Source organism: Nocardia nepalensis (assembly GCF_048910785.1).
Lineage (GTDB): Bacteria > Actinomycetota > Actinomycetes > Mycobacteriales > Mycobacteriaceae > Nocardia > Nocardia nepalensis.
In genome coordinates this window covers 224,112-280,386 of record NZ_JBKBET010000031.1, presented here as the reverse complement: position 1 = coordinate 280,386, position 56,275 = coordinate 224,112, and the positions used below count along the sequence as shown (strand labels likewise).

Genomic DNA, 56,275 nt, shown 5'->3' with positions numbered 1-56,275 from the left:
CTGAGGTGTCGGACGCGACTGGTAGACAGGGACAGCCGTCGCCGAACCCGGAGGTAAAGCCGTGCCCGACCAGCTCGAGGATCTGCCCTACGCGCGTTACCTGACGCCGCTGGACGGTGAGCTCGAGCCGGAAGGCGACTACGACTGTGTGCACATCACCGGCGACGATATCGATGACATCGAAGCAGGCAACTCGCGTTTCTCCGAAACCGTCTTCACCGCACTCGCGATCAACCGCGGCAGCCTGCGCTTCTCACGATTCACCGATGTCTGGCAGCGCAATGTGCGCTGGGTCGGCACCGACCTGTCCGACACCTCCTGGCAGGACGTCGAATTGATCGCCGGTGCGCTGTCCGGTGTCGATGCCGGCGGTGCGAACTTGCGTCGAGTGCGCTTCGAGGGCTGCAAATTCGACTCCGTGAACTTCCGCAAGGCCAAACTGCGTGAGGTGCAATTCGTCGATTGCGTCCTGCGCCACACCGACTTCGGTGATGCCGAGCTGACCAAGGTGACTTTTCCCGGCACCACGGTCGAGGGCCTGCTACTCAACCGCGCCCGACTGCAACAGGTAGACCTACGCGGCGCTACGCACCTCAGTATCGCCGAGGGCCTGGACGCGCTGCGCGGCGCGACCATCACCCCGCTCCAACTGCTCGATCTGGCACCCGAATTCGCCCGATCGATCGGCATCACCGTCCGCGACTAGTACTGCTTGCGGTGCGGGAAGAACTCCAAGGTGAGCAGTGCCGCGGCGGCCAGCAGCACCTCGCGCCAGCGGATCAGCACGAACCGCTGATCCGACATCGAGCGGAACTTGCGCAGGAACCGGTACAGCGACTCCAGCCGGATCAGCGGATCACCCAGGTGCACGGCCACATAGATCAGCTTCCCGGTCCGGGACCGCTTCTTCTCGGCGAACAGCTCGGGAAACGGCGCGAACGCCAATGAGATCCGCTCGATGCCCTGTGCGCGGGCGTGGTCGACCAGGTCGACGATCATCCGCTCGTCCAGTCCGTTCGGGGCGTCCTGGCGCCGCCACGGCACGTCCAGGCTGAGCTCGCGACCGCGCCCGGAAACGCCGTAGCGCTGGAAGCCCGCGACGCGCCCGTCCGCATCCCTGGCGAGGACCAGCAGCATGCCCGGATTCCGGCCGTCCAGCAGATGGTCGAGGATCATCGAGAAGCCGCGATTCTGCCGGCCGGTATTCCACGAATCGACAATCTCGAGCAGTTCGGCCCGCAACGGTTCGGTCAGGTCGGTCTCGCTGATCACCTCGGTGGTCACCTCGAAGTTGTGGGTGCGGCTCACGGCTTGGCGCAGGTTGCGGAAGGATCGCCCGACCATCGCGAAGGTGCCCACATCGATGACCACATCGCGACCGACGGGTATCGCGCGCAACCCGCGATGCTCGATTGCCCGATGCCGCCACATTCCGGCCAGTTCCGGACTTGCGCCGAGCACCGCGACCCGCCACCCGTGATTCGCCGCGAATTCCGAGAAATCCGAGAGCAACCCGGGGAAGGCGGCCCGGTCGCCGATCGGATCGCCGGCGACCACCGCGATCCCGAAGCGGGCCCGATAGCCGATCGCCGCGGTCGAATGCGCGTTGAAGTAGTAGGACTTCGACGAATGCAGTGCGAACGCGGCGAGCGGATCGCGCTCGGTCCGGCCGACGAGCTCGGCGACGCGATACAACTGCTCGGGCTGCGGGCGACTCGCCTGCGGCAGCATCAGGATGAATCCGGTCGCGGCCAGGAAGACGAATCCGAAGCCGGGATGCGAGGCGCGATAGGCGGCATTGGCCGCCGCGAGGACGAAGACCGCGATGGTGAAATGCGGCAGAGTGATCGGGCGGCGCAGATGCAGCCCGCGAACCACGAAGAGTCCGGCGATCGAGACGGCGATGAACCACCCGTGGTCCTCATCGGGCGCCGCGCGCCCGGCCTCGTAGACCAGCACCACGCTCATCAGCAACAGTGCGATGGAAATGATCGGCCGCACCGCTGGCGTGGTGGTGATCGAGGCATCGCGGTACACCGCGAGTGTGGAACCGCGTGCTGCCGTTTCCCGTCCTTCAGCCACGTCGGCACCTCGGTAGACCGACCGACGCGGCGGGTCTGAACAGGTTCCCCATGTGGTCCTCCCGATGATCCTGTACACGCAACACTATGCGGAACATGGGATGAGTGCTCGAACATTCCTGGCGCACCAAGATCGGAGGGCGCCGATGGCATTCGTCCGGCTATCGCGCCAGGGTGAAACCGGTGCCGTCGGCCGCGATCGGACCGGGGATGAGCGCGCCAATGGTCTCCGATCGAGTATGCCACCGGAATGAACGCGGACAATGGGCTTTCCGTCGTCCGCTATGCCGGTGAGATGCATATCCGGCCCGGGTGGGCGACTCGATCTCGGGTGGCCCAGCCACTCCGGCTGCGCACGGCCCATACCGTCGCGGTCGATGCCGCGGCGCGGACGACGAGGTGACGGCGGATGTGGACCTGCTCCGGCGAGTCGGGTGAACGCCGACAATAGTCGCTAGCTATCGTCCGGCAAGCCGCGTATCAATCGTGTTTCGCGGTCCCGTCGTAGGCGTACGGAGAGTTCGTCTGAGACGGTGATCGGTATCTATAGACAAGAGTGTTCGCAATTGTCTATCGTCTTGGTCCATGACGAAGTTCGACGGCAAGAGCTGCCTGATCACCGGCGCGGCAAGTGGGTTGGGGCGCAGCACGGCGTTGGCGGTGGCCGCCAAGGGGGCGTCGCTCATCCTGACCGATATAGATGACGCCGGTGTGCAGCGTACTGCCGCCGACGTGCGCGCGATCGGTGGTGTCGTGCATCTCGCCGAGCGCGCCGATGTCAGCGATTACGACGCGGTGGTGGCCCTCGCGGCGAAGGCGCATGCCGAGGTGGACAGCGTCGACATCGTGATGAACGTGGCGGGCATTGCCACCTGGGGCACCGTCGATCGGCTCACGCACAAGCAATGGCGGCGCACCATCGACATCGATCTGATGGGTCCCATCCACGTGATCGAGGAGTTCGTGCCGCCGATGATCAAGGCGGGTCGCGGCGGGCACCTGGTGAATGTCGCCTCGGCGGCCGGACTTTTCGGGCTGCCCTGGCACGCGCCCTACAGCGCGGGCAAATTCGGATTGCGCGGCGTTTCGGAGGTGCTGCGGTTCGATCTGCGTCAGCACGGGATCGGCGTCAGCCTGGTCTGCCCCGGCGCGATGGCGACACCGATGGTGGACAGCGCCGATATCGCTGGTATCGACCGGCAGGCTGAGGCGGTGCAGAAGGGCGTCGCGCTGTTCATGCGACACGCGGTTACTCCGGAGCAGGCCGCCCGATCGGTGGTACGCGGGGTCGAGCGCGACAAGTACATGGTCTTCACCTCGCCCGATATCCGCGTCGGCTATCTGGCGCAGCGCTACTTCCCGCCGTCCTACAACCTCGCCATGCGCGGGCTGAACTGGGCGATGGGTCGCTATCTCGACAAGGAACCCGTGTCGAGCAAGGTGTAACGAACAGGGACAACCCATGGCTCAGCCGCTGCCCGTAACCGGCACTCTGCCGCCGCACGCGCGTTTCGATATCGGACCTCGGCAGTATTCGAAACTCTTCGCGCAGAACACGGTTCCGATTCGCATGTCCGACGGCGTCGTATTGGCCGCCGATATCCTGCGCCCCGGTGACCGGTCCGGTCCGACCGCCGCACCGCTGCCGGCGATCATCAACTTCACCGCCTACAACTCGATGCTCAACCGGCACGGTATGCGCTTCAATACGGCGTTGCGTGCGCTGGCGGGTCGCATCGAACCGTCCGATCGCGGTCGGATGACGGCGCGCGATGTACTGCGGACACCCGCCGGTGGCGTGCTCGAACCGCTCGTGATCAACCGGACGGCGGTGTCGCGCGGGTATGTCGGGCTGATGGTGGATGTCCGCGGCACCGGAAGCTCGACCGGCACCTGGGATTTCTTCAGCCCGCGCGAACAGCGGGACTATCTAGAGGTATTGGCGTGGGTGCGCGAACAGCCGTGGTGCGACGGACGGATCGCGGTCACCGGACTGTCCTACGGCGGCATCTCCGCCCTGATCACCGCCGGTTTCCAACCCGAGGGTCTGACCGCGGTTTTCGCGATCGAGGCGGGTGAGAATCAGGTCCGCGAACTCGGCCTGACCGGGGGAGTGCCGACACCGGGCATGCTGGTGTGGATCCTGGCGGTCAACGGCGCCAAGTGGATTCCGTCGCTGCCCGGATTGCTCAGGGCCGGGAACACCGGAAAGTTCCTGCACGACAGGGTGTTCGGCCGCTCGGGCTGGCTCGGACGGGCCATGCGGATCGGGCTGACCGCGAACCATCCCGATGGTCTGCTGAACTCGATGTGGGCCCAACGGGTGGCACGCTTCGACGATATCCAGGTGCCAACCTGGATCCACGGCGGTTGGCATGATGTCTACAACCGCTCCAATTTCCTTATGTACGACCGCATTCCGGTGACCGCCGGCGCGAAACAAGTCTTGGTCGACGACGCCTACCACCTCACCCCGGGCTCCGGATTCGGTGAGCCAGGCAACCCGCAGGCCTTGGACGAATTGCAATGCGCGTACTTCGACCGTTGGGTCAAGGGCATCGACAATGGCATCGACCGCTATGGTCCGATCACGGTGCGCCGACAGGGCGATGGTCAGTGGGTGCAGCGTTCGGAGTTTCCGGATTCGACCGCCGTGGTGCGCAGACTCTATCTGAATAGCGAAATCAGTGGGACCGCAGCACATTCCGCTCTCGATGGCGGCCTGTCATTCGAGCCGAACGAGGTGGAGTCCCGGCTACCGGTGCCGACCGGTCGTATCAGCGCCAGATCCAATAACAGCGGCGTACTGAGCATGGGCGTGGCCTTGCTCTTCGGCCGCTCCTTCGGCACCGATGACCGTGCGGCAGAGGCCAGCGCCGCCACCTTCACCACCGAGCCATTCACCGCCGACACAGTTCTGTCGGGTCCGCTCAACCTGCACCTGCACGCCGAAGCCCGAGGCACCGACGCCTTTTGGTCGGTGACCGTCTGCGATGTGCATCCCGACGGCGCCTCGGTACCTCTCACCCGAGGAGCGCTGTTGTCTTCGTTGCGCGCCACCGATCCCGAACAGAGCCAGTACCTGGACGGCGAACTGCTCTTCCCGCTTCACCCACTGACCGCCGACTCCGCGCGCCCCCTGGTGCCCGGTGAACCGTTCGACATCGATATCGAAATCAATCCCACCGAGGCCGTCCTGCGCGCCGGGCACCGCCTGCGAATCACTATCAGCCGCAACAGCTTTCCCCGCCACTTCATCCCGCACTGGAAGCAGCGTCAGATCACCGGCCAAACCATCGTCCTCGACCCGGACCACCCGAGCTACCTGAGTTTTCCGATCGTCAACCCGGGCTGAGCCTCGATTACGCGCGCTCGGCCCCATGCGGCCAAACGATCTCGACCGGCACACCGCGCGTGCGCGCCAACTCGACGACGGTCCCCGTGCCGCCCTGGGCTCCGGACTCGCCGTCCCATACCGCGACGAGCCGGTCACAGGATGACAGCATGGCTTCATTGGCGGCTTCGTACGCTTCCCGCCCGGCATCGTCGAATTCCATCACGCGCACGGTGTCCGCGCGCGCGATCAGCTCGTCGAACAAATCGGCATGGTCGGGCTTGACCTTCCGGTCCCGATAATTCGTCGATGGCAGCACGACTTCGAGCCGCCCACCGGCATCGAGGACAGCCTGTGCGAACACGGAGTCAGCGCCGCGGGCAATGCAACTTATGCCTACCAGGTCGGTCGGGTCGCCCTGATCGGTGAGGATCTTGCCGATCTGGTCGTACACCAACGGCACCGTGTCCGCGGTGATGTTCATATGTCCGGTGACACCGATGCGAGCCATACGGACTTTCTACCCCCAGTTGCTCACCCTCACCCCTGCTCGAACTGTACGACCGAGCCCAAGCCCGCACAGCCCCGCTCAGCCGGCGAGCAGAGCCGCCAATATCTCGCAGATACGGTCGGCTTCGTCGACGACGAATACTTCACCCACATCGGCCCCGAACGCGACACCGACTCTTGCGCCGCCGGTTCTGTCCGATAATGGGGCTGCGGGTCTCTGCCAGGCCATTCCGCACGCCAATACCCGCGGGCGCCACTGATGGGTTTTCCGGAGGTGCAGATATGAGCGACGGTTCCGACTCAGGGGATGGGTTCAGGCGACCGACGGCCGGAATGGGATTCGGCGGCGCGGTGGCCGCTTTCGATGCTGCGTGGGAAGCCGACGCCCTGCCGCCGGTCATCGCCGACTACCTGCCGGACGTGCGCTTGGGTGCGCTGATCGAACTGATCCGGATCGACCTGCGGCATCGGTGGCTGCGCCCACCGGCAGGGACCCGTCCCGACGAACCTGTCGCGGCCGCACCCGGGCACAAGCGGCTGCGCGAATACTGTTCCGAATTTCCCGAGCTCACGCCGGAGCGAATACCGGCCAGTCTGGTGTACGAAGAGTTCGTGCTCCGCCGCCAGAGTGGCGAACAGGTGGATCCGCGCGAATGCCTGCGGGAATATCCCGAGCAGGCGGCGCAGCTGCGCGAACTGCTCAACGCCGACGACGAGGATCGAAGCACTCGGCGGGGCAGCCCGGAGCTGACCGCCACGACCTCCGCCGACTCGATCACCTGGTCGGGGAATGCGACCCGCACTGGCGCCGATCTCTTCACCGCGCAGGACACCAGCGGGACCCGGGCCGCCGACCTGGACCGCATCGCAATCGGCGATCGGATCGACGATTTCGACCTGCTCACGGGGCTGGGCCGCGGGGCGTTCGCGCGGGTGTTCCTGGCCCGGCAGCGGTCGCTGCAGCGGCTGGTGGCGGTGAAGATCTCCGCCGATCGTGGCACCGAACCGCAGACGCTGGCGCAGCTCGATCATGACTACATCGTGCGGGTCTTCGATCAGCGGCTGCTCGAAGAACCGGACATGGAGGAGCCCGGTCGTCGCCGCCTGCGTTTGCTCTACATGCAGTACCTGCCCGGCGGCACACTGCTGGGCGTGCTGCGCCGAATGCGGGTCACCCCACCGGAGCAGCGCCGCGGGCAGCTATTGCTGGACGCGGTGGACGCGGCGATGGAGGACAAGGGCGAGATCCGGCCGACCGATTCCAGCGTGCGCGCGCAGATCGCGGCGCTGTCATGGCCGGAGACCGTCGCCTGGCTGGGGCGCAGGCTCGCCGAGGCGCTGGCCTACGCCGACGCGCACGGCGTGCTACACCGCGACGTCAAACCGGCCAATGTGCTGCTCACCGCCGAGGCCGTGCCGAAGCTCGCCGATTTCAACATCAGTTTCAGCCGGGGGGTGGCCGGCGCCGACCCGGTCGCCTACTTCGGTGGCTCGCTGTCGTACATGTCACCGGAACAGTTGCAGGCATGTCATCCCGGCTACGACCGATCCGCCGATGATCTGGACACCCGTGCCGACATCTACTCCCTCGGTGTGGTGCTGTGGGAGTTGCTCACTGGCGCCAAGCCGTTCGATGACGCCACCGCGGGTGAGCACAGCGATGCCGCCACGCTGGCGGCCATGTTGAGGCGCCGTCGCGCCGGGGTGGATCCGGGTGCGCTCGAACGGATTCCGCCCGACTGCCCGGCGGCACTGCGCCGGGTGCTGCTGACGTGCCTGGAGTCCGAGCGAGACCAGCGGTGGGCCAGTGGCGCGGAACTGGCCCAGCAACTTGAAGTGTGCCTGGACGAGCGCGCCCGCGACCTGGTCGACCCACCCCCGTCCAGCTGGCGGCTACGACTAAGGCCGTTGCTGCTGCTGGTGGTGGCGCTGGCCATAGGCATCCCGAACGTGCTTGCATCGTGGTACAACATCGAGCACAACGCGACGCTGATCATCGAACGGCTGAGCCTCCCGGCGCAGCACGCGTGGCGGATCGGCACAGTCCTTACGAACGCGGTGTTCTACCCGATGGGCATGGCGGTGGGGTTGTACATGTTGCGGAATGTGCTCATCGTCTCGCGCGGCCTGCGCCGGGGCCGGGAATACGACCCGCGGGTGCTCGCCCGGGCCCGATCCGATGCCTTGCTGTTCGTCGATCGTGTTGTGCTGGTGGTGTTTTCGGCGTGGTGCCTGGCGGCGATCATCTTCCCGCTCGTGATCTACTTCACGACCAAAGAGCGCAGCGGGGAGGTGCTGCTGCACCTCCTCGGCGGAGCGCTGGCCTGCGGTGCGATGGTGGTGGCCTACCCATTCTTCCTGGTGACGTTCTACATGGTGCGCTGCATCTATCCGATGTTCCTCCCACACGGCGACATCACGGCGGTCGATGCGCTGCACCTGCGCAGACTCGACCGCCGCTGCACCGTGTATCTCACGGTGGCGGCATCGGTGCCACTACTGGCGATCGCTGGAGTGACCTTGCTACCACCGGACGACATTCCGCTGATACTCCCGGCCGTGCGGGTGTTGTGCATCGGCGCGATCATCGCCTTCATCATCGCCTACGTGTTGTTCCGGGCAATCGAGGCCGATCTGGGGGCGTTGAGACGTGTGGTGGATCCCATCGGCGGACAGCGGGAACCGATTGCTGCCGGTCGGCTATGAGTGCGGAAGGGGTCGAACTCAGGGGAACCGCTTCGCGATCGCCGCCGCGATCGCCTCCGGTGCGTGCTCCTGAATGAAGTGCCGTGCGTGTGGCAGCTCGACTACGTCGAGATCGGTGAAGGCGGTACGCATTCGCGGGATGCAGGCGTTCGGGCGGAACACCATGTCCCGCATTCCCCACACCAATAGGGCCGGCTTGTCGCCGAGCAGGGCGGGCACGTCTCGGGCGAGTTGGTCCAGCAGCGGGCGTGCGGCACGAATCTGTTCGGGCGTGGCGGCGAGTCCGCGCCGGGCTTCTGCGGTGGGCTGCACGGCGCGGTAGTGGTCGGCCTCGGCCGCGGTGAGCTTGGACCCCAGTTCTGCGAGCAGGACGCGCTCGACGAGGAAATTCTGTTCGAGTATCCGCCGCTGCATCGGACGGCTACTCATGATCACGCTGAACGCCCGATTAGCCATCGCTTCGATCGGCCAGAACACGGTGTTGCCCAGCACGATCCCCCGCACGCGATCCGCACGCGCGGTGGCCGCGCCCAGACCGATGGGTCCGCCCCAATCCTGTCCCATCACAACGAAACCGTCGAGCTGCAGGTGATCGATCAGCTCGCCGAGGACCGCGGTGTGCTCGGCGATGGTGTAGCCGAAACCCGCAGGGCGTTCGGACAATCCGAAACCAAGGTAGTCGACGGCGACACACCGGTACCGGTCGCGCAGCTCGTTCACGATGTGGCGGTAGAGGAAACTCCACGCCGGAGCGCCGTGACAGAACAGGATCGTTGGTCCGGTTCCCTCGTCGATGTAGTGAACGCGCCCGACGGACGAGTCGAACCAGCGCGACTCGAATGGGTACAGATCCCCGTCGGGAACAAAGTCGATCAGCATTGGGCCCTCCCTCTGATGCCACACTACATACGGTGCACTCGAGCACGCGGTTGCCCCACCGAATGGCCGTCGCCGGGCCGGAGTCCCCGCCGTGCTGCCGCATGATCGAGGTAAGCTGAGCTCCGAAAACTACGACAGCTCAGCGTGATCGGCGAGGGAGAATGCTGAGACCATTGTTGCCGGATGATCCGACGGCTATCGGTCCGTTCGTGTTGCACGGACGCCTGGGTGCGGGCGGAATGGGTGTCGTTTTCCAGGGTTTCGGACCGGACGGCAGCGTTGTCGCGATAAAGATGCCGCATGTGGAATTGGCGCGGGATCCGGAATTCCGGGCCAGATTCCGGCAGGAGGTCACCGCCGCCCGGCGCGTGCACGGGCGGCGCATCGCGGAGGTGATGGCCGCCGATATCGATGCCGAGCGACCGTGGCTGGCGAATTCCTTCGTATCGGGGGAATCGATGGCACAGGCCATTCGCGAGCACGGCGCGCTGTCGCCCGCCCAACTCTACGATTTCGCGAGCGGGCTCGCGGAAGCGCTCGAGTCCATACACGGCGCGGATGTCATCCATCGGGACCTGAAGCCCGACAATATAATTCTGTCCCGGAACGGCCCGCGGGTCATCGATTTCGGTATCGCCCGAATCGCCGATGCCACCCGCCTCACCGAACCCGGCCGCATCATCGGGACGCTGGCCTGGATGCCGCCGGAAATGCTCGGCAACCAGGAGGTCGGCCCGCCCGCCGATATTTTCGCCTGGGGTGCGCTGGTCGCCTTCGCGGCAACCGGTCGGCCACCTTTCCACGCGGATACGCAAGCGGCTGTGATAGCGCGGATCATCCGGGACGATCCGGATCTGACCGGCGTGCCGGGCAGGTACCGGCGCATGGTCGTCGCGGCGATGAACAAGGAACCCGACGATCGTCCGACGGCCCGCGAGCTGGTGGATTTCCTTGCGGCACAAGCCAGAGACGAGCAGAGCGGGCGGCGCAAGACGGTGGTAGTGCGCTCGGCTGGCGAGGTAGGGGTATCCGAGCCGGACGAGATCACCGTGCCCGAATCGGACAAAGCGACGCTGCCTCAGCCGGATGACGCCATCTCCTCGGTGCCGAACGAAGTCGCCCAGTTCGAGCCGGACGAGGCGACCGAGCTGGTCGACCCCGACGAACCCCGCCTGCGGCACGCCGAACCGGAACTCCGTCGCGATACCACGCCACCGATTGCCCCAGCCATGCGCAATCCAGTGGTTACCCCGCTGCGCCAGCCCACCGGCATTGTGGTGCCGCCCGCCACGATTGCCCGCACCACGGTCGTAGGCACAATTGTGTTGTCACTGTTGGGATTCGGCCTCTTGCTCGGACCGATCGCCGTCGTGCGCGGCATTCGCGAACGAACCTACGCGCGACGGGCATTTGTCGCACCGCCGCCGTCGGCCGCGATCTCGATTCGGCTCGGCTGGATTTCTCTCGCGATATCGATAGTGACGATCGTGGTGGCGATCCTGAACCGATGATTCGCCCGGACCGGACCGCGGATATCAATTCTGCGAATGTCTCCTTGAACGTGATACTCACCGGGTAGAAATCTCTCGCCGCGATTCATAACGAAGAATTGACATCCCGGCCATATGACCGGTAACGGGTTGCGCATTCGAGGATTTCTCCGGAAAGGCCTGCGCGGTGGAACCTTTCGCACTCGACGACCGGCAGCTCCGCACCCTGTAGCGGCCCGAATTCCAGGGACGCGATTCCGCTCAGCTATACGACTTCTCCGGAGCCGCAATCTGAATCCGGCGCCATCAATCGTGCAGTATCGCAGCGAATTCGGTGCTCACCTACTTCAGTGCCAGCAGTTGGCGCCGCAGCACACGAATGGTCGACGCGGTGGCGGCAACGGCGATGACGACCAGCACCGCCGCGGCCGTCTCGACATGTCGCGCATCATGGGTCCAGATCGAATCGGTGAACGGATTCGCCTGCGCCGCAGCGGAACCCGGCGGAGCTGGCGCGGCGAGTCCGATATCGGCGCCGAGTCCCGCGGACGCCCACCGCGACGGCGCGGCATAGGCGAACATCCGCAGCACCGCACCGGGCGCACCCTCGAACGGTGGCGCCAGCCCGGTCATCACCACCTGCAGCGCCAGCACCGCCATCAATACGAAAACCGCCTGCCGCAACGATTTCGAGCACGCCGAAACCAGCAGTCCCAGTGCCATCGCGGCCAGCGGCAGCGTGGTCCCGAAGAGCAGCAGACCGTAGGGCTGCGGCAGCACCGGATTCGCCGGCCCGGATTTGATGCCCAGGTATCCGACGATCGATGCCACGCCGAGCAGGACCGCGAGCGGGGTGCAGGTGATCGCCCGCGCCAACACCACCGAGGCGGCCGAAATGCCCCAGCGCGCTTCGCGTTCGATGACGACGCGATCGTCCACGATGGCGGCGAAGGACTGCGCCATCGAGAAGAAGGTGAGACAGACGATCAAGGCGATCATGACCGAACTGATCGCGCGCGGATCACCGCCGAGCCCACTGTCGGAAGCAGCGGCGGCGAGCGACGCGGTCAAGCCGATGCCCGCCGCCGAACCCAATGCGAGAGTGCGGAATCCATTGCGCTGCCGAGCCCATTCCCGGCCGATGAGGCGCGGCAGGTGCCGGTGTATGGAACCGCGCATCGGCGTGGCAACCGCATGCTCGGCCGGCTGCGGAGTCGAGGGCGTGGACTGCTGTCCGGCTTGGCGGTCGGCGCGCAATCGGTCCATCACCTCGGCGTAGCTGTCGACGTCGAAGGCGCCCAGCAGTTCCCGGGGCGGTCCGAAGAAGCCGAGCCGCCCGCGGCCGGTCACCGCGAGCACCTTGTCGGCGCAGTCGACATTAACCATCGAATGCGTGACAACGATGACCGCACAGCCGGTTTCGGCGACCACCCGCAATCGCTGCATCATCGCCCGGTCCAGCCCCTCGTCGAGTCCGGAGGTCGGTTCGTCGAGCACGAGCAGCTGCGGATCGCTGAGCAGTTCCATCGCCGTCGAGACGCGCTTGCGCTGACCGCCGGACAGCGTGTCGATCCGCTTGTCCACCTCACCGGCGAGTTCCATTTCGGCGATCACGGTGTCGACCCGGGCCGCACGCTCGCTGCGGCTGGTGTCGCTGGCCGTGCGCAGGCCCGCCACCCACAGCAGGGCATCGCGCACCGCGAGATCGCCGTACATGGCGGGCTGTTGCGGCACAAAGGAAACCAGGTGACTGGCCTGCATCCGAGAGGCCACGAGGTCGACCCGACCGAGCCGCAACGATCCCGCGGCGAGCGCGACCTCACCGAGCAGACCCGCGCACATGGTGGACTTCCCGGCACCCGACGGTCCGATGACGGCCAGGACCTCACCGCGCCCCAGCTCGAAGGTCAGATCGCGCAAGGTTGGTTCGGTGCGACCCTGGTAGCGCAGGCTGACCCCGTCGAAACGCAGCAGCGGTTCGCGCGCGATCACCGCGACGGGAACCAGCGACAGCTGGGCCGGGCCGGACACCTCAAAAGTGTGGTGCGCCAGCATGAATTGCTCGCCGACCCGCAGTCGGGCGTGCAGGACGGGTTTGCCGTCGACGAACGGATGCGCGTTGGTGGCGAGCCCACGCACCTCCATGGCGCGCCCGGTCCAGCGCACCGTCGCATGCCGATGCGCCAAATCCAGTCCGGGCAAGGCGATTTCGGCGGCACCGCCATCGCGTCCGATCACCAGCGGACGATCGGTGGGCACCGACCAGGATCCGGGGCCGACCGACGGCGGGACATGTTGTCGCGGCGCCGGATCGGGCTGCGGGGGAGTGCGATGTGCGGCGGGCGGGACCGGCGATGCTTGCGCGGGCTGATCGATCAGCGTCGGGTCCGCTGTTCTGGGTCCTTTCGGGGCTGATGGGACGGGATGTGCGCGTTTCCGCCGTGGCGCGGCTGCGGCGGGCGACGGCGCGTGTGCTGCCGGATCGACTGGTGTGGGGCCTGCGCCATGCCCAGCACCCGCCGGTGGGCCCGCGGTGGGAGGCGTCGGCTGTCGAGGCGGCAATTGCGATGCGCGCTTGGCCGCCGGGTCGGGTCCACCGACAACCGTTGGCGGCGTGGCGTTTCCATTGCTATCCGCATGTGCGACGGCAATGCGAAACCGCCGCCCGCGCACCGCGATCCGGAGCTCGTGCGGGCCCGCACCGTCGATCGACGTCCAACCACGCGGCCCGATCGGCTCATCGTCGAGGGTTGCCTCGATCACCGGATCGACGGCGCGCACGGCCCACCCGTTGACGTAGCGGAACCGAAGCCATTGTCCGGCCGGGCCTTCGTCGCTGACCGAGATGTCGGCGCCGGGTCCCGATCCGAGGGAATGAGTGCGTCCGGAGATCCGGTGGCGGGTCGCTCCGGTGGTGAGCAGGAGTGCGGGTTCGGTTACCGGCATCGGGTAGTCCTGATCAGCTGAGCGCGACAACAATGACGGTGAGCACCACGATGACCACCGCGATCCACGCGACGACCACGGCGGGTGAAACACCTTGGGACGGAGTACTACTGGCCGGTGTGTCGGTGGTGAATCGAGCGAAGTGCGCCGCGCGAGTGTGCTCGTTCCACGGTTCACGCAGCGCGAAGTCCGTGCGCCGATACACCCGGCCGTCGGGCCGTACGACGGACTGCCAGGCCAGTGCGAGCGCACGTAGATCGGCGGAGGTCAGATCCGGCTGGGGCGTGGTGAGCAGCCGGTCGATCTTCTGGAAATCCCCGGCGGGCAGCAGCTGGGCATATTGGCGGTAGTCGAGCTGATTCGCGGCCAGATTCTCGGCGAGGCAGCGGATCATCAGCAGAGCGAATTTGAACATATCGGTGGTCGCGGTGAATTGCTGCACCGGATATGGCGGCCGCCAGGGCAGTGGGTCCAGCCGCGGTGTCGCCGCGCGGCCCGCGATGATGAACGAATCGCAGTCCAGGAAGTAGTTGTGCGCCGAGACGACGCCGTCGACCGGTTGCGCATCGGTGGTCAGGATGTTGTTGGGCTGCAGGTCCCCGACGACGATGTCGTTGTCGTGCAGGAACTGCAGGTCCACCAGCAGCTGGCCGAGCCGGGCGATCTTGTGCGGGAAATCGAAGTAGGTGTGGCCGCGCTTCTGTGCGTCCGGCACCCGCACCGCGACCCGGGTGAACGCCCGCGGCTGCGGCCCGCTATTGGTGTCGAAGAAGAATTCGCGCGGCGCCAACGGCATGAGAATGCCTACGACAGTGCGATTTTCGACGACCACCGCATGCGGCCACGCGCACAGTTCCAGCAGTCGTTTGCGGTCGTCCTGGTCCAGCCGATGCGGCCAGCCGACCAACTCGCGCAACACTGTGGGCTGCAGCTGGCGAACCGTAGCCGGGTCATAACGTTTGAATGCGACCGATACTTGATCCGGTGTCGTGCAACGCCAAACCTGCGCTGAGCCGCCCTCGCCCAGTGGGAAGTCACCCATGATGCGCAGTTCGTCGACGCGGTATTCGCTGCGGCCGTCCGCCGACCACCCCGGCATTGTCATTGCCCCCACCTACCGTATTTCCCGGGCGGACCCGCGCCCGCGTGTCGGCCAGGCCGCGACGATGGTGCGATCGTCGTGCAGGCCCGGCAGGTCGAATCCGACGAGCTGACCGAAGACGTGTTCGGCCGGGCGCGGCCCGGCGATCTGCGGCAGCAGCGTGGCGAATTGTTCGGGTACCAGCCGTATCGCATCGGCCATCCCGTCGCTGGCCAGCACCACCATCAGATTCGCCGGGACGAAGGTGAACCCGGCGATCACCCGATCGGCGTCGCGCGGCAACGACGGCGTGACATTGCTGATCATCCCGTGCTTGGTCGCGTGCTGGGTGAGCCATTTGGTCGCACCGGAATCCAGATCGACCAGCAGCAGATCGCAATCGCCGACGGTGGCCCAGGCCAGCGGGTAGCCGTCCGCCGATACCGGACCGAGCGCGGCAAAGGCCAAGGTGCAGGCCGGGGTCGAAGTGCGTTTGTTATTGCCCGCGCCGTGCGGGCTGCGATAGTCGATCTCCGCGGCGAGTCCGTCGATGGCGCCCGCGTCGAGTTGTGCGGCGACCTTCGCGGTGATCTCGGCGGCCAGCGGCTCCCAGGTGGCCGGATAGCCGACGCGTTCGAGCGAGCCCGCGTGCCGGTGCAGCTGGGTGAGGCAGGCGCGGGTCGCGCGCTGTGCGGCGGCATGGGAATTGGCGGCCGACCCGAGCCCGTCGGCGACCGCCAGATACACCCAGCCGCGGCCCGGATCGCCGCCGATGGCGTAGGCGTCCTCGCGGGTATGACCGTCCTTGGCATGCGAAAGACCCACTTGCGTGGCGGCGTACACGTCGTAGCGGCCGCTGCGGCCCCGGTCGACGGCGAGTCCGCTCACACCCGAGGTGGTCAGTGCGGGGAGTTCGACCGGGCGGGCGGCCTCGGCTCGGTCGGCGAGGTCGCGGCGTTCAGGCTCTCGACGATCGTAGGTCGGCGTAACAGGCTTGGGTCCAGGCCCGACGAGCACAACCGCCGCTCCGGTCGCCGCCGCGGTGAGCAAACACATCAGAGTCGTTGGCAGCCACCACGATCCGGACCGCTCCGACGCCGGGTCGGCGATGGAGACCAGCAGCACATCGCCGGCTTTGCCGGAGGGCTGGGCGCTGACCTCATGGCCATCGACATCGCGCAGCAGCACCGGCCCCGACGGTGGCTTGGGCAACTGGATGCCATTGGGCAGGGCGATGGGCGAGCCCGAGATGAGCACACAGGTGTCGCCGGACTTATTGACCACCTGCGCACGCACCGGGGACTTCACCACGGCGACAGCGGCTACCGGCTCACTCGGCGGCGCGACCGGACAGCCGGAGACATCGGCGGCCACTCGCCGGGCGACGCGGGCCGTTGTCCAGGTGTCGGGCCCGTTGTCGGCCAGCAGCTGCACGATGATCGAGAGCAGTGTGCCCAGCAGGGCGATCCCGGCCACCATCAGGATGGGTCGGCGGCGAAATGTACTCAGCGTCATGGGTATTCAGTCCAGTTCCCGCATGCCGAGTGGAGTGCGGAACAGGAACCGGCCCTGTCCGACGCTGCTGCTGATCGAGAACTTGATGCTGTTGATGATGGCGCGCAACAGATCTCCCGGCGCCACACTGCCTTCGGCGACACAGGCGACGCCGACCGGATTGCGGGACCGCAACTGCCGCACCGTCTGCTCGCGCACATCGCCGATGCCCAGGGCCACCACCACCGGACGGAACGGATGGTCGGGGGCTTCCAGCCCGGCCCGCACCGGAACCCAGACCTCGTCGGGCTGGAACTTGCCGCGCACCTGTGGATTTCCGTCGGTGAGAAAGAAGATCACCGGGGTGTAGGTGTCCAGGCGGGCGCTGGCGAAGCGCTTGTGGTCGGCGCGCAATTGCCGGTCCAGATAACGGAAGACATCCGCGTAATCGGTCGCACCCTGACGTGGCAGCGCCGGAATGGAGGGATCGATGCGCAGCGGTGTCAGCGGCAGCACCGCGACGGCGGAATCACCGAAGGCGACGACCGAAAGATGGGCGGTGTCATAGGTGGTCGGATCCTCCTCGAGCACATTGAGCATGTCCGGGAGCGCCTGCTCGACCGTTTCCAATGGCGTGATCTTCTGGTTGGTCCAGGCCGGATCCCACATCGAGCGGGATACATCACAGACGACATAGAACGGGAAAACCCGGCTGGCGCTCACTCCCGCCTGGGTGAGTTTGAAACGAGTATCCTCACGCATTCCTGGCCTCCGGCTAGTTGGAAATTTCAGCGCGGCAGGACATTCCGCGACCGGTCGACTGTTGATCGGCGACGACCTTGCCATCCACCGTGATCTTGCAGTGGGCCGCGCCGATGGGATCGGGCGTGCCCTCGACATAGACGACGAAACCGCCGGTCCTATTGCTGACCAGGGTGTGCGAGTAGGGCAGCGTCGTACTGCCTGCGCCGAGATAGCTGTTGGCACCGTCGCCCCAGGCGAGGTCGCGGACCTTGCCGCTGCCGGTCACGTCGAAGACGACGGTGTGCTTCTTGGTCTGCTCCGGTTTCCCGGTGGGACCGGTCGGTCCGGTGGGACCGGGATTGGTCTTGCCGCTCGACTCTGCGCTACCGCCCGACGATCCGTTGCCATTGCCGCCGGACTGCCCCGGACTTGATGCCTGATCCACGTGTGGCACATGGAAATCGAGATTCGACCTGCCGACCGCGAGGACGACGGCGACCGCCGCGACCACCGCGAGAACGGCGGTGAGTAGGTACTTCACTGGGTTCACTTTCCTGCGCGCCAAGCCCGGTGGACGGGACGTGGAATCAGCGTCCGGCATATCCGGTGCGGAAACATCCCCGCCGTATCACTGAGTGACACGTTCATCGAAATTGGCTGTGCGTGCATTGATTACGGTCGCTTCGGGGTGCGAGGCTGGAAGGTTGGATAGGGGGCAATTGGGGGGCGGTACCGAACACGGGTCGGTACGTTTTCGGGCAGTACGAGTTCGCCGTGGCGCCCCCTGAGATTCGCGGCACCCACCAACGAATTACCAACGGCCGTCCAACGCAATGTCGGTTTGACACCCGTGGCGGTGCGGTCGCACACTCATCGCTACCGCGCATTTCTTCGCGCGGCCGGTTCCGAATTCCCGAGAAGGTCGACATGATGTGTCGTCGCCGCGTTCCGGTCGCCTCGGCGGTGCGATATGCCCGATGACAAAACGGTGGTCGGGCGCGCCGTCGCCATCATCGAGGCAGTCGCCGATTCCCGGGATCCGGTCCCGCTGGCGATGCTGACCCGGCGCACCGGCATTCCCAAACCCACCGTCCGCCGAATCGCCAACGATCTGGCCCGGCGCGGCATGCTCGAGCTGACCCCGGAGGGCTACCGCGCGGGCACCCTGCTGATCTACCACGGTTTGCGCGCGGCCCAACAGCACGGTTTCGTTCTCACCGCGCAGCCCTACGTCCAGGATCTCTACATGCGCACGCGCGGCGAAATCGTCTGGTGCGCAAGCCTGTACGGCGGCGAGCTGACCCTCAACGGCTCGGCCTTCGGCCGCAACTACGCCGCGGTGATGAAGCGACAGAACTGGCCGAGCCTGGCCTCGTTCGGGCCGAGCATGGTCCTCACGGCCGCGGGTCGGTTGCAGATCGCCGCACACGAGGAACAGGCCGAACAGATCCTGGCCACGGGCTGGGCGCCGCTGACGCAGTATTCGGTGACCGATCCGCGCAAACTGCGGGCACTGCTCGACGAGGCCCGTGACACCGGTTTCGCGCACGAGCGCGAGCAGACGGCGGTGGGGTGGAGTTGCGTGGCCTCGACGGTTCGCGATGCCTCGGGCGCGTTCATCGGCGCGATCGGGGTGACCGGCCGCAGCGCGGTCCTCGAACAGCGCAGTCTGCACACCGGATTGATGCGCTCGGTGGAATCGCTGCAGCAGGAACTGCGCGCCGATAGGTCGGCGGGCCTGCCGCTCGGCAAACCGGCGAAGTCATTCGGTGATATCTTCAGCCAATATCCGCGGTGGACGCCGAACCTCGCGCCATTGCTCGACGCGGGGCCGGATTCGTCACCGTAGCGTCCGAATCGGGTGCCCCCGGCACAATGGGCAGCAAACCCCAATTCCCTGCCGTACTATCGCGATCGGAACACCGGCCGGGTAGACGAAGGGGGACGGTGTTGGAGATTCGCCTACCGGCGACCATGCGTAACGGGGGTGCGTGGTTACGGCGCTTCGCCGGGACGACTCCTGGCGCGATCGGCGCGGTCGCCGTCGTGTCCGTGGTGTTATGTCTGCTCGCGGGCCTGACCTCCGCTGATCAGTTGAGCGGCAAGATCGCGCGGCGCGATGCGGTGCTCGAGCGCACCGAACCGCTGGCCTATGCCGCACAGACCTTGTACGTCGCGCTCTCGGCGGCCGACGCGTCGGCGGCCACGGCCTTCCTATCCGGCGGCATCGAATCGCCGCAGGTGCGTGGGCAATATCAGCAGGCGCTCGCCGAGGCCGCATCCGCGCTCTCGGAGGCGACCACCGGCGCCGCCGATCAGCAGACCAAGACGATCGTCGCCAAGATCGCGGCCGATCTGCCCGCCTACACCGGCCTGGTCGAAACGGCGCGGGCGAATAATCGCCAGGGCTTCCCGGTCGGCTCGTCCTATCTGCACGAGGCCTCGCTGCTGATGCAGAATTCGTTGCTGCCCAACGCCGAAATGCTCAGCAAGGATCGGCTGGCGGCGGTGCGCGAGGATCAACACGATATCGCCGCATTGCCGTGGACCACGATCGTGCTGCTCCTGCTCGTGCTGATCAGTTGTGGCGTCGGCACTTTCGTCCTGCTGCGCCGCACCAATCGCCGGATGAACCTGGGCCTCGCGGTCGCGGCGGGCGCGACGGCGGTGGCGCTGTTGTGGGTCGTGGCCGCCACGACCATCGCCGCGACCACACTCGATACCGGAAAATCCGGGGCGACCAGTCGCTTCGAAACCCTGACCCAGGCGAGGATCCTGGCCCAGCAGGCGCGCACCGACGAAACCCTGGAATTGATCACTCGCGGCGATATCACCACGAGCGAAACCGATTTCCGCAAGCACACCACCGAACTGGCGGACCGGCTGGCGACCGTGACCGGAGCCGATTCCGCGGCCTCGCGCGGGCTACTGGGCTGGACCGCGGGGCATGCCAAGCAGCGCGAGGCCTACGAGGCGGCGAACTATCCGGCGGCCGTGGCGCAGGCCATCGGCACCGGGGCGGAGAATTCGGCGACGCGGTTCGCCCAGTTGGATGCGACGTTGCGCGACAACCTCGGACAGCAACGCGGCGCATTGCGCGACGGCGTCGACTCGGCGGGTTCGGCATTCACACTCGGTCCCGCGGGGACGCTGGTGCTGCTACTCGGTGCGGCGGCCGCGGTCGTCGCCGGACTGTGGCCGCGGCTGAAGGAGTTCTTGTGATGCGGCGAATTCCCCTGCGGCGGTATCGCCTTACGCGGACCGCGCTGGCCGCCACAGTTGTCGGAATGAGCGTGCTGACGGCCGCGTGCGGTTCCGGCAACCAGGTGCCGAAGACCACGACCGTGGCCGCGGTGAACCCGAAACCCGACCTCATCGAGATCAGCACGCCGCAGCCCGAATCGAATGGCGGTTGTGACGCCGAGGCCAGCCTGCGCCCGGGCGCGCTGCCGAGTCCCGGCGCCATGCCGTCGGGTTCGCCGATGGCGGCCATTGTCGCCAGTGGCAGGTTGCGGGTCGGCGTGGATCAGAACACCTACCTGTTCGGCTTCCGCAATCCCACCTCCGGGCAGCTGGAGGGTTTCGATATCGATATCGCGCGCGAGATCGCCAGGGCCCTGTTCGGCGATCCGGACAAGATCGAGTTGCGTTCGGTCACCGCGGCCGAGCGGATTCCGGCGCTGCAGAACAAACAGGTCGATCTGATCGTGCGCACCTTCTCCGCGACCTGCGAACGGCGGCGCGACGTCGACTTCTCCGGCATCTACTACCGCGCGACCCAGCGCATTCTCGTCTCTCGCAACTCCGGTATCCACTCCGGCGCGGATCTGGGCGGCAAACGCGTCTGCGTGACCCGTGGCACGACCTCCGCGGGACCGCTGTTCCGGCTGCCGAAGCGGCCGACCGTCCTGGCCGCGACCAACTGGACCGACTGTCTGGCCGCGCTGCAGCAGGGCCATGTGGACGCGATCAGCTCCGACGATCCGATCCTGGTCGGTCTGGTCGCGCAGGATCGGAATCTGGAGATCGTCGGCGAGGTGATCGGCACCGACGCCTATGCGGTTGGTATCGCGCAGGGCAATCCGGATCTGGTGCGCTTCGTCAACGGCGTACTCGAACGCATCCGCGCCGACGGCACCTGGCAGCAGCTCTACAACACCAGACTCAGCGCGCTCGGACCGTCGCCGGGGCCACCGGATCTCCGGTACAAAGAGTGAGTCCGGCGACCATGCAGCTACTCACGCTCGCCGAGATCGACGGTGAATTGGCCGCACGCACAACCGAATTCGACGCCATCACCGCCACCCTGCTGGAACTGGACAAACATCCGGGCCACACGCTGTTGCAGCGCTACCCGCCGACCGGACTGACCGAACAGCGCTGGCTGCCGGTCCGTGCGGCGCTCGCGCTGATGTGGGAGGACTACGGCCGCCTGAAGACCATCCTCGATTCGGCGAACAAGGTGCGTGGCACGCGTACCCGGCTCGACGACAGCGAACGCGCGGAACTCACCCGGCTCCTGCGCGGGCGGCCCTACGAGGCTTCGCGCACGCCGATACCGATGGCGCAACGTTCACTCACCGGCCCTGCGGAACAGGTCCTGTTCGTGGGGCTCGCCGATACCGTTGATCGCATGCGGGCCACCTTCCCGGAAATCGCCGAATTCCTCGACGCGGTCGATGCGGTGAACACCCGGGTGATGTCGGGCCTGGCGCCACTGCAGGACCTAGTGGACAAGGCCGGCGCCGCCGGAGGCCAGACGGTCGAACTGCGCGCGATCGGCGATGGCATCGCCGCACTGTTGAGCCGTTCGGCGACCGATCCGCTCGCGCTGACGGTGCCGGAGATCGATGCGCGCATCACCGAGTTGTCGGGGGAGTTGCAGCGCACGGCGTCGATCCTGGCCGAACTCGATGCGGTGGCGGCGGATTGGGCCGGTGCCATCGCCGAGACCCGCAGGCTCTTGACGGTTCTGGGCGAGACCAGGGTCCGCGCGGCGGCGGCCAGAGCGCAGGTCGAGGCGAAGATTCTGGCGGGCCCGCTGCCGGTGCACCCCGACGACACCGGTGCGCTCGCCGCCGAACTGGATGCGCTCGCGGCGAATCCCGGTGCGGCCGCGGACCTGGTCCGCTTGCGCGGCCGCATCGCCGACGCGACCGCCGGGGCGGCCACCGCCGAGGAGCTGGCCCAAGGCCTGCTGGATCGGCGCGTCGAACTACGCGGGCGCCTGGCCGTTTATCAGGCGAAGGCGGCCCGACTAGGTGTCAGCGAGGACCGAGACGTACTGGCCTCCAATCAGATCGCCGCGGGCCTGCTCGCGCGCAGGCCGTGCGATCTGGCGGCCGTCACCCGGGCGGTCGCGGACTTCCAGCAGATCATCGGGGAGAAATCGGGGCGGGGCAGATGACCTGTAATGAGCCGGGATGCGGCGGCACGATCGAGGACGGATACTGCGTGGTCTGCGGCACCGCGCCCGCCGAGGCCACCACCGTGTCGGCGGAAACGCCGATGGCGCAAAAGAATTCGAGCGAAGGGCAGACCTGCACCGAGCCCGGATGCGGCGGAACCATCGTGGGCGGGTACTGCGATAGCTGTGGCACCGCGCCCGCCGCAACTTCAGCGGAAATGCCTGTGCCGCAGAAGGCTTCGAGTGAGGGGGAGGTTTGTGCCGAGGTCGGCTGCGGCGGAACGATCGTGGGAGGGTACTGCGATGCCTGCGGTACCGCGCCCGCGACGTCCGCGCTGTCCAGTCTCTCGGCGCGCTCGGCCAGCACCCGCGCCTCCGGACGCTCGGTGCGCACCGGCCGGTCCTCGTCGAAATCCAGTGCGCGCGGTCGGCTCGGCGCGGGCATGGTGGATGTGCCGCGGATGCCGCGCATCGATCCGGCCACCGCGGTCATGGCGGATCCTCTGGTCGCCGAGGGAAAACGGTTCTGCGGCAAATGCGAACGGCCCGTCGGCCGTGGCCGTGATGGCACACCGGGTCGCACCGAGGGCTTCTGCCCCAACTGCGGCACCCGGTTCTCCTTCGCGCCCAAGCTGAGTAAGGGCGACCTGGTCGGCGGGCAGTACGACGTCGTCGGCTGCTTGGCGCACGGCGGCCTCGGCTGGATCTATCTGGCCACCGACCGCAATGTCGGCGGCCGCTGGGTGGTGCTGAAGGGCCTGTTGAATTCCGGAGATCTGGACGCGATGGCGGCGGCGGTCGCCGAGAAGCGGTTCCTGGCCGAGGTCGAGCACCCGAGCATCGTCAAGATCTACAACTTCGTCGAACACCGCGGTGCCGATGGTGTCGCCGTCGGCTATATCGTGATGGAGTACGTCGGCGGCACCTCGCTCAAACAGATCCTGCGCGCCCGCCGCGACGCCGACGGCGGCTACCTGCCGCCACCCCAGGCCATCGCCTACATCCTGGAGATGCTGCCCGCGCTCGGCTACCTGCACTCGCTAGGCCTGGCCTACTGTGATTTCAAGCCCGACAACGTCATGCAGACCGATGAGCAACTCAAGCTCATCGATATGGGCGCGGTGATCGCCATGGACGATCAGGACAGCCCCATCTACGGAACCATCGGCTATCAAGCGCCGGAGATCTCCGAAACCGGACCGACCGTCGCCACCGAGGTGTACACGGTGGGGCGCACACTCGCGGTGCTCATGATGAATGTGCCCCAGCAGGGCGGACATTTCGGCGCACTGCCCGCGCCGGACACCGAACCGCTGCTGGCGAAATACGACTCGCTGTACCGATTCATCCAGCGCGCTACCGACGCCGATCCGGAGGCGCGATTCTCCTCGATGGAGGAGATGACCGATCAGCTGACCGGGGTTCTGCGCGAGGTTCTGAGCACCGACGATGGCGTGCCGCGTCCCGGAATGTCGGCGTTCTTCGGACCGCCGCGCGGCGTGTTCGGAGTCCAAGAGGCGCTGACACCGGCCAGTATCGTTGCGGCACTGCCGGTTCCGCTTATCGATCCGAGTGACAGCGGTGCGGCGCTGCTGGCGACCACCGGCGGGACCACGCCGACCGAACTGGAGCAGGCGTTCGAGGCCGGGTTGCGCTCGGTGCTCACGACACGCGGTGCGTCGGTGGAGATTCCGCTGCGGCTGGTGCGCGCCGCGCTCGAGGTGGGTGATCCGTCCGATGCGCTGCGCCGACTCGACGAACTGGCCGACACCCTGCCCGGGGACTGGCGGCTGGCCTGGTATCGCGGCCAGGCCGAATTGCTCGCCGCGGACTTCGCTGCCGCCTATGCCGAATTCGACGCCGTGTACGCGGCGTTACCCGGCGAGGCCGCACCGAAATTGGCGCAGGCCGCCGTCGCCGAATTGGCAGGCGCGCAACCGGATAAACGGCAAGCCGCGCACTACTACGACACGGTCTGGCGCACCGATCACGGCTTCGTCAGCGCCGCCTTCGGTCTGGCCCGGCTGCGCAACGCCGGCGGCGATCGCGATGGTGCCGTGGCCGTTCTCGATCAGGTGGATTCGGCCTCGGCGCTCTACACCGCAGCCCGGCTCACCGCGGTGGAGACGATGCTTGCCGATCGCACACCCGACGAACTGTCCGAACCGATCCTGCGGGATGCGGGCGGTCGGGTAGAGGCCCTGCGCATCGATTCGAAAAGCCGTGGCGCGCAGGTGCGGATGCGCGTGCTCGACGCCGCGCTGAGATGGTTGTGTGCGGGTAAAGCACCGACAACACATGGCGCGCTGCTCGGCGCGAACCTCGATCAGGACGGAGTACGGACCGGTTTGGAGCGCTGCTATCGAGACCTCGCCCGCGAAACCGATGACATATGGGCACGAATCGAGCTGGTGGATCGCGCCAATGCGATCCGGCCGAGGACGACCTTATGACGAATTCAGCATCGCATCGCGACCCGATGGGGAGTGATGGCCGCGAGACGGACGGTCCCGAGCCGAATGCCGCGGTATCGCCGCGCTGCCCGGAATGCGCGGCACGGGTCGGGGTGGCCGACCGGTTCTGCGAGGCGTGCGGTCGCGAACTCGGCGCGCGCCGGGTCGCGCTGCCGCAGTCCGATCCGGCTGCGACGCCCACTTGTGAGGGCTGCGGCGGCACCAGCTATGACGCCGACGGTTACTGCCGAGGCTGCGGGCAGTTGCGTCCGGAGCCGGATCGATTCGAGGCCGATCTCGGCGCGGTCTGTGTCGCGACCGACCGCGGAATCGCGCACGCGCGCAATGAGGATGCGGTCGCGGCCGCGGTAGTCGAGGACGCGGACAAGCGCCCCATCGCCACGGTGGTCGCGGTCAGCGACGGGGTCTCCACGTCAGAGGATCCGCAGGCGGCCTCGGGTGCGGCGGCGCGTGCGGGCATCGATGCCTGTCTCACCGCACTGGCCGAATCACTGTCCGGCAGAGCGGTTGTCATGGCCGGGCTCACGGCGGCGGCACAGTCGGTCCGCGATATCGCGGTGCACGAAGGCCACGCACCGTCGTGCACCTATGTTTCGGCCATCGTGCGCGGCTACGGGCGCGAGGGTGTGGAGATCACCGTCGTGAATGTCGGTGACAGCCGGGCGTATTGGTTGCGCGGCGAGGGCACCGAGCCGATCGAGGGCGGCAATCCGCCGTCGCGGCGATTGAGCGTGGACGATTCGTGGGCTCAAGCCCTGGTCGACGCCGGTGCCATGGACGAGGCGTCCGCGATGCGGGATCCGCGGGCGCATACATTGTTGCGCTGGCTCGGCGCCGACAGCGAGGACAAACCATGGTCGGACAAATGTGTGCAGACCTTCCACACCACCGGTCCCGGAGTACTGCTGCTGTGCAGTGACGGACTCTGGAACTACGTATCCGATCCGGATGCGCTGGCGCGGATGGTCACCGGGGTACCGCCGATGGAGGCGGCGCGTGGCCTCGTCGAATTTGCTTTACGGTCCGGGGGGAGCGACAACATCACCGTCGCGCTGGTGCCGATCGGGCCATCGGTCGATGCAGGAGAAGCACAGTGAGTTCCATTGCAGATAACGGTATTTCGGTAGCGATAGACCAGAACGAATATCTGGCCGAGGGCGCGGACACGGTGGACGCGGTGGTGACCGTCGAGACCGGCGCGGATTTCGTGGCGGCGGGACCGGCGCCGGAGCGGCTGGAGGTGCTGATCATCGACTGCTCCGGATCGATGGCTTCGGGCAAGAAGTTCGAGGGCGCGCGCCGAGCCACCTTGGCCGCACTCGATGTGTTGAAGGACGGCACCCGGTTCGCGATCGTCGAGGGCACCTCGATGGCCCGGCTGGTCTATCCGGGCGATAAGCCATCGGTGCCCGCGAACCGCGATACCAGAGCCGCGGCCCGTCGCGCGCTGGATAAATTGCGCCCCAACGGCGGTACCGCCATGGGCACCTGGCTCGGGCTCACCCGCCAGCTGGCGAAGAAGCATCCCGGCGCGATGGTGCACGCCATCCTGCTCACCGACGGCAAGAACGAGCACGAGGAGCCCGCCGCGCTGGCCGCCGAAATCAAACAGTCCGAGGGGATTTTCACCTGCGACTGCCGCGGCGTCGGAACCGATTGGCAGGTGGACGAATTGCGCACCATCGCCTCGGCGCTGCACGGCACCGTCGATATCGTCGCGAATCCGGCCAACCTGGCCGCGGACTTCGCCGCCATGACGCAGACCTCCATGGCCAAGGCCATTCCGGAACTGACACTGCGGGTGTGGACGCCGGCGGGGGCGACGGTCCATTTCGTCAAGCAGGTCGCGCCGACGATCGAGGATCTGACCGCGCGGCGCACCGATGCGGGACCGCAGCTGGGGGAGTACCCGCTCGGGGCCTGGGGTGCGGAGGACCGCGACTACCACGTGCAGGTGCGGGTCGAACCCGCCGCGCCCGGGCGGGAGAAGCTCGCCGCCCGGATCAGTGTGGTCGCGGGCGAGGAGGTCGTCGGGCAGGGACTGGTGCGCGCGGTGTGGACCACCGAGACCGAGCTGTCGGCCCGAATAAGCAGGCGCGTCGCGCATTACACCGGGCAGGCCGAACTCGCGCAGGTGGTGCAGGAAGGGTTGAGCGCGCGTAAGAGCGGCGATGCGGAGACCGCGACGGCGAAGCTGCGGCGCGCGGTGGAGTTGGCGGCCGAATCCGGGAACGAGGGCACCGCGAAACTCTTGCGCGGTGTGGTCGAGGTGGATGAGCACAGCGGCACCGTGCGGTTGCGCGCCAAGGTCGAGGCCGCCGATGAGATGGCTTTGGACGCGAGGTCCACCAAGACGGCGCGGGTACGCAAGGAGGGCTAATGGCGATTGCGACCTGTCCGGACGGGCATCAGTCCGTCGCGACGGATTATTGCGATGTCTGCGGTTCGCCGATCGGGGCCCCCGCGCCCACGGTCGCGGTCGCGTTGTGCCCGTCCTGTGGATCGCCGAGCAGCGGTCGATTCTGTGAAGTCTGCGGACATGATTCGGCACTGCCGACTCCGGTGGCACCGACACCGGAGTCCGCACCAACCGAAATCGCCACCGCGGCAGAGGTTGTCGCCGCGTCCGGTGTGATGACGTGGGTGGCCACCATCACCGCCGATCGCGAGTTCTACGACCGGGTGCAAGCCCGCAAGGGCCCCGATGCCGACCGCGTCGAATTCCCGGCGTTCTATCCCGAGCGCCGAATCACCTTGCGCGGCACCGACATCCTGATCGGCAAGCACAGCGTCTCCCAGGGCCTGCAACCCGATATCGATCTGGGCATCGCCCCCGCCGACGCCGGAGTCTCGCGCGCCCACGCCACCATTCACATCGCCGACACCGGCATTACCATCACCGATCTCGGCTCCACCAACGGCACCAGCCTCAATGGCAGCGACGATCTGATCCCCGCCAAGGTGCCGGTCCCGCTGCAGAGCGGGGACCGCATCCACCTCGGTGGCTGGACGACCATCGTCGTGACAGCGGAACCGGCCTGAGTCCGGTTCACTTTGCCGGATTCGTATCGACTGTTTCACCGAGCGCGACATCGCGCAGCACCTCGTCGATGCGGCGGATGACGTGCGAGCGCCATCCGGCGTCCATGATCGTGCGTGCCTTCTGCTGGAGCGGGTTGTCCGGATCGAAACCGGCGTGCTCCAAGAACAAGCGGGTGCCCTTGCCTTCGGGCTGCAGGGTCCAGGTGATCGTCCAGTCGGCATTGTGCTCCGCGGTCGGATCGGCGTCGCGCCAGCCGACGCGCAGCATTCGCTCCAGCTCGAAGGCCAGCACCTCGGCCGCGATCGCACCGGAAAAGCCGGTGGCCGGAATGGCTTTCGCGTCGATGGTGTACCGGTGTCCGACCTCGAGCCGGAAGTCCGCGGGCATGAACCACCGTGCCAGCAACTCCGGTTCGGTCAGCGCGCGCCACACCTTGCCCGGGCTGTGCGCGAGGAACTGGTCCACGTGAATGGCGGTCAGATCGTCGGTCATACTCATTCCTCCTCCATGGTGTCGAGCAGGTCACGCAGCCCGGCCAGCTTCTCGCGCCAGAATCGCTCGAACGGATGCAACCATTCCTGGATCTCGTACAGCGGGGCCGCCTCCAGCCGATACAACCGTTGCCGACCGACCTTGTTCTCGCTGACCAACTCGGCCTCGCGCAGCACCCGCAGATGTTCGGAGAAGCTCGGCCGCGCCATCTCGAAGTGCGCGGCCAGATCGGTCACCGGCTGCGGTCCGCCATCGCGCAGCAGCCGCAGCACCTCGCGCCTAACCGGACTGGCCAGTGCCGCGAAAACCCGACCCTCGACCGGCATCGTGTTCACCGGCGCGCGGCGGCCAGCACGAAGCGGTTGCCATCGGGATCGGTCAGTGTGGCCTGGCGACCCCATGGCAGGTCGGTCGGACCCTCGACCTCCGCACCGGCTTTTGTCAGCACCGCGCAGTCGGCGTCGAGGTCGGCGGTTTCGAGAATGACACCACTGGAACTGCCCGGCGTGAAACCCTGATCCGCACTGGCCAGCGTGAATGCGGTCTGTGCGCCCTTGGGTGCGACCTGCAGCCAGCGCACCGGGCCCATCTGCTGATCGACCAGCAGCTCGAATCCGAGCGTGGCGACGTAGAAATCCTTGGCCCGCTCCTGGTCGGAGACGGGCACGGTGACGACCTTGGCATGAGTGATGTTCATGATCTCGAATATAGGTAGGAAAAATCCTACGTGTCAAGAGACCGAAAACCCCGACCGATTGGTCGGTTACTATGCGCGTAGTATGTAGCCATGGGGTTCGAGTGGCCGGACTGGGCGTTCGCGCACCTGATCGACATCGGACCCCGGGAAGTACGCCAGGTCCTCGAAGGCGCCAGGCGTTGGCCACGGATCGCCGACGACGGCAATGTCACGGTGTTGTCGGTCTGGGGTCGCACCGGTGCCGGGCGGCCGTTGATCGTGGCGACGCGCCAGCAGGACCAGTGGACCTGGCTGATCATCGGCGCCCGCGAAATGCGCGCCGACGAACTCAAAATGTTCGAGGAGTGGGAACAGGAGAACCGGTGATGAGCGAAAAGGATTTCCCGTCCACCCCGGACGAAGTGACGGCGTTCATGGATCGGCTGAGCTTCAGTGATGAACCGGTCCCGCCGGACAAGGCCCCGCCGCCGCTCGCTCCCGGTGACGACATCGTCGTGACCAGCTCCATCCGCATGCCGCTGGAACTGCACACCCGAGTCAAACAGCTCGCCGATGCTCGCGGTATCGGCATGTCGACGCTGATCCGGGAATGGATGGAGGCGGCCATCGCCGAACTCGACGGCGATCAGCTGATCTCCCGCGCCGACGCGGTGCGCGCGCTGTCACGACTGCATCCGATCCACCGCGCGAGCTGACTCGCGGAGACGCCGGCGGAAAATGAGTGGCGCCGGGCTGCGATCATGGCGGATATGGAATCCGCCGTCTACCTGATCACCGGTATCCAGGCCGCCGGGAAATCCACGGTCGCCCAGGCATTGGCGGAGCGGCTGCCGCGCTCGGCGCATGTGCGCGGGGATGCGTTCCGGCGCTTCATCATCGGTGGCCGAGTGGACATGAGTCCGGAACCATCCACACAGGCACTTGACCAACTGCGACTGCGGCACGCGCTGGCCGCGCACACCGCCGACGCGTACGCCGCGGCCGGATTCACCGCGATCATCCAGGATGTCGTGCTCGGCGAGTTCCTGCCCTACACCCTCGACCACATCCGGACCAGGCCGCGATATGTGGTGGTACTCGCGCCGAAACCGGCTGCGGTCGCCGCGCGCGAGGCGGCCCGGGACAAGGTCGCCTATGACGGTTTCACGGTCGACAGCCTGGATGAGGTGCTACGGGCGCAGACCCCGCGCATCGGATTATGGTTGGACACTTCCGATCTCACCGTGGAGCAGACCGTCGACGAGATCCTGCAGCGAGCCCGGCCACTGGACGGCGAAGCCGCTGCTCTGTGACTGCGCCCCGACATCACGTCAGCAGATGATTCGTCTCGCTCGAATCGAGCAACGCGATTGCTTCGACGGTCAGCGTACGAGCGGGGTGAGCATCGCGGCCAGCGCGGTATTGTCGGGGGCGAGGTAGATCTTGTGGTCGCCCGGGTCGAAATGTGTGGTGGGGCAACGGAATTTGTCCGCCGATTCGGCGTCGATATCCTTTTCCGCCACGAGGTGGTGGGTTTTGGGTTCGTAGACGCGGACATGGTAGCCGGGGCGGTAGACCGGCAGCCTTTTGCCGCCGTCGAAATCGCAGTCGCGGCCGAGTGCTTGTTCGTTGTCGCGACCGACGCAGGCCACGAGCTGGATATCGGAGATCTCCTTTTTGGCCTGCGCGTCGGACAGTGTCCGGTCCTGCGTGGTATCGGTGACCCGGTCGCTCGAATAGCCTTTGTTGCCTTCGACGAAGACAGCCAAGATGTGCGGCGCGGTCCCGCTGCGATAGTCGGCGGTGTTCTTCACCTTGGCGCCCATCGTTCCGCAGACGACATTGGCCAGCTCGGTCGGCCGATCGACGGTGGTGCCGAACACCTTCTTCCACCCGAATACCGCGCCGATGCCGATCCCGATGATCGCGAACAAGACAATGAGCACACGAAAACGCATGCGAAGACTCCCCCCTCGTGGTGAACGAGAGCAGCCTGCCACAAACCGGCAGACAGGGGCAATTCGTTATGCCCCTGACGGTTTCGGCAGATCATCGATGTTCATCAGCGCGGCCCAGTAGTCATCGCGAAGCGCGTTCCACAGGTCCTCGTGCTTGGGGAGTAACTCCCGAGCGGCGGCGAGATCGGGATACGGATCGAATATGACCGTTCCGGGTGGTGCCGCCGGAAGTGGTGTGCGCGAGGGCAGGCGGTACGCGGTGAAGGACTCCGAAGTGAATTGCGCACGTAAGATGCGGGCCGAGATCCCTGTCAACTGCCATACTGCGACCTTGCGACCATCCTGGGTTCGGGTGGTCCGCAAGCTATCTCGACGCATCATGCCCCTCTCGTTGGCAAGACCGGTATCGGGGGAGTCGACACCCCGACACCGGGACGACTCGGCGGGCACAGGCTGATTCGCCCATTCGCGGACCGCGTCCGCGAACCGCTCGACCACATCGGCTGGTGCGCCGCTGTAGGTGGCAGGTGGACCGATGAACGGATCACGCTGTGGCAGTGCGGGATTGCGGCCGGTAGCCCGCGATTGGCGGCAATTCGGCTTGCTGGCGGTCATCGGCCCGCCTGACCGGTGTTCCTCGCGCCCTGATCGGCGTGAAGTCTCCCCACGGCACAGACCAACCACAGCCCGTAAGGGAGGGTGTTGAGTAGGAAGATGAGAGCGGTGATCTGAGCGAGCATCGGGCAGCACCCCTTGGTCGTTGGAGATCTGTTGTCAGGCAGACGGTCTGGTGCAGGTGGGGCAGTCGGCGGGCGAATCGGTGGGATGCGGATGTCCCATTTCGATCAGGAGAGTCCAACAGGCGCACAACATCTCGCACGTCCGCACCGTGCAGTCGGCGTGTAGGTCGCGGGATATCTCCAGATGCATCTGGGCCGGTGACATCGCGACGCTTGGGCGCTTGTGCTGGATGGAATCGGCGGCCATATCAGAACCCCTGGTGCGGAACATCGGCCGGGACGAACCGTCCGGCCTCGATGAGCCGCTTCTTCGCTTGCGCCTTGACTGGGCACATCGATGCCGCGCATTCCAGGTGCGCCTGCATCATGGCGTGGGCGTATTCGATTGTCATCACTGGCAATTCGCGGTGGTTCGTTACCGGCAGGCCGTGCATGCGAATACTCCGAATGTGGATGTGGGTGTTTGGAATGCCCGATAGCCGGGGCCGAAACCGCCTGTGATACAAAGTGATCCGCTTAGGCAGTAGGTGCATCCCGGCTACCGGGGTGATGCAAGTACACATCCGAGTCTCGGAAAACGGCATCCTCAATCGCCCGATTCCGTCGTATTATCGCCAAACTTTCTCCGCGGATACCGCCACGTGAGTGCCACCTGCTGACGGCTTCCAAAAGTCCGGTCACTACATAGTGAGGCTAACGATATGAGCGTTACCGGTAGTACTCTTGCGCGTCGTGCCCTCGGTCGTGAACTGCGCCGATTGCGGACGGTCAAGGGTATCTATCAAGCCGAGGCGGCCAGGCTGGCCGAAACCTCCCCGCAATCGATCGGCCGCATCGAGGAGGGGCGATCGACCCGCATCACCAGCTTTCAGGTCAACGCCCTGTGCGATGCCTACGGTGCCACCGACGACGAACGGCGAATCCTGTTGGGGCTGGTGCAGGAGGTGCGGGCGGCGCGGGAGCGCGGTGGTGGCTGGTGGCGTTCGTATGCCGATCAGATCACTGGGGACTTCGACCACTACCTGGCCTTGGAGGAGGCTGCCAGTCGTATGACGGCGTGGAAGGTGGCCGTACTTCCGGGTCTGCTGCAGACCCCAAACTATCGCCGTGCGATAGCTTGGATCGAATCTCCCGAACTGCCTTCCGAGCTGATCGAGAAACGAATTGAATGGGCGATACGCAGGCAGAGACGCTTGGAGGATCCGGGGTTCGCCGTCACGGTACTGCTGTCGGAAGCCGTACTGCGCGAGGAGATGGGCGGTCCAGCAGTGATGAGTGAACAGCTGCGGCACCTGGCCGAAGTGGGTGACCTGCCAAATGTTTCGATACAGGTTGTCCCGTTCGACGCCTGCAGCCATCTCGGTGTGCTCGTCGGATCGTGCTCCCTCTTGGAGTTTCCGCCCTTGCCGCAGTCCAAGCTCGTGGAACCGCCGATCGTCTACGTCGAGGGCTACGCCGGTGACTTGTACTTGGAACGTGAAGAGGAGGTGGAACTTCATCGCACTGCACTCGCCGAGATCGGACGTGTAGCGTTGGATGAGAGCAAGTCCAGGCGAAAGATCCTGGCTGTGGCGAAGGAGCACCGAGCGTGAGTGTCGATCTGTCGGGGGCGAAGTGGTACAAGAGCAGCCGCAGCAGCTCGACGAAAGACTGCGTGGAGGTTGCACACATCGACGGGGGCATGGTCGGAGTGCGGGACTCGAAGAACCCCACGGGCCCGGCCCTCGTCTTCAGTCCCGCCGAGTGGGATGCATTCACGGCGGGTGTGCAGAACGGGGAGTTCGAGCAGTCCTGAACGGCATGTCAAGTGAATTCGCAGGAGCCCCAGTTGCTTTCGGCGTCTGGGGCTTCATCCGATTCAGCGTTCCTCCGAGATTGCAGCTGGATGAACGCTTTGCGTGCTGGTGACCTGACCGGTACGGTCTAGACGAGCTTGCGGGGGCGGGGAAGCCGGTCCGGCCCCAGGTCTGGGATGGAACCGGTGCGAGAGGACGATATGGCCAGCTGGAGCGGTGTGGTCCGGGGTGTAGTTCTCGGTGCAGGGCTGATCATGCTGGTTTCGGCCTGCAACTCCGGTGGGGAGTCGAAGGACAATACGAGCAGTGCATCGGCAACGCCGACCATCGCAGCGGATGTGCCAGCGGGGTTCGATGCATGTAAGGATCTTCCGCAGTCTCTCATTCAGTCGGAGGAGCTGAAGAACAAGGGGGCTGACAACACAGATAGGCCCGGCGGAATCAAGTGGCGCGGCTGCATCTGGGTTCAGTCCGACGGCTACTCAGGCACGATCGACACTAGCAACATCACCCTGGCAATGGTGCATGTAAACAGTCAGTTCACTGTCACCGAGGATCTCAACGTAGGTGGGCGGGCGGCACTTACCTATCGCCCAAGCGATGATCAGACGGATCAGCATGAGCACTGCATCCTGCTTGTTGAGATGAGGGCTGGCAGCCTGGAGGTCAGTATCGATAACCCTAGGTCACGTCGGAAGTCTGGGAATCAGCACTCTTGCGAGATCGCCGAGCGCCTCGCAACCCAGATCATTCCAGCGATGCCGGCCACCCTCTAGACTTGAACGACCTCCGGTCGATCCTGGCCGGAAACCCTGGGGAGGAACACGAACTGTGAGCGGCGAATCCACGACACCGTCATCTGCGGGGCCGCTGGCCAGCGCGATCAAGGACGCTCAGGACGGCAAGCTGACCGTCAGTTTCAGCAACGAAGTGCGTGTAAACGCCGACGAATTCGTCTACATCGAACGCGACTGTGAAGCCTTCAAGGCCGAGATACAGGCTCTTCAGACGACCGCACAGAGGATCTCCGACCGAAAGAACTGGGGTCTAGGCGAGACGACGGACGGCATGACCTCCGCCAACACGCTGGTGGCTCGCTTCCGCGGCAAGGCCAAGATTGTCAATCAAGCCACAGACTCGGCCAACAACGTCTTCGACATCCTCCAGCAGCACTACCAGATCGTCGACGACATCCAAAACCTGCACCGCACAATCGCGCAAAAATTCGTGGAGCAGGATCAAGAATTCGCCGCACGCTACAACGCGTTGATGGCAAATAAGGAAGCCAGCCAGATCGGTACCATAACCCAACTAGGCGTGATTTCAGCCCCGGCTGTCGGAGCTTCGAAATGACCGATTCGAATGAGCCCTCGAAGATTGCTGGTGGCGGTGAGCATGTCGATAGCTGGAACCATTGGCAGATCTACAACGCGTTCACCCCGCTGAATACGACCGAAGCGCATAATGGCGCCTCTGAATATGCTCAGATCGCCACGCGATGGGCTTCGGCGGCAGAACTTTTCGCCAACCGGATCAATCATTCGAGTACAGCGGCCTGGGACGGCACCGCCGCGAATAGTTCGCGAGACGCGATCAGCAAATACGCCAAGGCCGCATTGGACCTGACGACACCGCTGCAGAACCTCGCCGATCGGGTATCGGCAGCGGCCAAGGGCGTCAACGATACTCAGAACGCCGTGGACAAGCCGCCGGACGGGGGATCGTGGTATAACCCGAAGAGTTGGAACCTGGGTATCTACCACGGCCCCAATTCTGCTGCGGTGCGTAACGATTGCGAGAGTGCCGCGCGGGAAGCCATGCGCGCTCATTACGTCGATACGTTCGTTTCGGCGGATAAGCAGATTCCGGTGCTCCCGGTTCCGAACAGTCCGACCGATCCCTTGTACAAGGCACCCGACACCAAGAACGACGGCTACACCCCGGGGACATCTGGAAACGGTGGCGGTAACTCGACGTCCGGGACCGGCAATCAGGGCAAAGGCGGCGACCAGAAGGACGATTCGCAGCCGGGCACCGATCCGACGAACACTTCACAGGATCCGTCGTCGACCACTCCCACCAGTACCGATTCGTCGTCGCAGACCCCGTCGAGCACCTCGGCTACCCAACCGAGTTCGGTGACCCCCACGACGAGTACGTCTACCACGCCGAGCAGCTACCCGGGCGTTACGGGCGGCACGGGCGGTGGGCTGGGTGGTACCTCCGGCACGACCTCGGGCAAACCCGGCAGCACTGTGTCCGGTACGCCGACCACAACCAGCGCGACAACCAACGCGGCACGAGCGGCGACCACCACCGGCACCTCGAGCATGTCGGGCATGGGTGGAATGGGCGGTGGCCGTGGCCAATCCAAGGGCGACGACGAGTCCCATCAGCTCCCCGAATGGCTTCGGAACATGGAGAACACCGAAGAGCTGCTGGGACCCGCTCCTAAGACGGTCGCCGGCGGCGTGATCGGCGCGGACCACGCCGAACCCGGACCGACACCGAGTTGATACCCGGCCGCCGGTCGAAATATCGGCGGCCGGATTCGCTTCTTATCTGGATTTCGTTGGCCCGCTGCCTGTTTCGAGGTACCGATGCTGTCCTCGGGACGCTATCGAGCCGCATGATGTTGATTGGATGACCACGATGGCCGAATGGAGTTGGGAACCGGACGATTTCGCGGCGCTCTGGTACAGCGACGCGAACGACCGGTTCCCGCATCCGCTGCGCTATGTCAGCCGTTTGGCCACCAACGACGAGGTCGCCGCGCATCGGTCCGCCGTGCGCGCCCGCTACGGTGTCGAGGAAACCGAGCAGATCAATCTCGCCCTGCACACCCTGACAACCTCCGAGTTGCGCATCGAAATCGCCGGTGAGTCAACGATTCTCGGCAAGGGCAAACCCCGCGAATACCGCGTCCTCGGCGCCCGGACCCCTTTTCACGCGGTGATGCTGACCCAGACCGCCACCGACGGTGTCGACAGCCCTATCCGCTGTCGGCTGTTCCGCACCGAACAGCTGGCGGCACGCTTGGCGGCCATTCTGCCCTCGGTTCCTCCCGGCGGCGCCAAACCGGAAACCTTCCATGTCGAGGACCTGCGTTCCGGCAACAACGGCCACAGCCACGGTCGCCACAGTCCGCTGGAACGTTTCGATCGTCTCATTCAGCACCGCTCCGGCGCGGGCGTCGCCGGCCTGCTCGCCGGATACCTGCACAGCCGCCCGGCCCCCTGGTACACGATCGGATGGTTCGATACCGAAGGCGACGGCCGTTACGTTCAGCAGCAAACCCGCGAACACATCAGCGTCCGCCCCGCCACCACCGCCGATCTCACCAATTACTTCGAAACCTGGATCGACCTGGCCCTGAAACGACTCCGCGGCGACCACCCCGACAACTGGTGATGTGATCGTCGCCCGCTCCAGCAGCTCGCCGAACGTAGTGATATGGCGGTTGAATGCGGCGTGTACGACCACCATTCGACTACGATCGACGGACTCGTCGGACCCGGCGCTGGCAGGTCAGGGGAATGGCAGGGGTTGGCCTTGCCGGGCGGTCAAGAGTGCTGTCATCTGTCCGATTTCATTGCCCTGCTCGTTGACCATTTCCAGCGCTGTCCGGGTGACTGCGGGGGCGGAGCCGGTATTGAATGCGGTCTGCGCCATCTCCACACCGCCGTGGTGATGGCGAATCATCAACTGCAGGAACAGAATTTCGGCCTCCGTCCCGTGCAGCCCGGCGAGCCGGGTGATCTCGGCGGTCGACGCCGAACCCGGCATGGGCGCGGTGTGCTCATGCCCCATCCAGTGCATCGGATGATCGGTGCTCAGCGGCAGGTCGAATAGTTGCAACCACCCGCGCAACTGGGCGATTTCGGCGGTCTGCGCCAGCACGATCCGCTCCGCAATGCCGCGAATCTGAGGCCCCGCGTCGGCGGGCAGTGTTTGCGCGAGCAGCACCGCCTGCTCGTGGTGGACCGACATGTCCTGGGCGAAGCCGATATCCACGGTCGAGAGCGGTCCGGTGCCACCGTCGTCGTCGGGTCGGTGTGCCCAAAATCCAACCGCCGCACCGATTATCAGGCAAACGACGGCCACTGCCGCGAACCGCAGGCGTTCATGAGCCAATGGTCGACTCCTGATCGGTGGGCGGTGTGTATACCCCGTTATCCAGTTGCAGTGCCATGAATCCGTTGTCGGTGCAGGTGGTCCAGATCTGGTCACCATGGAACATCGGCGGCGACAGGCACCAGTCCGAGCTGATATCGCCGCCGAACATCATGCCCGAGCGCGGGCCGAACATGGTGGCCGGATCGAGTTTGCCGTTGACGAGCTCACGGGCCAACGGGACGTAATTCCAGACCGGCGCGCCGATGACCGAGGTGTCGGCGTGCACCGAATTCAGCAGCTGTCCTTGCTTTCCCGTCTGCGCGGGCGGGTTGTAGTAGGCGATTTCGCGGATATCGCCGGGATCGCGCACATCGAAGACTCGAATGCCCGAGGCGATCCAACTGCATGCCAGCGCGGTCGGATCCGCGGGCCGATCGGCGACGCAATAGTGCGCGTCGTAGGAGAAGATGCCGTTCCCGGTGGCCGATTGGGCGTGGTCGCCGAGGTGTGCGGGCATATTGATCTCGAGTTTGATCGTCGCGACCTTCCTGGCCGCGGCCGGATCGGCGACATCGATCAATTTCACACCGCCGGAACCGGCTTCGTCGCCGGTGAAGATGTACGGCCGGCCGCCATAGGTGACCGGAACGGACTGCTGGTCGAAGTACCCGTCGGCCCAGTGATACGTCGCGATCTGCGGCACCGCCGGATAGGGATCCCGGCGTTGGATCGCACTGATGTCGAGGATATTCATGCCGTTCTGGATGGAGAAATACATGATGTTGCCATCCGGGCTGATGCCGAAACCGTGTGCGGTCAACGACTGCAGCCCGTGCCAGATCACCCGCGGATTCGCCGGATCGCTGACGTCGATGGCGGTGAGCAGCCCCGGGCTGGTGCTGGAGGCCCAGTAGGTGTTGCCATCGGGGGAGAAGCCGCCCTCATGTGACAGGAATGGCAATGGCATCGTCAGATCAGTGCCGGGACCGGGGTTGAGCAGCACCGGGTGCGCACAGTCGGAGATGTCGTAGATGGAGAAGTACGCCGTGCCGGTGGTGATCGGAACGGCGGTCGCGGCCAACAGCTTCCGCGCGGTATTGACCTTCAACGTCTCCCACGTGCCACCCAGCATCGCGGGCTCGTTCAGCGTCGCGGTGTGCACTGGGTTGGCCGGATCCGAAACGTCGAGGACGTGCACGCCCGGCGCCGCGCCATTCAGCAGGTTCCCGGGAAAGAATGTGCCCGTGTACGAGCAATGGTCGTAGGTCGGCGACAGAATTCCGCCACCCTGCTGCTGTAACCCACCGACGAACGAGAGATTGCACCGATACCCTTCGGTGCTGCGCCCACTGGCCCGATCCGCCGCCGGAACATCGCCCTGCAACCCGGTCTCCGGCAGCGATCCGGCCCCGCACTCCGCCTTCGGCACCGCGGACTGCGCGATATCGGTCCAGGTGTAGACCCCGGCCCGCGCGGGCCCTGGCAATCCGATCATGGTGAACGAAACAACAAGTGCCGCAACAGCACCCAGCATCGGCAGTCGTGGCATCCAACCCCTCCGAACATTCCGTGGAACGCCCGCGCCGCCATCCGGTCAGCCCCACCCGGAGCGCGAACTTAGAACACGTTACAACTCAAGGGGTCGTCGCAGGCCCGTTTCCGCCGATCGGGCGCGGCTACCCGGCAGGCAGAGTGCGCGGCCCAGGCCGGGTGAGTGTCGCCTGCGTTCAGCGGACAGTGACAGCCGAGTGTCGCCTGTGGTCAGCGGACCGTGACGGGCGAGTGTCGCCTGTGGCCAGTGGACCGTGACGGGCGAGTGTCCCCTGTGACCAGTGGACCGTGACGGAGGATGCGCGGCCGCGGTCAATACCGCGGCATTGGTCCGGGATACGGTCCGGCGATCGGTGTGAGCGATTCGGTGGCCGGGCCCTCCAAGAGCGTTCCGTCGGCGGCGAATCGAGATCCGTGTAGTGGACAGTCCCAGGATCGTTCCGCATCGTTCCACCGCACGATGCCGTGCAGATGCGGGCACACCGCGCCGACCTCGGTGGTCTCGCCGTCGACGGTGCACACGGCGGTAGGTCGCAGTCCGTGGCGTTCGACCCGACCGCACCCTTCGGCCGGAACCGCGCCATGACCGGCAGCGAGCGCATGCAGCCAGCCCGTCGAAAGCTGCTGGGCCACCGCGGTATTGGCCCACGCCGCGGCGGGCAGCGATTTCAGTTCGCTCGGCCGCCAACTGGCGAAGGTCTCCGACCAGCGCGGCGGTTTGCCGTTTATCCGGCCGGCAATGGCCAACGCCGCCGCGACGCCGTTCGTCATACCCCATTTGGCATAGCCGGTAGCGACGAGGATGCGGTTCTGCCCGGGTAGCAGCGGGCCGACATATGGCAGTTCGTCGACCGGGTGGTAATCCTGCGCGGACCAGCTCTGCAGCGGGTCGGCGGTGGGGAAGCAGTCGAGGGTCCAGTTGATCAGTTCCGCGGCGCGGCGACCGGCGGCATTGGTCCGGCCGACCACATGGCCGTTGCCGCCGACCAGCAAAAGGTCGTCGCCATCGGGACCGGGCGTATAGCGTAATGATCGAGTTGGCTGTCCTGCGCTGATGAACATTGCGTGCGGTATCGGCTCGGATACTTTGAAGGCGCTCAGGTAGGACCGCTCGGCGGTGAGCCGGGCGAAGAAGCCGCCGCGGTCGAGTATCGGTGTGCCGGTGGCCAATACGATCGTGTGCGCGTGCAGATCGCCGTGCTCGGTCTCGATGATCAGCCCGTCGTCATCGCCGCCGCGCACGCCCTTGGCCAGGGTGGATTCGAAGATCGGCGCGGTACGCGACTCGATATCGATCGCGAGGGTGGCCAGTAGCGTCATCGGATCGAGCTGTGCCTGATCATCCAGGCAGACCGCACCGTGCGCGGGGAACGGCACATCCAGCTCCTCGACGAGCGTGCTCGGCAGCCCCGCTGCCCGCGTTGCCTCGTATTCGGCTCGCACAGCGGACATTTCGGACTCGGATTGGGCGTAGGTCAGCGCCGGAACGCGCTGCACGGGCACCGCGTGCTCGGCGCAGTAGCGCAGTAGCCACTGTTGCCCCTCCCGATTGGCCTCGATATAGTCGCGCACGGCCCGATCGCCATGCCGACTTCGGATCCGTTGCGCTCGGATCCCTTGCAGCAGACTCACCTTCGCGGTGCTGGCCCCGGTGGTGCCCGCCCCGACCCGTTTGCTCTCGATTACCGCAACCTCTACGCCGCTCTCGGCCAGGAGCAGGGCGGTCACCAAGCCGGTCAGCCCGCCGCCGATCACGACGGTGTCGAAATGCAGACCCGGTGTGAGCCGCAGCCGCGCCGGAACCTCGGCGTCGTTCAACCACAGTGACGTCATGTTCGGGCCATAACCGCTGCCGTCCCGGCGAAACCTCCGGATCGGCCGGATATGCGAACGAGAATTTTGGCGAATCAGCGATGAAAATACAGAGTTTCGGTTCAACGGGCCCATCCGGGGTATGCGGCCAGTGTCCACCTGAAAACCGATAATTCGGAGGTAGATATCGTGTCCGAACACAAGAGCGGTCCCCGCGAAGGGCTCGAGGGCGTCGTCGAAGGCGCCAAGGGCAAGGTCAAGGAGGCGGCTGGCGCGGTCTTCGGAAACGACGATCTGCGGGACGAAGGCAGGTCCCAGCAGGAAAAGGCGGAAGCACAGCGTGCGGCGGCCAAGAAGGAAGCGGCCGCCGAGAAGGAGCGCGCCGAAGCCGCGGTCCAGGAACAACGCCAGCGCGCTCACCAGCAAGGGCAATAGTTTTCGGTAATTGCTGCGCGTAACAAAAGAAATGGGTTGTCGGCGATATCTCCGGCAACCCATTTCGCTATCCCTGTCGACCTCGAACTACGCGCTTGGAGCCAGTCGCCCGCGGCTATTCCGCGAGGGCGACGAATCAAATAGCGGGCCAACGGATTTGGGGCGCGCCACCGCCACCGGGATGCGCTGTGAACGCGCCTACTTCGGCACCAAGATGCCGGTCAGATCGGCTTTGCGAATAGGAGTATCAGGATTGGCTTGCGCCGTGCACATCAATTCGATGGCGGCGATCGAGGCATCGACGGTTCGGTCGTCGGTCGGCGGTGCGTTGCGGTTTCGTTCCTGCTCGAGGAATTTGCTGACGGTGACGCGCTGTTTGTCCTTGTCCTGCGCGACGAATTCACTGCAGGGGGTATCCCCGCCCTTGTTGACCGCTTTCTTGGCCTCTTCGCAGCCGCTCGCGAGGACCGCGAGCGCTACGACCGCGGCCACCACCGCGGTACGACACCGCCGGTTACCGGGTGTTCTCATGATGGATCGTTCCTCCTCGAAAGGATTCCGCCGATCACATCGGCGTCACGATCGGCATACCCGGGTTGCGGTCGCCGAATCAGTGCCGGGCCCGGGCAAAGATCGCCGTGTGTATGCCCGCGCGGTGCGGGTATGCGCCACCCGTGACCGAGCGTAGCGAGGGAACCAAAGACACAGCACCAACGGTCGCAGCGGAGCCGAGCGCCAGCGAGGCGGAGCTGTGACCGTCGGTAACCGGGACTGGGACCGCCAAGCCAGACAGGAGACCGAAATCCAACAACTCGACCGCAATTGGGCCAGCCTGATCCAGGAGTTGCGGGTGGTCCAGACGGGCGTGCAATTCCTGATCGGAGCGCTGCTGATCCTCCCGTTCCAGGCCGGATTCGCCGCGTTGTCGGAGCCGATGCGGCTGCTCTATCTGGCGACGGTGGCCGCGGCGATGGGCGCGACGGTATTCCTGGTCGCGCCGGTGTCGTGGCATCGGATCCTGTTCCGGCGGCATCGGCTGGGCAATGTCGTCGCCGCGGCCCACCGCTGCGCCATGGCCGGGATCGCGCTGCTGGGAATCGCGCTGATCGGTGCGACGATTCTGGTGATGGACACGGTCGCGGGATCGATAGCGGGCGTGGTGTCGGGGGTAGTGGTCGCGGTGCTGTTCGTGGTGGCCTGGGTGCTGGCCCCGTGGCGCTGGCGCGGCGTCCGAGACGGATCGGACAGTTGAATCGGAGCCAGTCGCCGTGCCAGACTAAACGGAGGTTGAGACTACAGCCGAACCCGGTCCGACGTGCGGCGACAGACCATACGGGACCGGCCAGCGGGACTGGCGTAGCGACACCTGACGCAACGTGGCGACTACCGAAGCGGCCCTGATGATAAGCCGCGTTGCCGCCCCTCCCGCGATCCGATCCTAACGATCGGCCATCCCTCTGGGAGGTTAATATGTCCGCCCTTCTTCAGTTTCGATCGGACGGTCAGCACCGCGCCGGATCAAGACCACGGAATCGGTTCTGGTCGCAACGCGTCGAGCGCCGTAAGCAGTGCGTAGTGGTCCGCGCGGAGGGCGAAGTCGATGCCGCCGCACTCCCGGAATTCCGTGCCATGCTCGAACGGGCGGTGAACACCCGCTGCCATGCCGTGGTCCTCGACCTGCGCGCCACCAAATTCTTGAGCATCCGCGCGGCGGCGACTATCGGCGCGCTCACCAAGCAGGCCGCTCACGGCGGTCCGGCTGTGCGGATCGTGACGGGTAGCCGCGACGTCGACCGTGTGCTCGCCATCACCGGCGTCCGTGCCGTGTGCTGCGATTTTCCAACAATGCGCGCCGCGCTCGACACATGATGTGGACTTAAGTCCCTGGTCCAGCCGATGTTCGGGCATCAGGGGTGGTCACATTCCATAATTGCGCTGTGATGGAAAGTGGATCGGTTTCACCCGCCGACGCGCGGGCGCTGGGCCGGGTCATCGGCATGGGTAAACCACAGAGTATCGGCACGTTCCGCTTCTGGTTCGCCGATCAGCGGTGGGAGTGGTCCGACGAGGTCGCGATGCTGCACGGGTACGAGCCCGGCACCGTGGTGCCGACCACCGAGCTGCTGCTCTCGCACAAACACCCCGAGGATCGCGCGCAGGTGGCCGACACCTTGGCCAAATCGATCGAGAAGGCGCAGCCGTTCTCGAGTAGACACCGCATCATCGATACCGCGGGCCGGGTGCACCACGTGATCGTGGTCGCCGATCAGATGTACGACGACACGGATACGGTCGTCGGCACCTCCGGGTACTACATCGACCTCACCGACGCGCTCGCGGAGCGCCAGCAGGAGACCCTGGACGACGCGCTGCCCGAACTGTATGCCGCGCGGGCCGTGATCGAGCAGGCGAAGGGGGCGCTGATGCTGGTCTACGGTGTCAGCGCCGACCAGGCGTTCCGGGTGCTGAGCTGGCGTTCGCAGGAGACCAATATCAAACTGCGGACGCTGGCCACCCGATTGGTCGCCGATCTCGGCTCGCTGACCGATTCTATGGCCGATCTGCGCACGAAGTTCGACCATCTGCTGTTGACTGCGCATGAACGGATCGAGGCCGACTGATTCGATAATCCGCCGCTCGCGATGTTTCGATCGTGATCGGCCGGGTAAGTCGCGAATGGTCCCCGACCCGAAGATTTCGGTCGGCTCGGAGGAAAAGGTGGTGATGCGCATGGGGGAGTGGAGTTCCCAGTCCTCGGCGGCGAAGACGACAACGACGATCGGAGTTCGGGTACCCGCCGAGCTCGAGCAGCTGACCATGCTGCGCGCGCTCGCCGAAACCGTCGCGCTGATCGCGGATTTCGCGATCGATGAGGTTGTCGATATTCGGCTGGCGCTCGACGAGGTGGCCACCTCGTTGATCCTGGAAGCAACGCCCGGCTCCACTCTCGACTGCGAATTCACCTACAACGGCAACGAGATGTTCGTGCACGTCGCATCGGTCGCGGTATCGGAGTCGGTGGTCGGTCAGGCCGGGTTCGGCTGGCATATCGTCCGCACCCTGACCCAGTCGATCGCGGCGGTGCAGGAGCCGTTCGACAGCGCGGTTTCCGGCTATCCGACAGTCGTCGACTTCAGCTGGGCGCGAGGCAGCGATGGCGGCTGACTCCAGGTCGCACCGCGACAGCTACGACAATATCGAGCCACTGTTCGAGAAGATCGCCGCCCTCGAGCCGGGTGATCCCCGTCGAAACATGTTGCGGGAGGAGCTGATCGGCCGGTGCCTGCCACTGGCCGAACATATCGCGCGCAAATTTTCCGGGCGCGGCGAGAACTTCGACGATCTGCTGCAGGTGGCCCGCTTGGGGCTGGTGCAGGCCGCGGATCGCTTCGATGTGACGCGCGGTTCCTCATTTCTGTCGTTCGCGGTGCCGACCATCATGGGCGAGGTGCGCAGGCATTTCCGGGACAACACCTGGGCGGTGCGCGTGCCGCGGCGCACCAAGGAGATCCAGCTCAGCATCGGCCCCACCATCGAGGCCCTGGCGCAGCGGCTCGGCCGATTGCCGAGGGCGCGCGAGATCGCCGCTGAGCTGGCGGTGGACCTCGTCGAGGTCACCCAGGCGCTCATCGCGGGCAACGCCTACCAGTCGAGCTCCATCGACGCGGTGGCCGGCGATGACATCGAGAACACCCCATTGCCGCTGCTGGACAGCCTCGGCGCGGATGAACCCAGCTACCAGTATGTGGAGGACTATCTGGCGGTTCGGCCGCTGATCGAGGAGCTGCCCGACCGGGAACGACAGGTCTTGGTCATGCGGTTTTTCGAGGCCAAGACCCAATCCCAGATCGCCGATCAGCTCGGCGTTTCGCAGATGCACGTCTCCCGGATACTGTCGAGAACGCTCGGCAAGCTGCGCGCTCAGGCTCTGCGCGATTGACTTGTCGGGAACATGTTGTGGCCCAATGTGTTTCGTTGTGATCCGATCCACTGTTTGCCTGAGGTTACGTGCGGGTACGCGTGAAGTAACCGGACAAACGATGCCGACGCGCAAGGAGGTCGTCATGAACGATCAGCGACGACCGGGCACCCGAGATTCGTACGCCGGACCGGGGGCTTCGAGGTCGCTGAAGAAACCGCCGGAGTCGATCTCGCGCGCCGAGACCGCGCAGCAGGCCGGTCGCATCCTCGTCACCCGCAATCATGACGTGATCCGGCGGTGGGCGGAGCAGCGCGGCGCGCGCCCGGCCACCATGCCAGGCAGCGAGTACGACGGACGCCTCGGCGTGTTGCGGTTCGACTTTCCCGGATACGGGGGTGCGGTGCTGCGCGCGGTCGGCTGGGACGAATGGTTCGCCACCTTCGACGCGCGTCGGCTGATGTTCCGCTACCAGGAGCGCCGGGCCGACGGCGGGCCGAGCAACTTCAATCGACTAGAACAGTCCCACCGCGACGATTGGTGAGCCCCGTTTGATGTGGCGCACATCACGTCCAATTTGCGTAAATCGGGTTCGGGCACCCATGGTGGAGTAGCCGGACGCTAACCGACTGCTCGTGACCTGCCGTTTACCGAATGGCTGGTGCGGGTACTCACGGAGTTGGCAAAGGTGCTTGAAGGCGGACTGTCGCGTCGGTTATGGGTACGCGAGTCTGCGTCGCGTCGCGCGTCCGCGTGTCTGCAAGGGATGAGGGCTTGACCGCAAACCTGATGATCGTTGACGACGACGAAGTGGTCCGGGGCGCACTGCGCTCGGCCATGGAAGACGAGGGTTACGACGTTGCCGAGGCGCACGAGGCCGAGGACGCGCTGACCTATCTGCGCAACAATGGCGCGCCCGATGTGATGATCGTCGAGCTGATGCTCGGCGATATGGACGGCTTCGATTGCATCCGGGAGATCCGGCGCGAACACGATGTGCCGATCATCGTGGTCAGTTCCCGTGACGACACCCACGATGTGGTGGCCGCCCTGGAGGCGGGCGCCGACGACTATGTCACCAAGCCGTTCGAGATCAAGGAGATCTCCGCCCGCATGCGCGCGCTGCGCCGCCGCGCCCGCCTGACGATGGAGCGGGAGGCGCCAAGGGAGGCATTGCTCGACGCGCATCCGGACGCGCCATTGGTGCTGGATCGCGACGGCGGCGCGGTGCGCCGCGGTGAGGACGAAATCCGGCTCACCATCACCGAATTCAAGTTGCTCTGCGAACTCGCGGAGTCGCCCGGCCGAGTGCTCAGTCGCTCGGTATTGCTCGAAAGAGTTTGGGATGACGGCTTTTTCGGCGACGAGCGGATCGTCGACGTCCATATGCGACGCCTGCGCACCAAGATCGAGCGCGATGCCTCCGATCCGCACATCGTGGTTACCGTGCGCGGCCTTGGTTATCGCCTCGATCTGCAGCGCTGAAACCTGCTAAAAGTGTGACACTGCCTGCAGTTTTGATCTTTTCGTAATACAACCGCAAAGAGATCGACTGGTTCACCTCAAAGTTGCTTCGTAAGCCTGGATGAGTACTGCAGACCCGACCAGGGAGATGTATGTCACTGCATACCTTGTCCACCGCAACGATCGATCCGTCGGTCACCGAATACCCTTCGGCCGTACCGGTTTCGTCGCCACACGCGCAGCCGGTGCTGCGCCAGCCACGCTTAGGCGACGCGGCCCAGATCTGGCGTATCGCCAAGGATTCGCGCGTCCTCGACACCAACTCCAGCTACGCCTACCTGCTGTGGTGTCGCGATTTCGCGAGCACCTCGGTGGTCGCCGAAGTGGGCGGCCGGGTCGTCGGATTCGTGATCGGCTACCTGCGCCCACAGGCGCCGGAGACGGTCTTCGTGTGGCAGGTCGCCGTCGAGCGCGAACAGCAGGGGCGCGGTGTCGGCGCCGCACTGCTGGACACGCTGCTCGACACTGTTGCCGCCGCCGGTGTTTCGACACTGGAGACAACGATCGCGCCGGACAATCCGGCCTCGGTCGCGACGTTCGCCGCGGTCGCGCGCCGCCGATCGGCGCGGATGACCAAGCACCCCTTATTCGAGCCCGAACTCTTCCCGGACAGCCACGCTGCCGAGGACCTCTATCTGATCGCCCCTACCGTCCGAAAGCAGGAGGATCGCCGTTGATTACCGCCGAGACGACCATTTTCGAGGAGCTCGAATCCAATGTCCGCGGGTACTGCCGGGCCTGGCCGACGGTGTTCACCACCGCGTCGGGCACCTGGCTGCGCGCCGAGGACGGCAAGGAGTACCTCGACTTCTTCGCCGGAGCGGGGGCGTTGAACTACGGCCACAACAATCCGGTGCTCAAGCGACCGCTGCTGGAGTACATCGCCGGTGACGGGATCACCCACGGCCTCGATATGTCGACCGCGGCCAAGCGGCGACTGCTGGAAACGTTGCGCGACACCGTCTTCGCGCCGCGCGGCCTGGAATACAAGGTCCAGTTCCCCGGCCCGACGGGCGCCAATGCCGTTGAGGCAGCGTTGAAGTTGGCCCGCAAGGTCACCGGGCGCGAGACGATCATCAGCTTCACCAACGCATTTCACGGTATGTCGCTGGGCGCGCTGTCGGTGACCGGCAATGCCGCCAAGCGTGCGGGTGCGGGTGTGCCGCTGGTGCACGCCGCGCATATGCCCTACGACGGCTACTTCGACAACACCACCGCCGATTTCCAGTGGATGGAGCGGGTGCTCGACGACACCTCGTCGGGCTTCGACCGCCCCGCCGCGGTCATCGTCGAGACGGTTCAGGGTGAGGGCGGTGTCAATATCGCACGGCCGGAATGGCTGCGGCACCTGGCCGAATTGTGCACTGCGCGTGGCATTCTGCTGATCGTCGACGATGTGCAGATGGGTTGCGGCCGGACCGGACCGTTCTTCTCCTTCGAGGTCGCGGGCATCACGCCCGATATCGTGACGCTCTCGAAGTCGATCGGCGGATACGGGTTGCCGATGGCGCTGGTGCTGTTCAAGCCGGATCTGGACCAGTGGGCGCCGGGCGAGCACAACGGCACCTTCCGCGGTAACAACCCGGCCTTCATCACGGCACAGACCGCGCTGGAACACTTCTGGTCCGATGGTGCGCTGCAGGCCTCGACCGAGGCGAAGGGCCAGCGCGTCGGCGCGGCGCTGACCCAGGTCGCCGAGTACTTCCCCGGTATTTCGACGCGGGGTCGCGGACTGGTGCACGGCGTGGTCTTCGACGATCCCTCGCAGGCGGGCAAGGTCTGCCAGGTAGCCTTCGAGCGCGGGCTGCTGGTCGAGACCTCCGGATCGCTGGACGAAGTGGTGAAGTTGTTGCCGCCGTTGACCGTCAGCGACGACGAGCTCGAGCACGGTCTGCGGTTGCTGACCGGCGCGATCGGCACCGTCTGCGGACAGGAGCGCTGAGATGATCGTGCGCAGCACCGCGGAGATCACCGGCACCGACCGCGATGTCGAGGGCCTCGGCTGGCGCAGCAAGCGCATCGTGCTCGGTGGCGACGGCGTCGGATTCTCCTTCCACGAGACCACCATCGAGGCCGGGACCGTGCACGAGTTCCACTATCGCTACCACGTGGAGGCGGTCTGGCTCATCGAAGGCGAAGGGATACTGACGGATCTGGACAGCGGCATCACCTACGAACTGGCGCCCGGCTCGATGTATCTGCTGGACGGACATGAACGCCATCGCCTCGAGGTGCGCACCGAGATGCGGATGATGTGTGTGTTCAATCCGCCGGTCACCGGGCAGGAGGTCCACGACAGCAACGGTGTCTACCCGCTCGTCGCGGCCCAGATCGGCGGATAGGAGGCGCAATGACGTTGGTGCACACCGACGATCGCTACCCGACCCGGCTCGCCGCGGCGGGTCCGCATCAGGACCGTACCGATCCGACCGTGTGGGGTCCGGCCGATTCCGAGGAGCTGGCGTCCTTCGACGCCAATGGTTTCGGCATCGTCGAGCAGCTGTTGACACCGGCCGAGGTGGATGAGTTCAGCACCGAAATCGACCGCCTCGCCAGTGATCCGGCGCTGCACGGTGACGATCGGGTGATCGTGGAGAAGTCCTCGAACCGGGTGCGTTCGGTCTTCGAGGTCCACCGGCTCAGCGGCGCGATCGCCGATCTGGTGCGCGAATCCCGGGTCGCCGGATTGGCCAGGCAGGTGCTCGGCTCCGAGGTCTACATCCACCAGAGCCGGGTCAACTACATGCCCGGTTTCCGTGGTACCGGCTTCTACTGGCATTCGGATTTCGAGACCTGGCACGCCGAGGACGGTATGCCGGCACCGCGCGCGGTCAGCCTGTCGATCGCCCTGACCAACAACTATCCGATCAACGGCAGCCTGATGGTGATGCCCGGTTCGCATCGCACCTTCGTGCCGTGCACCGGCAGCACCCCCGCCGAGCATTATCGGGAGTCGTTGCAGGAACAGGAGATCGGTGTGCCCACCCACGCCGACATCGCGGCGCTGGCGAACCGCTACGGCATCACCCAGTTCACCGGTCACGCCGGTTCGGCCCTGCTGTTCGACTCGAACATCATGCACGGCTCGTCGAACAACATCACTCCGTTCCCGCGCTCGAATATCTTCCTGGTGTTCAACAGTGTGGAGAACACCTTGGTGGAGCCGTTCGCCGCGCCGGGTCCACGTCCGACCTACATCGCCAGCCGCGACTTCACCCCGGTGTAGTTCGTCACGCGCCGTATGTCATTCGTGCACGGAGAATGGTGCCGATATGCGTACGGCGCGCGGCTGTTCGGCCCGAGACCGGTTGCCCGTGCGCATTCGGTTGCACGGCCGGTGAAGACGCACCGAGTGTCAGCCGTAGATATCCAGCGTGACCGTGAGCGTCGCGAGACGGGTGGACAGGCCGAGATCGCGGGCGCGCTGCTCGATGTGGCCGCGGTCGTCGGCGGGCAGCTCGGCCCAGGTCTGGCCGAGGCGGGCCTGGGTGTCGGCGTCGGCCGCGGCCAGCACCCGCAGCAGCGTGGACCACAGGTGCCCCTTGGTCGCGATCGCGGGTAGCGCGGTCAGCGTTGGTTCGGGCAATTCCAGGAGGCTGGCGCCGATTCGGCGTCGGATATCGACATCTGTGCGCTCGACCAGATTCAGCAGGCCGCGCCAGAGTGTCGGATCGGTCTGTTCCGCGAGCGCGTTGACCAGCGCCGACATCGCCGCATGGTCGGCGGTGATCGGGTTCGCCGCGAGGGTATCCAGGGCCGATGGGCTCAGGTAGGCGGTGAAGCGCAGCATGTCGTTGATCCCGCCATGCTCGATGAAGGTGGTGGCGAGTTCGGTGATGGCTTCGGGCGAGCCGATATCGAGCAGGATGTCACCCAGCTTTTCGACCACATCCTCGTCGCAGCGGGCGAAAACCGAGGCCGCGGCCAGTCGCAGCTCGGTGGAACCGGCGATAACCGTATCGAGGATATGCGGCACCCGGTCCAATGGTCCGGTCAGCAGTTGGCGCACGATCGCGCTGATATTCGGGCCGGAGTAGGCATAGGCGGCCGAGAGCATCAGCCCCTCGTCGTCCGGCACGCCCGCCTCGATGGCGCGGATCAGCGGCGTGGTGGCGTAGGCGAGGAACGGGCCGGTGGTGATGTAGTCCTTGCGGCGCATCAGCTCGTTGGCGATGCGCACGATCGGTTCGGGCGGGGCGACATCGGCGAGTTTCCCGATGGTGTGCGGGTCGATATACGGCGCGCAATCGGCGGCATATTTCGGATCCAGCATCCCGACGGCTTCCGCGGCCTTTTTGGGATGCTCGATGCCGACCGCGCCCGCCGCGCGTCCGCCCATCATCGGCGGCACTATTCGCTGCACCAGGGGCAGCGCAATGCTCAAGGGGATGATCGGCACCAGCATGCTGATCCGCTTGAAGGTCACGGCGTGGTCGTCGAAGATGACGCGCGCCATGCGCTGTTGCAGTTCGTGCAATTGCTCGGCGCCGAGCTTCTCCAGATGCGCCAGGCGTTGCGCCGGGACATGTAGCGTGCGCGCCAACAGGACGAGTTGTGCCCTGGTCACCGGGTCGCTCATCACCCGAGCCGATTCCCGAACATGATCTTCTTGGCGGCGGTGCGCAGCGGCCAGGGCAGTGCGCCGACCAACCCGTCGACGGCGTCGGCGAGTCCGGCCGTCTCGGCTTCGCGCGCTTCGCGCAGCATCACCAGCAGTTCGGCGGCCTCCGCATCGGAGAGTTGATCGAGGGCCGCGACCGGGCCGCCCAACTGATGTTCGAGATCTGCTCTGGCGGTCATGTTTGCTCCCGGTTTCCCAGGCTCCGCGCAATGACGGCGCACGAAGCGTTCTAGATCACATTGTGCAATGCCGCATGGCCTGCGCGAATCGGTTCGCGGGCGATGACCATCCGGCAATCTTCCGGCAATCGTCGACTACTTGACCTATCTGTTACCTCTGGGTACAAATGCCTGACAACGCCGTCTCAGTCACATTGATTCGGCCCACGAGAAATGCAAGCAGTTGGTCACGGACGTCATCAATGTCGATGCGGAGTTCGAAGTCGCACGTAAACCCCTGTGGGACCTGCTCATGGACCCGCAGACCTATTCCCGGATGTTCCTGGGAATCGGCGTATGCGAGCGAGCCGAAACCTCGGACACGCATCCGGTTCTGCTGTTCCGCGGGGGCACGGCGGACACACCGATCACCGCACCGCCGGTCCGGCTCGTCGTCGGCCACGAGGGCCAGACCTTCGAACTCCAGTGCCCCGGCCTCGGCAGCTTTGTCGCTGTGCGGTTGCGCGGTGGCGATGTGGAGGACCGGACCCGGGTCACCGTCACGTATTTCGGTGCGGCCCGGATCCATCCGGCGATCGCCGACTACGACAACGCCGCCGTGGTCGACTGGACCATTGCCGGATTGGATCGGGTGACCGAGGCGATCCAGGGTGCGCCGACCTCGGTCATCGTCAATGGCGAGGACTCCGCCGTCGGCCATCAGGTGGGCACCCTCAAGCAGATGGTGCAGACCGGCGTCGTGCGCACCTATCGGCCCGACCGCGCGCTCAAACAGATGGGTGGTCTGGCCAAATGGGGCTTCACCCTGGCCGGTGGCTATGCGGCCGCCGCCGGGCATTCACCGAAGCGGCTGGCCGTGGCCGACGAGCACGTCGCCTACAGTTTCGCCGACATCCACGCGCGTTCGCACAAACTGGCCTCGGCCCTGGCCATGTTCGGGGTCGGTGCGCGCAACAAGGTGGGGCTGCTCTCGCGCAATCGGGTCGCGATGGTCGAATGCATGGTCGCCACGGGCAAACTCGGCGTCGACACGGTCCTGCTGAATACCGGGCTCTCGGCCCGGCAGATCGAGGACGTCGCCGACCGGCACGGTCTGTCGGCGATCTTCCTCGACGACGAATTCGAGCCGCTCATCCACTACATCGCGCCGGAGGTGCCGCGCTTTTCCACCGGGCGGATCAGCACGGCGCATCGCAATACGGTCGACGATCTCATCGCACTCGACGCGCCGACCTTCACCAAACCGCCGCAACCGGGCAAGCTCATCGTGCTCACCTCCGGCACCAGCGGGACACCCAAGAGCGCGCAGCGCCCGCAGCCCAAGGGCTTCCACACCGTGGCCGCGCTGCTGTCGCGGATCCCACTGCGGATGGACGAGACCATGCTCATCCCGTCCCCGCTGTTCCACACCTGGGGTCTGGCCGCGCTGCAGATCAGCACCGCGATCCGGGCGAGTGTGGTGCTGCCGGAGCGCTTCGATGCCGAGGACTGCCTGCGCCTGATCGACCGGCACAAGGTCACCGCGATGATCGTGGTTCCGGTCATGGTGAATCGAATCCTGGATCTGCCCGCCTATATTCGCGATCGCTACGACACCTCGAGCCTGCGGGTGGTGGCCAGTTGCGGTGCGCCGCTGGCGGGTACGACCGTGCAGCGGTTCCTCGACACCTACGGCGATATCCTCTACAACGTCTACGGCTCGACCGAGGTGTCCTGGGCGACCATCGCCGATCCGGTCGATCTGCGGGCCGCGCCGACCACCGCCGGACGGCCGCCGCTGGGCACGAAACTCGCTGTGCTTGACCAGAATCTGCGGCCGGTGCCGCGCGGGGTGACCGGGCGGATCTTCGTCAGCAATCACATGCTCTTCGACGGCTATACCGATGCGACGCCGCCGACCGAATCCGCGGGCATGCTCGACACCGGTGATCTCGGCTATCTCGACGTCGAGGGGCGGTTGTTCGTCGCGGGCCGCGATGACGAGATGATTATCTCCGGTGGCGAGAATGTCTTTCCGCGGCCGGTGGAGGAGGCGCTGTCGTATCTGCCGCAGGTCAGTGAGGTCGCCGTGGTCGGCGTCCCGGATCCCGAGTATGGCCAGCGCCTGGCCGCGTTCGTGGTGACCCGGGAAGGGTTCGGCCTGGACCGGGACATGGTGTGCAACTACATTCGGCACCGGTTGAGCCGATTCTCGGTGCCACGCGATGTCACCTTCCTCGATGCGTTGCCGCGCAATGCGACCGGCAAGATCCTCAAGCGCACGCTGATCCAGCCCGGCTGACCCGCGCGATTATCGGGCCACGACGCGTTCGGCGACGATGCGTTCCAGCGCGGCGAGGTCCTGTTCGAGCATCCGGAACAACCAGTAGATGGCGATGAAGGCCAACGCGCTGCCGACACAGAGCACACGCAGCGCGACGATGACCGCCGGAATGTCCGCCGCGGGAATGAAGGTCGCGCCCGCGACGCCGAGTAGCGGTACGGCGGCGGCGATGGCGAGGAAATAGGTACTGCTGCGGTCGAGTCGGCGCAGCTGTGCGTCGTCATCGGCGCCGAGGCCGCCGTGCGGCAGGAACATCGGGTAGATGCTGCGCACGGCATAGAAACTGACCAGGAAATACGGGTAGGCCATGGCGATCGCGCCGCACACGATCTGGGTGATGAAGAAATGCACATAGGCCTCGGCGGTGAGGTGGTTACCGGAGACCTGCACCGAAACCGGGACGACGACACCGGCCAGCACCCATAATGCGAAGCAGGTCAGCACATTTCGGCGAGCCAGTTGCAGCGTATCGGCCCGGGCGCGGGTCAGGGTGGGTGCGTCGTAGGACTTGCCCTTGCGCAGTCCGCGCGAGACGGACCACAGATTCGCCACCAGCACGTTGGTGACGATGACCCCGATCAGGAAGCAGATGCCGTAGGTGATGACCGCGATCTGATCGAAGCGGTGCTGTGCCTGCTCATCGAGTTTGGCGATGATCAGCGTGCGATTGTGGTTGTAGCTGTAGAGGATTGCCAAGGCGTTGGGACCGCCGATGGCCAGCGCCATGATGGGATGCATGAGCAGCCGGGCGCGCAGTCGCCAGCTGTGCGGCGGCGGGTCGACCAGGTCACGGGCGCGCGCGTCGAGGCAGACATCGAACTGCTGGGCCATATCCGCGCCGCGTGCCCAGCGCCGATCGGGGTCCGGGTCCAGGGCACGGACCAGCGCGCGACGCAGCGCGGCCGGACAGTCGGCCGGAAGGTCCTGGTACGGCAGCGATTGCGGGCTGGCCGAGCGGCGGCTCAGCATGCCGTCGAGTGCGGTGCGGTCGCCGCCGGTCACCGGATCGTCATCGAAAGGTTTACTGCCGGTGAGCAATTCCCACAGCATGACGGCGAGTGCGTAGAGATCGCTGCGGGTATCGAGGTCGGCGGCAGTCGTCGGCTTGTCCGGGTGCACGGCCGCCAGCTGCTCCGGTGACATATAGGCCAGGGAACCGCCGAAGTAGGCGACCGGGCTGTCGCCGGAGACATTGCCGCTGAAGCTGATATTGAAATCGGCGAGTTTGGGGATGCCCTCGGCGGTCAGCAGCACATTGGCCGGTTTGATATCGCGGTGCAGGACACCGCAGCGTCCGGCGTAGTCCAGTGCCAGGGCGAGTCTGCGCCCGAGCCAGGCGATGGTCTCCGGCCAGGACAGTGCGGCCAGTTCGGCGCGCACCGCGGATTCGCTGGGCTGGATCTCGCCCTTGTCGGCGAGTACGGAATCGATGACGTCGAGCAGCAGCGCGCCGCCGCGTTCGGCTTCCGGTGTGTTGCGTACGCGCTCGAGCACCGTGAACAGGGTGCCGCCCGGCACGTACTGCATATAGAGCAGCCGCAGTCGGCGGCGCTCCAGGACCCGCTGGTCGAAGACCCGCACGATGTAGTCGTGGTCGAGTTGGGCCAGGGTCTGCGGTTCGGCGCTCTTGTCCTGGGAGATCTTCACCGCGACGAGCCGCTGCATCGAACGCTGCCTGGCCAGGAAGACGCGCGCGAACGCGCCACGGCCCAGACCGGTCATCAGGTCGAAGTCGTCGATCTTCTGGCCGACCTCGATCTCTTCGAGATTCACCGGATCGGCGGAGCTGGCCATGAGTGTGCTGCGGTAGTCGTCGGTGGCCAGCATTTCCGAGAGCTGCTCGGCCTGTTCGGGATAGGCCGCGGTGTACTCCTGGACATCCACCGAACTGCCCGCGCGCCTGCGGACGTGGAATTCCTCGTAGATCAGATCGGGCGGCAGCGG

The 56,275-nt window shown here is 65.7% G+C and carries 58 protein-coding genes (2 of these 58 only partly in view); 36 read left to right on the top strand and 22 right to left on the bottom strand.

Annotated elements, in window-relative coordinates:
* Both ACHQ4I_RS26225 and ACHQ4I_RS26220 read left to right on the top strand, forming a co-directional pair.
* Positions 1-4 carry the 3' end of a hypothetical protein gene (locus ACHQ4I_RS26225; protein WP_420774503.1) on the top strand. 365 nt of this gene lie to the left of the window's left edge, so 4 of the gene's 369 nt are visible here — the last part of the coding sequence; its start codon lies beyond the left edge, outside the window; it ends in the stop codon at positions 2-4.
* A 57-nt stretch (positions 5-61) separates the two neighbouring features.
* A complete protein-coding gene (locus ACHQ4I_RS26220; RefSeq protein WP_420774502.1) occupies positions 62-706 on the top strand; it encodes a pentapeptide repeat-containing protein in 645 nt (214 codons plus the stop codon).
* Here the strand turns inward: ACHQ4I_RS26220 and ACHQ4I_RS26215 are convergent.
* Positions 703-2,082, bottom strand: a complete 1,380-nt coding sequence (locus ACHQ4I_RS26215; protein WP_420774501.1) for a bifunctional lysylphosphatidylglycerol flippase/synthetase MprF — start codon at positions 2,080-2,082, stop codon at positions 703-705. The genes ACHQ4I_RS26220 and ACHQ4I_RS26215 overlap by 4 nt on opposite strands.
* A gap of 584 nt (positions 2,083-2,666) precedes the next feature.
* Here ACHQ4I_RS26215 and ACHQ4I_RS26210 point away from each other — a divergent pair.
* Positions 2,667-3,527, top strand: coding sequence for an SDR family oxidoreductase (locus ACHQ4I_RS26210; RefSeq protein WP_420774500.1), 861 nt, complete (start codon positions 2,667-2,669; stop codon positions 3,525-3,527).
* Between the two features lie 16 nt (positions 3,528-3,543).
* A complete protein-coding gene (locus ACHQ4I_RS26205) occupies positions 3,544-5,436 on the top strand; it encodes a CocE/NonD family hydrolase (RefSeq protein WP_420774499.1) in 1,893 nt (630 codons plus the stop codon).
* A gap of 7 nt (positions 5,437-5,443) precedes the next feature.
* On the opposite strand, the gene ACHQ4I_RS26200 is transcribed toward ACHQ4I_RS26205, so the two are convergent.
* Positions 5,444-5,899, bottom strand: coding sequence for a hypothetical protein (locus ACHQ4I_RS26200; protein ID WP_420774498.1), 456 nt, complete (start codon positions 5,897-5,899; stop codon positions 5,444-5,446).
* Between the two features lie 308 nt (positions 5,900-6,207).
* Here ACHQ4I_RS26200 and ACHQ4I_RS26195 point away from each other — a divergent pair, with 308 nt between their 5' ends.
* Complete coding sequence (locus tag ACHQ4I_RS26195; protein ID WP_420774497.1) at positions 6,208-8,631, top strand: serine/threonine-protein kinase; 2,424 nt, start codon at positions 6,208-6,210, stop codon at positions 8,629-8,631.
* Positions 8,632-8,649: 18 nt separating this feature from the next.
* On the opposite strand, the gene ACHQ4I_RS26190 is transcribed toward ACHQ4I_RS26195, so the two are convergent.
* The gene (locus ACHQ4I_RS26190) at positions 8,650-9,510 is read right to left on the bottom strand and encodes a haloalkane dehalogenase (protein ID WP_420774496.1); all 861 of its coding nucleotides are present in this window, start codon (positions 9,508-9,510) and stop codon (positions 8,650-8,652) included.
* A 161-nt stretch (positions 9,511-9,671) separates the two neighbouring features.
* Here ACHQ4I_RS26190 and ACHQ4I_RS26185 point away from each other — a divergent pair, with 161 nt between their 5' ends.
* A complete protein-coding gene (locus ACHQ4I_RS26185) occupies positions 9,672-11,021 on the top strand; it encodes a serine/threonine-protein kinase (RefSeq protein WP_420774495.1) in 1,350 nt (449 codons plus the stop codon).
* Between the two features lie 321 nt (positions 11,022-11,342).
* Here the strand turns inward: ACHQ4I_RS26185 and ACHQ4I_RS26180 are convergent, their stop codons facing one another.
* Genes ACHQ4I_RS26180 through ACHQ4I_RS26160 form a run of 5 tightly spaced genes read right to left on the bottom strand, consistent with a single transcriptional unit; the run spans position 11,343 to position 17,806 of the window.
* On the bottom strand, positions 11,343-13,946 hold the full coding sequence (locus tag ACHQ4I_RS26180) for an ATP-binding cassette domain-containing protein (protein WP_420774494.1): 2,604 nt from the start codon (positions 13,944-13,946) through the stop codon (positions 11,343-11,345).
* A gap of 13 nt (positions 13,947-13,959) precedes the next feature.
* Complete coding sequence (locus tag ACHQ4I_RS26175; protein WP_420774493.1) at positions 13,960-15,051, bottom strand: hypothetical protein; 1,092 nt, start codon at positions 15,049-15,051, stop codon at positions 13,960-13,962.
* A 9-nt stretch (positions 15,052-15,060) separates the two neighbouring features.
* Positions 15,061-16,542, bottom strand: coding sequence for a protein phosphatase 2C domain-containing protein (locus tag ACHQ4I_RS26170; RefSeq protein ID WP_420774492.1), 1,482 nt, complete (start codon positions 16,540-16,542; stop codon positions 15,061-15,063).
* A gap of 6 nt (positions 16,543-16,548) precedes the next feature.
* Positions 16,549-17,283 (bottom strand): vWA domain-containing protein, encoded by a 735-nt coding sequence (locus ACHQ4I_RS26165; RefSeq protein ID WP_420774491.1) that lies wholly within the window; start codon positions 17,281-17,283, stop codon positions 16,549-16,551.
* 13 nt (positions 17,284-17,296) lie between these two features.
* A complete protein-coding gene (locus tag ACHQ4I_RS26160; RefSeq protein WP_420774490.1) occupies positions 17,297-17,806 on the bottom strand; it encodes a hypothetical protein in 510 nt (169 codons plus the stop codon).
* Between the two features lie 429 nt (positions 17,807-18,235).
* Between ACHQ4I_RS26160 and ACHQ4I_RS26155 the strand changes: the two genes are divergently transcribed.
* The 4 genes from ACHQ4I_RS26155 (at position 18,236) to ACHQ4I_RS26140 (ending at position 22,672) form a co-directional block, all read left to right on the top strand.
* Positions 18,236-19,114 (top strand): IclR family transcriptional regulator, encoded by an 879-nt coding sequence (locus tag ACHQ4I_RS26155; protein WP_420774489.1) that lies wholly within the window; start codon positions 18,236-18,238, stop codon positions 19,112-19,114.
* 98 nt (positions 19,115-19,212) lie between these two features.
* Complete coding sequence (locus tag ACHQ4I_RS26150) at positions 19,213-20,487, top strand: hypothetical protein (RefSeq protein ID WP_420774488.1); 1,275 nt, start codon at positions 19,213-19,215, stop codon at positions 20,485-20,487.
* 65 nt (positions 20,488-20,552) lie between these two features.
* Complete coding sequence (locus tag ACHQ4I_RS26145) at positions 20,553-21,482, top strand: glutamate ABC transporter substrate-binding protein (protein WP_420774487.1); 930 nt, start codon at positions 20,553-20,555, stop codon at positions 21,480-21,482.
* Positions 21,479-22,672, top strand: coding sequence for a hypothetical protein (locus tag ACHQ4I_RS26140; RefSeq protein ID WP_420774486.1), 1,194 nt, complete (start codon positions 21,479-21,481; stop codon positions 22,670-22,672). Before ACHQ4I_RS26145 ends, ACHQ4I_RS26140 begins: the two co-directional genes overlap by 4 nt.
* Here the strand turns inward: ACHQ4I_RS26140 and ACHQ4I_RS26135 are convergent.
* A complete protein-coding gene (locus ACHQ4I_RS26135; protein ID WP_420774485.1) occupies positions 22,641-23,165 on the bottom strand; it encodes a hypothetical protein in 525 nt (174 codons plus the stop codon). The genes ACHQ4I_RS26140 and ACHQ4I_RS26135 overlap by 32 nt on opposite strands.
* On the opposite strand from ACHQ4I_RS26135, the gene ACHQ4I_RS26130 reads away from it, so the two are divergent.
* From ACHQ4I_RS26130 to ACHQ4I_RS26115, 4 genes are read left to right on the top strand one after another with little or no spacing between them, the layout of a single operon-like run.
* On the top strand, positions 23,134-25,125 hold the full coding sequence (locus tag ACHQ4I_RS26130) for a serine/threonine-protein kinase (RefSeq protein ID WP_420774484.1): 1,992 nt from the start codon (positions 23,134-23,136) through the stop codon (positions 25,123-25,125). The genes ACHQ4I_RS26135 and ACHQ4I_RS26130 overlap by 32 nt on opposite strands.
* On the top strand, positions 25,122-26,243 hold the full coding sequence (locus ACHQ4I_RS26125; RefSeq protein ID WP_420774483.1) for a PP2C family protein-serine/threonine phosphatase: 1,122 nt from the start codon (positions 25,122-25,124) through the stop codon (positions 26,241-26,243). The genes ACHQ4I_RS26130 and ACHQ4I_RS26125 overlap by 4 nt, the downstream gene beginning before the upstream one ends.
* Complete coding sequence (locus ACHQ4I_RS26120; RefSeq protein WP_420774482.1) at positions 26,240-27,526, top strand: vWA domain-containing protein; 1,287 nt, start codon at positions 26,240-26,242, stop codon at positions 27,524-27,526. Before ACHQ4I_RS26125 ends, ACHQ4I_RS26120 begins: the two co-directional genes overlap by 4 nt.
* Positions 27,526-28,188 carry an FHA domain-containing protein gene (locus ACHQ4I_RS26115; protein ID WP_420774481.1) on the top strand — a complete coding sequence of 221 codons (663 nt, stop codon included), beginning with the start codon at positions 27,526-27,528 and terminating at the stop codon, positions 28,186-28,188. The genes ACHQ4I_RS26120 and ACHQ4I_RS26115 overlap by 1 nt, the downstream gene beginning before the upstream one ends.
* 7 nt (positions 28,189-28,195) lie before the next feature.
* Here the strand turns inward: ACHQ4I_RS26115 and ACHQ4I_RS26110 are convergent, their stop codons facing one another.
* From ACHQ4I_RS26110 to ACHQ4I_RS26100, 3 genes are read right to left on the bottom strand one after another with little or no spacing between them, the layout of a single operon-like run.
* On the bottom strand, positions 28,196-28,687 hold the full coding sequence (locus ACHQ4I_RS26110; protein WP_420774480.1) for an SRPBCC family protein: 492 nt from the start codon (positions 28,685-28,687) through the stop codon (positions 28,196-28,198).
* Positions 28,684-29,007, bottom strand: a complete 324-nt coding sequence (locus ACHQ4I_RS26105) for an ArsR/SmtB family transcription factor (RefSeq protein WP_420774479.1) — start codon at positions 29,005-29,007, stop codon at positions 28,684-28,686. The genes ACHQ4I_RS26110 and ACHQ4I_RS26105 overlap by 4 nt, the downstream gene beginning before the upstream one ends.
* Positions 29,008-29,012: 5 nt before the next feature.
* On the bottom strand, positions 29,013-29,378 hold the full coding sequence (locus ACHQ4I_RS26100) for a VOC family protein (protein WP_420774478.1): 366 nt from the start codon (positions 29,376-29,378) through the stop codon (positions 29,013-29,015).
* Between the two features lie 90 nt (positions 29,379-29,468).
* Here ACHQ4I_RS26100 and ACHQ4I_RS26095 point away from each other — a divergent pair, with 90 nt between their 5' ends.
* From ACHQ4I_RS26095 to ACHQ4I_RS26085, 3 genes are read left to right on the top strand one after another with little or no spacing between them, the layout of a single operon-like run.
* Entirely contained in the window at positions 29,469-29,744 is a 276-nt protein-coding gene (locus ACHQ4I_RS26095; protein ID WP_420774477.1) for a hypothetical protein, read from the top strand.
* Positions 29,744-30,073 (top strand): hypothetical protein, encoded by a 330-nt coding sequence (locus ACHQ4I_RS26090; protein ID WP_420774476.1) that lies wholly within the window; start codon positions 29,744-29,746, stop codon positions 30,071-30,073. The genes ACHQ4I_RS26095 and ACHQ4I_RS26090 overlap by 1 nt, the downstream gene beginning before the upstream one ends.
* A gap of 54 nt (positions 30,074-30,127) precedes the next feature.
* Complete coding sequence (locus ACHQ4I_RS26085; protein WP_420774475.1) at positions 30,128-30,670, top strand: AAA family ATPase; 543 nt, start codon at positions 30,128-30,130, stop codon at positions 30,668-30,670.
* 69 nt (positions 30,671-30,739) lie between these two features.
* Here ACHQ4I_RS26085 and ACHQ4I_RS26080 read toward each other — a convergent pair whose 3' ends face one another.
* The 3 genes from ACHQ4I_RS26080 to ACHQ4I_RS26070 all read right to left on the bottom strand — a co-directional run bounded on the left by ACHQ4I_RS26080 (position 30,740) and on the right by ACHQ4I_RS26070 (position 32,489).
* Positions 30,740-31,315: a hypothetical protein gene (locus ACHQ4I_RS26080; protein ID WP_420774474.1), complete on the bottom strand. Its 576-nt coding sequence runs from the start codon at positions 31,313-31,315 to the stop codon at positions 30,740-30,742.
* A 66-nt stretch (positions 31,316-31,381) separates the two neighbouring features.
* Positions 31,382-31,930, bottom strand: coding sequence for a hypothetical protein (locus ACHQ4I_RS26075; protein WP_420774473.1), 549 nt, complete (start codon positions 31,928-31,930; stop codon positions 31,382-31,384).
* A 373-nt stretch (positions 31,931-32,303) separates the two neighbouring features.
* Complete coding sequence (locus ACHQ4I_RS26070; RefSeq protein WP_420774472.1) at positions 32,304-32,489, bottom strand: hypothetical protein; 186 nt, start codon at positions 32,487-32,489, stop codon at positions 32,304-32,306.
* A gap of 267 nt (positions 32,490-32,756) precedes the next feature.
* On the opposite strand from ACHQ4I_RS26070, the gene ACHQ4I_RS26065 reads away from it, so the two are divergent.
* From ACHQ4I_RS26065 to ACHQ4I_RS26040, 6 genes are all read left to right on the top strand, one after another.
* Positions 32,757-33,647, top strand: coding sequence for a helix-turn-helix domain-containing protein (locus ACHQ4I_RS26065; protein WP_420774471.1), 891 nt, complete (start codon positions 32,757-32,759; stop codon positions 33,645-33,647).
* Positions 33,644-33,850, top strand: a complete 207-nt coding sequence (locus tag ACHQ4I_RS26060; protein ID WP_420774470.1) for a DUF397 domain-containing protein — start codon at positions 33,644-33,646, stop codon at positions 33,848-33,850. Before ACHQ4I_RS26065 ends, ACHQ4I_RS26060 begins: the two co-directional genes overlap by 4 nt.
* A gap of 186 nt (positions 33,851-34,036) precedes the next feature.
* Entirely contained in the window at positions 34,037-34,627 is a 591-nt protein-coding gene (locus ACHQ4I_RS26055; RefSeq protein WP_420774469.1) for a DUF3558 domain-containing protein, read from the top strand.
* 55 nt (positions 34,628-34,682) lie between these two features.
* Complete coding sequence (locus ACHQ4I_RS26050) at positions 34,683-35,204, top strand: hypothetical protein (protein WP_420774468.1); 522 nt, start codon at positions 34,683-34,685, stop codon at positions 35,202-35,204.
* Complete coding sequence (locus ACHQ4I_RS26045; protein WP_420774467.1) at positions 35,201-36,367, top strand: hypothetical protein; 1,167 nt, start codon at positions 35,201-35,203, stop codon at positions 36,365-36,367. The genes ACHQ4I_RS26050 and ACHQ4I_RS26045 overlap by 4 nt, the downstream gene beginning before the upstream one ends.
* A 127-nt stretch (positions 36,368-36,494) precedes the next feature.
* Positions 36,495-37,262, top strand: coding sequence for an ESX secretion-associated protein EspG (locus ACHQ4I_RS26040; protein ID WP_420774466.1), 768 nt, complete (start codon positions 36,495-36,497; stop codon positions 37,260-37,262).
* Between the two features lie 117 nt (positions 37,263-37,379).
* Here ACHQ4I_RS26040 and ACHQ4I_RS26035 read toward each other — a convergent pair whose 3' ends face one another.
* The 3 genes from ACHQ4I_RS26035 to ACHQ4I_RS26025 form a co-directional block, all read right to left on the bottom strand.
* A complete protein-coding gene (locus ACHQ4I_RS26035) occupies positions 37,380-37,985 on the bottom strand; it encodes a DUF305 domain-containing protein (protein ID WP_420774465.1) in 606 nt (201 codons plus the stop codon).
* On the bottom strand, positions 37,975-39,462 hold the full coding sequence (locus tag ACHQ4I_RS26030; RefSeq protein ID WP_420774950.1) for an LVIVD repeat-containing protein: 1,488 nt from the start codon (positions 39,460-39,462) through the stop codon (positions 37,975-37,977). The genes ACHQ4I_RS26035 and ACHQ4I_RS26030 overlap by 11 nt, the downstream gene beginning before the upstream one ends.
* Before the next feature lie 368 nt (positions 39,463-39,830).
* Complete coding sequence (locus ACHQ4I_RS26025; RefSeq protein WP_420774464.1) at positions 39,831-41,351, bottom strand: FAD-dependent oxidoreductase; 1,521 nt, start codon at positions 41,349-41,351, stop codon at positions 39,831-39,833.
* A gap of 168 nt (positions 41,352-41,519) precedes the next feature.
* Between ACHQ4I_RS26025 and mbp1 the strand changes: the two genes are divergently transcribed.
* A complete protein-coding gene (gene mbp1 / locus ACHQ4I_RS26020; protein WP_420774463.1) occupies positions 41,520-41,765 on the top strand; it encodes a microaggregate-binding protein 1 in 246 nt (81 codons plus the stop codon).
* 198 nt (positions 41,766-41,963) lie between these two features.
* Here mbp1 and ACHQ4I_RS26015 read toward each other — a convergent pair whose 3' ends face one another.
* A complete protein-coding gene (locus ACHQ4I_RS26015; RefSeq protein WP_420774462.1) occupies positions 41,964-42,260 on the bottom strand; it encodes a hypothetical protein in 297 nt (98 codons plus the stop codon).
* 256 nt (positions 42,261-42,516) lie between these two features.
* On the opposite strand from ACHQ4I_RS26015, the gene ACHQ4I_RS26010 reads away from it, so the two are divergent.
* The 11 genes from ACHQ4I_RS26010 to thpD all read left to right on the top strand — a co-directional run bounded on the left by ACHQ4I_RS26010 (position 42,517) and on the right by thpD (position 50,434).
* Positions 42,517-43,017 (top strand): DUF6328 family protein, encoded by a 501-nt coding sequence (locus ACHQ4I_RS26010; RefSeq protein WP_420774461.1) that lies wholly within the window; start codon positions 42,517-42,519, stop codon positions 43,015-43,017.
* Positions 43,018-43,235: 218 nt separating this feature from the next.
* Positions 43,236-43,634, top strand: coding sequence for an STAS domain-containing protein (locus tag ACHQ4I_RS26005; protein ID WP_420774460.1), 399 nt, complete (start codon positions 43,236-43,238; stop codon positions 43,632-43,634).
* A 71-nt stretch (positions 43,635-43,705) separates the two neighbouring features.
* A complete protein-coding gene (locus ACHQ4I_RS26000) occupies positions 43,706-44,386 on the top strand; it encodes a PAS and ANTAR domain-containing protein (protein ID WP_420774949.1) in 681 nt (226 codons plus the stop codon).
* 109 nt (positions 44,387-44,495) lie between these two features.
* Positions 44,496-44,930 carry an ATP-binding protein gene (locus ACHQ4I_RS25995; RefSeq protein ID WP_420774459.1) on the top strand — a complete coding sequence of 145 codons (435 nt, stop codon included), beginning with the start codon at positions 44,496-44,498 and terminating at the stop codon, positions 44,928-44,930.
* Positions 44,920-45,705: an RNA polymerase sigma factor SigF gene (locus tag ACHQ4I_RS25990; RefSeq protein ID WP_420774458.1), complete on the top strand. Its 786-nt coding sequence runs from the start codon at positions 44,920-44,922 to the stop codon at positions 45,703-45,705. Before ACHQ4I_RS25995 ends, ACHQ4I_RS25990 begins: the two co-directional genes overlap by 11 nt.
* A 124-nt stretch (positions 45,706-45,829) precedes the next feature.
* The gene (locus tag ACHQ4I_RS25985; protein WP_420774457.1) at positions 45,830-46,228 is read left to right on the top strand and encodes a hypothetical protein; all 399 of its coding nucleotides are present in this window, start codon (positions 45,830-45,832) and stop codon (positions 46,226-46,228) included.
* A gap of 230 nt (positions 46,229-46,458) precedes the next feature.
* Positions 46,459-47,169 carry a response regulator gene (locus tag ACHQ4I_RS25980; protein ID WP_420774456.1) on the top strand — a complete coding sequence of 237 codons (711 nt, stop codon included), beginning with the start codon at positions 46,459-46,461 and terminating at the stop codon, positions 47,167-47,169.
* Between the two features lie 131 nt (positions 47,170-47,300).
* Positions 47,301-47,885, top strand: coding sequence for a diaminobutyrate acetyltransferase (gene ectA / locus ACHQ4I_RS25975; protein WP_420774455.1), 585 nt, complete (start codon positions 47,301-47,303; stop codon positions 47,883-47,885).
* Positions 47,882-49,150, top strand: coding sequence for a diaminobutyrate--2-oxoglutarate transaminase (ectB, locus tag ACHQ4I_RS25970; protein ID WP_420774454.1), 1,269 nt, complete (start codon positions 47,882-47,884; stop codon positions 49,148-49,150). Before ectA ends, ectB begins: the two co-directional genes overlap by 4 nt.
* Position 49,151: 1 nt before the next feature.
* Complete coding sequence (locus ACHQ4I_RS25965) at positions 49,152-49,550, top strand: ectoine synthase (protein ID WP_420774453.1); 399 nt, start codon at positions 49,152-49,154, stop codon at positions 49,548-49,550.
* Positions 49,551-49,558: 8 nt separating this feature from the next.
* Positions 49,559-50,434, top strand: coding sequence for an ectoine hydroxylase (gene thpD / locus ACHQ4I_RS25960; RefSeq protein WP_420774452.1), 876 nt, complete (start codon positions 49,559-49,561; stop codon positions 50,432-50,434).
* Between the two features lie 129 nt (positions 50,435-50,563).
* On the opposite strand, the gene ACHQ4I_RS25955 is transcribed toward thpD, so the two are convergent.
* Both ACHQ4I_RS25955 and ACHQ4I_RS25950 read right to left on the bottom strand, forming a co-directional pair.
* A complete protein-coding gene (locus ACHQ4I_RS25955; protein WP_420774451.1) occupies positions 50,564-51,787 on the bottom strand; it encodes a hypothetical protein in 1,224 nt (407 codons plus the stop codon).
* On the bottom strand, positions 51,787-52,008 hold the full coding sequence (locus ACHQ4I_RS25950; protein ID WP_420774450.1) for a hypothetical protein: 222 nt from the start codon (positions 52,006-52,008) through the stop codon (positions 51,787-51,789). The genes ACHQ4I_RS25955 and ACHQ4I_RS25950 overlap by 1 nt, the downstream gene beginning before the upstream one ends.
* 223 nt (positions 52,009-52,231) lie before the next feature.
* Between ACHQ4I_RS25950 and ACHQ4I_RS25945 the strand changes: the two genes are divergently transcribed.
* A complete protein-coding gene (locus ACHQ4I_RS25945; RefSeq protein WP_420774449.1) occupies positions 52,232-54,289 on the top strand; it encodes an AMP-binding protein in 2,058 nt (685 codons plus the stop codon).
* A gap of 9 nt (positions 54,290-54,298) precedes the next feature.
* Here ACHQ4I_RS25945 and ACHQ4I_RS25940 read toward each other — a convergent pair whose 3' ends face one another.
* A protein-coding gene (locus ACHQ4I_RS25940) for a serine/threonine-protein kinase (RefSeq protein ID WP_420774448.1) crosses the window boundary here: on the bottom strand, positions 54,299-56,275 show its 3' portion. The gene runs 288 nt beyond the window's last position; only the last 1,977 of its 2,265 coding nucleotides appear in the window; the start codon falls outside the window, past its right edge; the stop codon is at positions 54,299-54,301.

Bases quoted from the DNA above. Each gene is read 5' to 3' on its own strand.
- thpD (WP_420774452.1), top strand. From the start codon at position 49,559: ATGACGTTGGTGCACACCGACGATCGCTACCCGACCCGGCTCGCCGCG.
- ACHQ4I_RS26030 (WP_420774950.1), bottom strand. From the start codon at position 39,462: ATGATCGGATTGCCAGGGCCCGCGCGGGCCGGGGTCTACACCTGGACC.
- ACHQ4I_RS26125 (WP_420774483.1), top strand. From the start codon at position 25,122: ATGACGAATTCAGCATCGCATCGCGACCCGATGGGGAGTGATGGCCGC.
- ACHQ4I_RS26190 (WP_420774496.1), bottom strand. From the start codon at position 9,510: ATGCTGATCGACTTTGTTCCCGACGGGGATCTGTACCCATTCGAGTCG.
- ACHQ4I_RS26135 (WP_420774485.1), bottom strand. From the start codon at position 23,165: ATGACCGCGGTGGCCGGATCGATGCGCGGCATCCGCGGCACATCCACC.
- ACHQ4I_RS26155 (WP_420774489.1), top strand. From the start codon at position 18,236: ATGCCCGATGACAAAACGGTGGTCGGGCGCGCCGTCGCCATCATCGAG.
- ACHQ4I_RS26075 (WP_420774473.1), bottom strand. From the start codon at position 31,930: ATGACCGCCAGCAAGCCGAATTGCCGCCAATCGCGGGCTACCGGCCGC.
- ACHQ4I_RS25990 (WP_420774458.1), top strand. From the start codon at position 44,920: ATGGCGGCTGACTCCAGGTCGCACCGCGACAGCTACGACAATATCGAG.
- ACHQ4I_RS25965 (WP_420774453.1), top strand. From the start codon at position 49,152: ATGATCGTGCGCAGCACCGCGGAGATCACCGGCACCGACCGCGATGTC.
- ACHQ4I_RS26085 (WP_420774475.1), top strand. From the start codon at position 30,128: ATGGAATCCGCCGTCTACCTGATCACCGGTATCCAGGCCGCCGGGAAA.
- ACHQ4I_RS26205 (WP_420774499.1), top strand. From the start codon at position 3,544: ATGGCTCAGCCGCTGCCCGTAACCGGCACTCTGCCGCCGCACGCGCGT.
- ACHQ4I_RS26200 (WP_420774498.1), bottom strand. From the start codon at position 5,899: ATGAACATCACCGCGGACACGGTGCCGTTGGTGTACGACCAGATCGGC.
- ACHQ4I_RS26040 (WP_420774466.1), top strand. From the start codon at position 36,495: ATGACCACGATGGCCGAATGGAGTTGGGAACCGGACGATTTCGCGGCG.
- ACHQ4I_RS26080 (WP_420774474.1), bottom strand. From the start codon at position 31,315: ATGCGTTTTCGTGTGCTCATTGTCTTGTTCGCGATCATCGGGATCGGC.
- ACHQ4I_RS26025 (WP_420774464.1), bottom strand. From the start codon at position 41,351: ATGACGTCACTGTGGTTGAACGACGCCGAGGTTCCGGCGCGGCTGCGG.
- ACHQ4I_RS26130 (WP_420774484.1), top strand. From the start codon at position 23,134: ATGCCGCGCATCGATCCGGCCACCGCGGTCATGGCGGATCCTCTGGTC.
- ACHQ4I_RS26175 (WP_420774493.1), bottom strand. From the start codon at position 15,051: ATGACAATGCCGGGGTGGTCGGCGGACGGCCGCAGCGAATACCGCGTC.
- ACHQ4I_RS26090 (WP_420774476.1), top strand. From the start codon at position 29,744: ATGAGCGAAAAGGATTTCCCGTCCACCCCGGACGAAGTGACGGCGTTC.
- ACHQ4I_RS26065 (WP_420774471.1), top strand. From the start codon at position 32,757: ATGAGCGTTACCGGTAGTACTCTTGCGCGTCGTGCCCTCGGTCGTGAA.
- ACHQ4I_RS26045 (WP_420774467.1), top strand. From the start codon at position 35,201: ATGACCGATTCGAATGAGCCCTCGAAGATTGCTGGTGGCGGTGAGCAT.
- ACHQ4I_RS26185 (WP_420774495.1), top strand. From the start codon at position 9,672: ATGCTGAGACCATTGTTGCCGGATGATCCGACGGCTATCGGTCCGTTC.
- ACHQ4I_RS26115 (WP_420774481.1), top strand. From the start codon at position 27,526: ATGGCGATTGCGACCTGTCCGGACGGGCATCAGTCCGTCGCGACGGAT.
- ectA (WP_420774455.1), top strand. From the start codon at position 47,301: ATGTCACTGCATACCTTGTCCACCGCAACGATCGATCCGTCGGTCACC.
- ACHQ4I_RS26165 (WP_420774491.1), bottom strand. From the start codon at position 17,283: ATGCGTGAGGATACTCGTTTCAAACTCACCCAGGCGGGAGTGAGCGCC.
- ACHQ4I_RS26100 (WP_420774478.1), bottom strand. From the start codon at position 29,378: ATGAACATCACTCATGCCAAGGTCGTCACCGTGCCCGTCTCCGACCAG.
- ACHQ4I_RS26095 (WP_420774477.1), top strand. From the start codon at position 29,469: ATGGGGTTCGAGTGGCCGGACTGGGCGTTCGCGCACCTGATCGACATC.
- ACHQ4I_RS26210 (WP_420774500.1), top strand. From the start codon at position 2,667: ATGACGAAGTTCGACGGCAAGAGCTGCCTGATCACCGGCGCGGCAAGT.
- ACHQ4I_RS25995 (WP_420774459.1), top strand. From the start codon at position 44,496: ATGGGGGAGTGGAGTTCCCAGTCCTCGGCGGCGAAGACGACAACGACG.
- ACHQ4I_RS26195 (WP_420774497.1), top strand. From the start codon at position 6,208: ATGAGCGACGGTTCCGACTCAGGGGATGGGTTCAGGCGACCGACGGCC.
- ACHQ4I_RS26005 (WP_420774460.1), top strand. From the start codon at position 43,236: ATGTCCGCCCTTCTTCAGTTTCGATCGGACGGTCAGCACCGCGCCGGA.
- ACHQ4I_RS26180 (WP_420774494.1), bottom strand. From the start codon at position 13,946: ATGCCGGTAACCGAACCCGCACTCCTGCTCACCACCGGAGCGACCCGC.
- ACHQ4I_RS26105 (WP_420774479.1), bottom strand. From the start codon at position 29,007: ATGCCGGTCGAGGGTCGGGTTTTCGCGGCACTGGCCAGTCCGGTTAGG.
- ACHQ4I_RS25950 (WP_420774450.1), bottom strand. From the start codon at position 52,008: ATGACCGCCAGAGCAGATCTCGAACATCAGTTGGGCGGCCCGGTCGCG.
- ACHQ4I_RS26110 (WP_420774480.1), bottom strand. From the start codon at position 28,687: ATGAGTATGACCGACGATCTGACCGCCATTCACGTGGACCAGTTCCTC.
- ACHQ4I_RS26145 (WP_420774487.1), top strand. From the start codon at position 20,553: ATGAGCGTGCTGACGGCCGCGTGCGGTTCCGGCAACCAGGTGCCGAAG.
- ACHQ4I_RS25955 (WP_420774451.1), bottom strand. From the start codon at position 51,787: ATGAGCGACCCGGTGACCAGGGCACAACTCGTCCTGTTGGCGCGCACG.
- ACHQ4I_RS26070 (WP_420774472.1), bottom strand. From the start codon at position 32,489: ATGCACGGCCTGCCGGTAACGAACCACCGCGAATTGCCAGTGATGACA.
- ACHQ4I_RS25985 (WP_420774457.1), top strand. From the start codon at position 45,830: ATGAACGATCAGCGACGACCGGGCACCCGAGATTCGTACGCCGGACCG.
- ACHQ4I_RS26170 (WP_420774492.1), bottom strand. From the start codon at position 16,542: ATGACGCTGAGTACATTTCGCCGCCGACCCATCCTGATGGTGGCCGGG.
- ACHQ4I_RS26000 (WP_420774949.1), top strand. From the start codon at position 43,706: ATGGAAAGTGGATCGGTTTCACCCGCCGACGCGCGGGCGCTGGGCCGG.